This window comes from Muriventricola aceti, assembly GCF_025567565.1.
Classification (GTDB): Bacteria; Bacillota; Clostridia; order Oscillospirales; family Oscillospiraceae; genus Lawsonibacter; species Lawsonibacter aceti.
The window spans coordinates 1-55,274 of the sequence record NZ_JAOQKF010000016.1 but is presented as its reverse complement, the minus strand read 5'-3'; the positions used below and the strand labels follow the sequence as shown (position 1 = coordinate 55,274).

The following is a 55,274-nucleotide window of genomic DNA, read 5'->3' as shown; positions in this document are numbered from 1 at the left end:
GGCCTCGCCGCCGGACAGCTCGGTGGAGGGCTGGCCCAGCTTCACATAGCCCAGCCCCACTTCCTCCAGGGTTTTCAGGCGGTTATAGATGCGGGGCAGATTTTCAAAGAAGGGCAGGGCCTCGTCCACCGTCATCTCCAGCACCTCGTAGATGTTCTTGCCCTTGTAGCGCACCTCCAGCGTCTCCCGGTTGTACCGCCTGCCCTTGCACACCTCGCAGGGGACATAGATATCGGGCAAAAAGTGCATCTCGATCTTGATGAGCCCGTCGCCGGTACAGGCCTCGCACCGGCCGCCCCTGGTGTTGAAGGAGAAGCGTCCAGGGCCATAGCCCCGGCTTTTGGCGTCGGGGGTGGAGGCAAACAGGTCCCGGATATCGTTGAACAGGCCGGTATAGGTGGCGGGGTTGGAGCGGGGCGTGCGGCCAATGGGGGACTGGTCGATGTTGATGACCTTGTCCAAAAACTCCTCCCCCTCGATGCGGTCGTGCTTCCCAGCCCGGGTCTTGGTCCGGTTCAAATCAGCTCCCAGCTTCTTAAACAGGATCTCGTTGACCAGGGAGGATTTGCCCGATCCGGATACCCCGGTAACACAGGTAAAGGTACCCAGGGGAAACTCCACATCCACGCCCCGCAGGTTGTTCTCCCTGGCCCCAAATATCTTCAAATACTTCCCGTTCCCTCTCCGGCGCTGGGTGGGAACGGGGATTTTTTTGCGGCCGGACAGGTAGTCCCCGGTGATAGAGCCTGGGGTGTTCATGACCTCCTCCGGGGTGCCGGCGGCCACGATCTGGCCGCCATGAACTCCTGCGCCGGGACCCACGTCGATGATATAGTCCGCCTCCCGCATGGTGTCCTCGTCGTGCTCCACCACCAGCAGGGTGTTGCCCAGATCCCGCAGCTCCTTCAGGGTGGCAAGCAGCTTGTCGTTGTCCCGCTGGTGCAGACCGATGGAGGGCTCGTCCAGGATATACAGCACCCCCATGAGAGAGGAACCGATCTGGGTAGCCAGCCGGATCCGCTGGCTCTCGCCGCCGGACAGGGTCCCCGCCTCCCGGCTGAGGGTCAGGTACTGCAAGCCCACGGAGCGTAGAAAGCCCAGCCGGCTTTTGATTTCCTTGACGATCTGGGCGGCGATCATGGTCTGGGTGGGATTCAGCTCCAGCCGCTCCATGAAGTTCAGGGCGTCGCTGACGCTCTTGTGGCAGTAGCTGTCGATATCCAGCCCTCCCACAGTGACGGCCAGGGACTCCTTTTTCAGCCTGCGCCCCTGGCAGGTGGGGCAGGGGCACTGGGACATACACTCCTCCAGCTCCCGCTTCATACCGTCGGACTGGGTCTCCCGATAGCGGCGCTCCAGATTGGTGACGATGCCCTCAAAGGGCTGGTACAGGGTGCCCTGGCCCCTGGGCTGGTCATAGTGGAGGGTCAGCTTTTCCCCGCCCGTGCCGTAGAGGATAACGTCCAGCACCTCCTTCGGCAGGTCCTTGATGGGGGTGTTCAGCTTGAACTTATATTTCTTGGCCAATGCGTCAAAGTACATCCGGGAGATTCCGTCCGACTTGATGTTGTTCCAGCCAGAGGCGGTGATCCCCCCCTCGACGATGGATAGATTCTTGTTTGGCATGATGAGGTCCGGGTCGATCTTCATTTGGGAGCCCAGGCCCATACAGGTGGGACAGGCCCCAAAGGGATTGTTGAAGGAGAACATCCGGGGGGTGAGCTCCTCAATGGATATGCCGCAGTCTTCACAGGCGTAGTTCTGGGAGAACAGGATATCCCGGTCTTCCCCCACCACGTTGATGACCACCAGGCCCCCCGCCAGGTTGGAGGCGATCTCCACGCTGTCGGTAAGCCGGCGTGTGATATCCTCCCGAATGACCAGCCGGTCCACCACGATCTCAATATCGTGCTTCTTGTTTTTCTCCAGCTTGATCTCCTCGGACAGGTCATAGGTGATGCCATCCGCCCGGCAGCGGACATAGCCCGACTTCCGGGCGTCCTCAAAAACTTTGGCGTGCTCCCCCTTCTTTCCCCGGATCACAGGAGCCATGACCTGGATACGGGTGGCCTCCGGCAGGGCCAGCACCTGGTCGATAATCTGGTCTATGGTCTGCTGACGGATCTCCTTGCCGCAGATGGGGCAGTGAGGCGTGCCCACCCTGGCCCACAGCAGCCGGAGGTAGTCGTAGATCTCGGTCACCGTCCCCACGGTGGAGCGGGGATTCTTGCTGGTGGTCTTTTGGTCGATGGAAATAGCCGGGGACAGGCCGTCGATGTAGTCCACATCCGGCTTCTCCATCTGGCCCAGAAACATCCGGGCATAGGAGGATAGGGACTCTACATAGCGGCGCTGCCCTTCGGCGTAGATGGTGTCAAAAGCCAGGGAGGATTTGCCCGACCCGGACAGGCCGGTGAGCACCACCAGCTTGTCCCTTGGGATGGACACGTCGATATTCTTCAGGTTGTTCACCCGTGCGCCTTTGACGGTAATATGAGTATGCATGATCTGGTTCTCCTTATTGTTTCCCTTTGGGCGGTCCGGCCTTCAGCAGGACCAGCCGTCGGACATCCTCCAGTTGCTCCTCCCGCTTCACATCCAGCACCAGCCACTTGCCGCCGTTGAACAGCGGGGTATTTTCAAACACGGTTTGAAAGGCCGGGGAAAAGGTGGGCAGCAGGGCGTTCAGTTCCTCCATCTGCTTTGCCCCCACCGTCACCAGGGCGGTAAACCAGCCCGCCCGGATGTAGCAGGCGCACAGGGCCCTGGATCCCTTTTTATACTTCACGTTCCAGCCACGATCCATGGAACACCCGCTGAACTCGATGGCGGGCTTCACCCCGTAAGTGTTCTCCATCCAGCTCTGGAGCCGGAAAAACAGTGGACTGCCTACCCAGCGGGCGATTTCATCCATGTTGGGCTGAATGTTCCGGGGAAATGCCGCGTCCCAGGGAGTCGAAGGATCCAGTCTCATCTCCTCCGGTCGGGGCTCCCGGGCGAAGCGGACCAGGTCCTCCCGCACCGCCCCCCATTTCCGGTAGTTTTCCCGGCCCTGGCGCAGGGTCATGCCGCGGTTCTCATCGCTGGGGTCGTCCTCGCCGGGATCGAACAGGTCGTTCTCCCAGAAGCACACCGGACAGATATAGGCCAGGGCCTCCTCTTTGGGCACGGGGAAGGTAAGAAATCCGCAGCAGGGGCAGGGATAAATTCCCGCCGGCTCCTCTGGCTCCGGCTCAGGAGCCGGGCTCGGCCCGGACTCCTCCAGCACCGTCCAGCCCCCCTCCTCCGATTTTCCCAGCAGGAGAAACCCGTTTTCAGCGGTGGGGAGGTATTGGAATTTTTCCCTGTCTGCTTGCTCTCTCATGTCTGCTTCCTCCGTTTCCTGGGCGGTTGACTGTTTGGGGACACCAGCTCCGCCGCCCGGCGCAGGGTTTCCCCGTCGTCCGGGTCCAGGACATAGTGGGGCTTGGCCCCCTCATAGGGGGCGGCGGAGGGGCGGTCTCCCAGCAGCCCTTCCACACAGGGGAGCATCTTGACAAAGGGGGTGTCGTCGCACACCAGCAGCACAGGCCTGTCGTTGAGATACACCATATACTCTCCGAACATCTTGCGGGAGCGGACTTCCCCCGTTCCCTCCAGCTGTTCGCAGAGATAGGCAACAAATTCAGGGCTGGTAGACATAGTCTTCTCCTTTTCAAACAGTCAGATCGGCGGTCTCCGCCCCAACCAGCCCAATCAGGTCTGTGGGGGAAAGCTCCACCTGACAGCCGATTTTACCGGCGGACACGATAATGGTGTCCAGAATCTCCGCTGTCTCATGGAACACCGTGGGGTACTGCTTCTTCATGCCGATGGGCGAGCAGCCCCCGTGGACATAGCCAGTCAGGGGGAGCAGCTCCTTCTGGTGGAGCATGGCGACGGACTTTTCCCCTACCGCCTTGGCCGCTTTTTTCAGGTCCAGGCTGTCGGCCACCGGGATGTCAAAGACATACAAGGCACCGGACGCCCCCCGGGCCACCAGCGTTTTGAACACACACTCCGGGTCCTGGCCCATGATCCCGGCCACCGTCACCCCGTCCACCGCCTCCCCCTCTTCGTGGGGATAGGTGTGGGGGGTATAGGGGATCTCTTTTTGGTCCAAGATCCGCATCACATTGGTTTTTTCATCCTTCTGCTTTGCCACGGGATCGCCTCATTTCTCTTACAGTATGTAGATCCACAGCACAGCCAGGATCAAAATATGGACGGGATAAAAGGCATAGCAGAAATATTGGAATCCCCGCCCGCCGGGCCCTCGCCGCCCGTTATACATCCAAATAGGGAGCAAGGCCAGCACGGCCAGCCCCTGCTGCGGGAAGGAGAACTCCAGTCCTCCCAGAGAGATTGGAAACTGCATCCCGCCCATCAGCACGCCGTTGATGATCCACAGCCCAGCCAGCTCCGCCAGCCAGCCAAAGGGCAGCTCCCGGCACACCCAGAACAGCAGCACCGTCAGCACCCCCAGACCGCCGTAGTCCACCATAGACAGCTGGCCCAGAACATAGCCCAGCCAGCAGGCCACTCCAAGGGTCAGATAGCGCCAGAGACCGCCTTTTTCCGCCCCAGCCCGGGTCAGACGCAGCATCAGCAGGGCCAGACAGAAGGTGAACAGCACGTTCTGATGGAAGGGATAGATCACATTCCCCCCGTACATCAGATTAAAGGGGATCTCGGAGATCAAGGCAAACAGAAAGATCCGCCCAAGATATCCTTTGAAATGATGGGTGCGGGCAAAGCCCTCCGCGATTTGGAAGGCAAAGATGGGAAAAGCCAGCCGGCCTATACTGGTCATCCACGCGGCCCCGGGAATCACTGTGGCCCACATATGGTCACACAGCATCAGCGCCATCGCCAATAGTTTCAAATGCAGGGAATTAAGGCATTTCAGCCGGTTGAGCACGGTCATTTTCTCTCTCCATATCACAGTAGTAGCGGTCCTCCCGCCATTTGGCGGGATTGGTGTCGATGTATTGCCAGATGCGTCGATAGTCCCGGTCGTTGCGGATGATGTGGTCGTAATAATCATCCTGCCACACTGGTTCATCCCACGCTACGGTGACAGAGCGTTTTAAATAACGCACCAGCATCGGCCCCTACGGCAGTCCCAAGTGTATGCCTCTTTCCGCGGGTGCAAATCGTGATGAAATAATACCCCGGTCGGCCATAGTCGCAATCGGTCAGGCGGTTTTGTTTGCGCCTGGGCATGACCATTGGCTCATCCCCTCAAACATTCACGCAGGCCGTCCAAAAAGGGTCCCAGGGCGGTCTGATCCCCTGTGAATTCAAATTTGAGGCTTTGGATCCCATACACACCAAACAGCGTACCGCTGACCTGAACATGGCCCATGCGGTCCAGATCGAAGCACAGCCTGCCTCCGTAGGAAACATCTTTGATCTCAGCGTGTTTCCCCTGGAGATGATTCATCTCATCCAGTTGACCCACAAAGTTCCTGACCTCTTCGATCCCGCACATCCAAGAGCCGGTGCCGACATATTCTTCCTCGCTCTCTCCGTAATTGTCCTCGCCATTGGAGCACACACGAACCTTGAACTCGGTGCCGTAGGGATCGTTACTTTCCCGGTCATTACACCAAAAATCGAATATCTCCACACAGTTTCTACCCATAGAAAATTTTGCGCTCACGGTTATTTCCCCCGCAGTTCAATGATCTGGTCCCGCAGGGCGGCCGCCAGCTCGAACTCCAGCATCTTGGCAGCCTCGCGCATCTCTTTTTCCAGACGGGCGATCCGCTCTGCCTTCTGCTGTTTAGTGAGGCCCTGGACCTCACCCTTCTTCTCCGGGGTATCCTCCCCTTCGGCAGAGATATCCAGCAGAGCCCGCACCGATTTGATGACTGTCTTGGGTACGATGCCGTGGGCCTTGTTGAAGTCGTCCTGCTTCTCCCGCCTCCGCTCCGTCTCGTCCATGGCCCGGCGCATGGAGGGTGTGATGGTGTCGGCGTACATGATGACCATGCCCTCGGCGTTTCGGGCCGCCCGGCCGATGGTCTGGATGAGGGAAGTCTCGCTTCGGAGAAATCCCTCCTTGTCCGCGTCCAGAATGGCCACTAAGGACACCTCAGGCAGATCCAGCCCCTCCCGCAGCAGGTTGATCCCCACCAGCACATGGAAGGCACCCAGGCGCAGATCCCGGATAATTTCCATGCGCTCCATGGCATCGATGTCGTGGTGCATATAGCGCACCTTGATCCCCGCCCCCTGGAGATAGGCGGTCAGATCCTCCGCCATCCTTTTGGTCAGGGTGGTGACCAGCACCCGCTCGTTCCTGGCGGTACGCTGGTTTATCTCACCGATCAAGTCGTCGATCTGGCCCTCTACGGGACGGACCTCAATACGGGGATCCAGCAGACCGGTGGGCCGGATGACCTGCTCCACAATCTGTCCGGAGCGGGTGCGCTCGTACTCCCCAGGGGTAGCGGATACATAGACCACCTGGTTGACCCGCTGCTCAAACTCCGGAAATTTCAGCGGCCGGTTGTCAAAGGCGCAGGGCAGGCGGAAGCCGTAGTCCACCAGGGTGGTCTTGCGGGCCCGGTCCCCATTGTACATGGCCCGCACCTGGGGCAGGGTGACATGGCTCTCGTCGATAAACAGAACGAAGTCTTTTGGGAAATAGTCCAGCAGGGTATGGGGAGGCGAGCCGACGGGGCGGCCTTCAATCACCCGTGAGTAATTCTCAATGCCTGAGCAGTAGCCCAGCTCCTGCATCATCTCCACGTCGTACATGGTGCGCTGCTTGACGCGCTGGGCCTCAATGAGCTTGTTCTCCGATTCGAAGAAAGCCACCCGCTCCTCCAACTCCTTGTAGATCTCCTGGATAGCGGCGTCCATCTTCTCCTTGGGAGTGACATAGTGGGTGGCAGGCCAGATAGGGATATTGGTCAGCCGACGGATGGGGGTGCCGGTGACCACATTGATCTCGCTGATGCGGTCGATCTCGTCCCCGAAAAACTCCACCCGGATGGCCGTGTCCTTCCAGTAGGCTGGCCAGATCTCCACCGTGTCCCCCCGGACGCGGAACATATTGCGTTCAAAGGCGATGTCGTTGCGCTCGTAGCGGATGGCCACCAGCTTTTTCAGCATCTCGTCCCGCTCCATCTGGGCGCCCACCCGGAGGGAAACCATCATCTTCTCAAAATCCTCCGGCTCGCCCAGGCCGTAGATGCAGGACACCGAGGATACCACGATCACGTCCCGCCGCTCCAGCAGGGAGGCGGTGGCGGACAGGCGGAGACGGTCGATTTCCTCATTGATGGCGGAGTCCTTTTCAATAAACGTATCCGTATGGGGGATATAGGCCTCCGGCTGGTAGTAGTCGTAGTAGGATACGAAGTATTCCACCGCGTTGTTGGGAAAAAACTCCCGGAACTCGGCGCAAAGCTGGGCGGCCAGAGTCTTGTTATGGGCCAGTACCAAGGTGGGACGCTGGACCTTCTCGATGATCTTGGCCATGGTGAAGGTCTTGCCCGAGCCGGTCACTCCCAGCAGGGTCTGCTCGTCCAGCCCCATCTCGATCCCCTGGGCCAGAGCCTGAATGGCCTCCGGCTGGTCGCCGCTGGGGGTATATTCTGAAACCACTTCAAATTTGGGCATTCCCTTCACCTCGCCAGTAGTCTATACAGATTACTCCTCATTATATCAGAACATTTGTTCCAACACAAGAGTTTTTCGCTCCTCCCACCGTTTTTGCAGGGGGAGGAGCGGGTACTTATAACAGCTGATACATGGGACGGCCCTGCCGGCGCTCTGTCTCCATCAGGGACACCACGTCCCCGTCCACGAAGATCAGATGGTCCTCCAGCGTCACCCCAGCGGGCAGCAGGGCGCTGCGGATGACATCAGTGGCCTGCCAGTCGGCGTCGGAGGGAAGGGCCAGATTGCTGATGTGGTTATGGGCCAGATACAGCCTGGAGGCACGCAGACCCACCGCCTCCTCCAAAATACGCCGGATATTGATGTCACAGGCAGAGATGCTGCCCTCTGACACCAGTCGGACCCCCAGGGCCTTTCGCTTGCTGTCCAGGAAGAGGCCATAGACCATCTCGTTTCTCGCCCCAAAAAAATAGGGACCCAGGAGCTCCTCAGCCTGGTGGATGCTGTTGATAATCTTTCCCAGGTCGCTCCTGTCCATCTGGTAGCGCCTGCCCAGAGCGGGGATAAGCCGCAGCAGAAGCGCGGTGTGCTCCCCCACCCCCAGCACCTTTGTCAGCTCGTCCACCGAGGCGTCCAACACCCCGGCCAGAGAGCCAAAGCGGTCGATCAGGTCGTGGGCGATGGCGTTCACATCCCCCTGGGGAATGGCGTAAAACAACAGCAGCTCCAGCACCCTGTGGTCCGGCCAGCCCTCCAACCCACGGGTCAGAAATTCTGTTTTCATCCGCTGCCGGTGGCCGGCATGGCGGTGCTTTCCTTGTTCTGCCATGGGACCTATTCCTTTCCCTCAGTACCTTGCCCCTCAACCTGGGACATCAGCTCCCCATAGTCTACCAGCATTTTTTTACATATCTCGCACCAGAACGCACTTGGCCGCTGTGCCCACACAGCGCCAAAGGACTCCGGAGGCAGCAAAATGGCGTGCTTTTTCTTCAGGACAGCCTTGGTCCAGAGCTTGGGAGGCACCTCCCCGGCCGGTAGAATATAGCTGTCTCCCCGGTCGTGGAACGTCCCTTCCAGCATTGATCCGCCACAGTATGGACAGTTCATTCCAGCACCTCCAATCAAAGGCTCTCTCAGCCCTTGGCTCCGTACTCTGCCAGGTACGCCTCCATTCAAAATGCGGGTTTTCTCCTGCGGGAAAAACATATGCGCTTCGCACACCGCATTTTCAGGGGGGACCAGTTACCCCCTGATGCCCCCCATGCTCTCCAAGGGGACGGGGGGTTATAGGTTTATGCTTTGGCCCCGTACTCCGCCAGGTAGGCTTCCATTTTAGCCTTCATCTCGTCGTCAATATAGACTTTGCCATCCACAGGGTTATTATGGAGGAAGGCGATGACCTCCCGGACGGTAACGATGGGGTAAACCTGGATACCATAGTCCTGGCGCAGCTCATCCAGGGTGGAGCAGTCCCGGGTGCCCCGCTCCATCCGGTCCACCGACACGAACAGGGCCTTCATGTTGACCTTGGCCACATGCTTAAACAGCTCGATAGACTCCCGGACGGCGGTGCCAGCGGTGACCACGTCCTCAATAATGGCCACATCATCTCCGTCCTGTGGCTTGTAGCCCACCATAGAACCACCCTCGCCGTGGTCCTTGGCCTCCTTGCGGTTGAAGCAGTAAGGCAGGTCCCGGTCATAGTTCCGGTACAGAGAGGCCGCGGCGGACACCGCCAGAGGGATCCCCTTGTAGGCGGGGCCGAACAGGCAGGTGATTCCCTCCGGCATATGCTCCTGAATGCAGGCGGCGTAGTAGTCTCCCAGCTTGGCCGCCTGGGCCCCGGTCTTGTAGTTCCCGGTGTTGACGAAATAAGGGGTCTTCCGTCCGGACTTCGTGGTAAAATCCCCAAAGGTAAGCACGCCGGAGCGCACCATAAATGTGATAAATTCCTCTTTGTATGTCATCGTTTCGACCTCTTTTCTCCAGTTTGCCCGGCACAGGCCGGAAATCGTATTATTATATCATTTTTCCTCCCCAGATACAAGAAATCGCCGTCTTTTTTCATCCGGATTTTTCTTCGGCTTTTTTACAGTGTCTGTACTTTACGGTTCGGGCCAGGTTTGATATAATATTTTTGCCCAATGCCTCCGCTCCTCTGTGGCGGCAGGGTCCCGGAAGGAGAGAGAATAGATATGTCCGCCCTGACGCAGCGATGCAAAGCCCTCTTTGGCTATATGGACCAGTTGGTCCACCGAATACCTTCGGTCCCCCGGGATATCCTAACCACTGCTCTTCTGCTGTACGCCGCCTACTGGACCAGCGGCATTCTGATCTCCCACACCGGCGGGGAAAACAATTCCGCCCTGGTATTCGTGTTGGCAGTGGTGTGCATCTCCTTTTTTACCACCGGCTATGCCTATGGGATCACCGCCTCCATCATAGGGACCTTCTGCATCAACTACTTTTTTATGGTCCCCTATTCCGCCTTTTCCTTGAGCCATACGGGTTACCCGGTTGCCATGCTGTCCATGGTGGCTATCTCCTGTATCGTGTGCGCCCTTACTTCCCGGGTCAAGCAGCAGGCCATTGAGGCTGTCCGCCGGGAAAAGAACACCAAGACCCTCTATGAGATGAATGAAAAGCTCAACGCAGAAAAAGCGGCCATCCAGTTACAGTCCGCCAGGGAGACGATCCGGGGCAACATCCTCCGGGCCGTGTCCCATGATCTGCGCACCCCTCTGACCGCCATCTCCGGCGCCGCCTCTGTCCTTCTGTCCAGCGAGGACATCCTCCGGTCAGAAAAAAACGCCTCCCTTGCCAACGATATCAAGGCAGACGCTGATGCTCTGATCGTCATGGTGGAAAATCTGCTGTCCGTCACCCGAATTCAAGACGGCACCATACCCCTGAAAAAGCGGGAGGAGATGCTGGAGGAGGTGGCGGGGGACGCCATTCTGACCACCCGGCGCCGGTTCCCCAACTGTCATGTGGATCTGGAGCTGTCCGAGGATATCTTATACCTACCTATGGAGCCCATGCTCATCAAGCAGGTGATGGTCAACCTGCTTGAGAACGCGGTCCGCCACTCCGGCAGCCAGTCCGGTATCCTGCTCAATCTGTTCCGTCAGGACGAGTGGGCAGTGGTGGAGGTCCGGGACCACGGCAAAGGACTGCCCCCGGAGGTGTGTCAGGCCGTCCAGTCTGGCCGGCCTCTGTCCCGAGATCTGAACGGGGATTCCACCCGCGGGATGGGCATTGGTCTGTCTGTCTGTCAAAGCATCATCAAGGCCCACAACGGCTTTTTTGCCGCGGGCAACGCCCCGGAGGGCGGAGCGGTGATCCGCTTCGGCCTCCCCATGAAGGAGTCTGACCATGAATGAAAAACGACTGATCCTGGTCATCGAGGACGAGCACGCCATCAGCAACTTTATCTGCCGCGCGCTGGCCGCCAATGACTATAAGGCCATCCCCGCCTCCAGCGGCAAGGAGGGGCTTTCCCTGTTCTTCTCCCACAGCCCCGACCTGGTCCTGCTGGACCTGGGACTGCCCGATATGGACGGGCTGGAGGTGCTGGAACAGCTCAGCGACCTGCCCCGAGAGGTCCCTGTCATCATCATCTCCGCCCGTGACCGCGAGTCGGAGAAGGTTCGCGCTCTGGACATGGGGGCGGATGATTATGTGGTAAAGCCCTTCGGCGTGTCCGAGCTGCTGGCCCGTATCCGCACCACGCTCCGCCGGGCGGATCGTTTGAAGATGTCCCAGGGCGCCCAGAGGGACGTGTATCAGGTCCAGGACCTTGTGGTGGATATCACGAAGCACCAGGTGCTGTTAGCAGGAGAGCAGATCCACTTCACCCAAAATGAATTCAAGATTTTGGAGCTGCTGTGCATCCACGCCGGGAAGGTGCTCACCTACGATTTTATTTTGGAGCACGTCTGGGGGCCCTACGGCGGCAACAATAACAATCAGATTCTGCGGGTCAACATGGCCAATATCCGCCGAAAGCTAAAGGAGGATCCCTCCAAGCCCAAATATATCCACACCGAGCTTGGCATTGGCTACCGTATGCTGGAGGATTGACCCCACCAGCAGAGCAGGCAGACCTTAGAGCAGCCCCGGAGCGGGTCTCTCCCTCCGGAGCTGTTTTTGTCCCCCGACGGTGATTAACGGTTTCTTTACATCTTCCTTTCTTTCATTTACACCCATTTCACTCCCCCGATGCTATAATACAGGTAGGAGCTATTCCCACGCGAAGGCAGACAGTGAATACTTCTCTGCCCGCATCATCCGGGTTTCCTCACTTTTCCCGGACCCTTTCTCTCTCCGGCTGACGCCCCTTTCTCTCTCCCGAAAGCGGTCTGTCAGCCAGCACACACGGACAGCCGCTTCCGCCAAAGCCGGCTGTCCACCTAACATTGGGCCCCCGGTTTCACAGTATGGGACCGGGGTTTTTTTATTGCCGGAGAGGCGTAAATGCCTCCTTGTCAACTTTTTAATCTGGACCTCCTTTTCGTTAACACCCATTTAATTTCTTCTCTGCTATAATCAGGATACAAACAACACAAGGAGGCAATGTACATCATGGACACCCGTTTGAAAAACATCCTCTGGGAAGGAGAAGAAGTCCGCTGGTCTGGCCGCCCCAAGCCCTTCTCCCTGTTCGATCACGACAGCAAAAATTCGATTCTGCTCACCTGGATCGTTTCCGCCCTGGTTCTGGCAGCAGTCATTGTCCTGATGGTCTTCAGCTCTATTACTGGCACCCGCTCCTTCACCGATGTCCTTATTATGGCCATCGTAGCCCTGTTTCTACCTGTGGCCCTCTCCGCTCGGCCCTTCATGGATAAAAAGTGCCTGGAAAAGAACACGCTCTATGCCATCACCAATTTCCGCATCATCGCCTTGGTCAAGGGTGAGGTGATGTACCTCCCCCTGGTCAAAGGGATCAAGACCGCCGTTCAATCCCACGAAGATGGCTTCGGCAGTCTTCGCTTCGGTGAGCTGGTCGGCAAGCCCGCCAAGAAAAGCCGTGACCACGCCGTGATTGGCATGCGAAATGTGGACAGCAGAGAAGATATGGCCGGTCTGATGTTCTATCACATCGATCAGCCCGGCCAGCTGCTTCGTTATCTAGCTTGATGTCCGGCGCTCCCCTCTCCCACTTTGCCGGACAATTCTTCCCTTATTTGGCCTTGGGATGATCTTCTTCTCTCCTTTTCATCCCCTATCCGGCCAAACCCTTTTGGACAGTCCCTCCTCTCCCTGGGACTGTCCTCTCTTTTTCAAAAAATGACCCAGGCCTTTGGGCCTGGGTCATTTTTCCTTTTTATGGGACCAATTCCTGACGTAGGCGGTCCAGCGCCCGACGCTCCAACCGGGATACCTGGACCTGAGACACGCCCAACACCCGCGCCGTCTGAACCTGGGTCATTCCTCGGTAGTACCGCAGCAGCAGCACCTGCTGTTCCCGCTCCGGCAGGGTGGAAAGGGCGGTGCGGAGTGTGAGCCGCTCCACCAGCCCTTCCTCTTCGCCTCCGGCAGTAAGCAGGCCCTCCAGGGTCAATCCCCCATCTCCGGTTTCCGCCTGAAGGGAGATAACAGGTTCCGCCGCGGTCTCCGCCGAGGCAATCTCCTCCGGAGACAACCCGGTGTCCTGGGCCAATTCAGACAGGGTTGGCTCCCGGCCCAGTTGGGTGGAAAGCTTACTCCTGGCATTCCGGACTGACATCCCCCGCTCCTTCAGCCCCCGACTCACCTTCACCGGCCCGTCATCCCGGAGGAATCTCCGGATCTCTCCGGCAATCTTGGGGACCGCGTAGGTAGAAAACTGAGTGCCATAGGACTGGTCAAAGCCGCGGACCGCCTTCAGAAAGCCCAGGCACCCCAACTGATACAGGTCGTCCGGCTCCACACCTCGGCCGTAATACCGCCGAACTACGCTCCAGATCAGACCGTTGTTCTCCTCCAGCACCTGTTCACAGGCCCGGCTGTCCCCATTTCGGGCCGCTTCCAGCAGATCCAGGTCGGAGAGAGTGCCGCTCACCGCCCAGCCCGGCGGGCGATCTTCCGCCGCATGGTCACAGTGGTCCCCTTACCGGGGGCAGAGCGGACCTTCAGCGTGTCCATAAAGCTCTCCATAATGGTGAAGCCCATTCCGGACCGCTCCTCGTTCCCTGTGGTAAACAGTGGTGTCCTGGCCTGGTCCACATCAGCGATCCCCACTCCCCAGTCCCGGATGACGATTTCCAGGCTGTGATCCTCCCGCAGACGCAGCTTCATGGCAATTTTGCCAATGGTGTCTGGATAGGCGTGGACGATGGCGTTGGTCACCGCCTCGCTGACCGCGGTCTTCACGTCGTTGACCTCCTCCAGCGTGGGGTCAAGCTGGGCGGCGAAGCAGGCCGCCGCCGCCCGCGCGAAGCCCTCGTTGGCGGAGCGGCTGGGAAATTCCAGATTCACATGATTTTCAATTTTCATATTATGTAGGTCCTCCTTCGTGCAGGGCGGGCCGCCCCCTCTATTCAAATCGGATGATACGCTGGAGGCCGGCGGCCCGGAACACCTTTTCCGCCTGCCCCGGCGTGTTGATCACCCGCATGGCTCCTCTCACCTGGCCCATCCGGCGGTGTGCCCGCAGCAGCACGGCGATGCCGGAGCTGTCGGTAAAGGTCAACCCTCCCAGGTCCAGAGTCAGTTCCCTGGGCAGCGCGGCGTCGATCCTCCGGTCCAGCTCCTCCATCACCGCTTTGGCCCCATGGTGATCCAGCTCTCCCGTCACCGCCGCGGTCAGCCGGCGCTCCTCTTCAGTGCAGTTCACAGGCATTTCTTGTGGCTCCTTTCCAGGGGAAGGCAGACGGCCGCCCCTATGTCCCAGATGGTTTGATTATAGGACAGGCCCTCTGTCATATCCTGCCTCTTTCTGTCTGTTGACAGTATTTCCCTCCTTTTCCGTTGTCATTCCTTCCCTATCTTTTGGGGTAAAATTTTTTATTTTACAAATTTTGTATTTTGCCGTATAGTAGTATGCGAAGAACGATTGACAACAGGAGGCGCTTTCGGGTGTCACGAGAAATACATCTTACCTCTGGCCCTATTATGCCCCAGCTGGTCCGGCTCTGTCTGCCTCTATTGGCCGCCAACGTGCTCCAGCAGCTGTACAACATCATCAATTCTCTGGTGGTGACCTACTACATCGGGGACAGTGCCTTTGCCGCCCTAGGGGTAGCCGAGAGCGTAATGAACCTGTTTATCTACGTCATCACTGGGGCCTGTATGGGCGCTTCCGTCCTAATCGCTCAGTTTTACGGCGAGGAAAACTTCCCCCGTCTGCGGCAGCAGCTCTATGTGTCCGCCGTCCTCATCGGCGGATGTACCCTGGGCGCCGTCCTGCTGGGCCAGATTTTCCTGCCCCAGTTACTGGGCGTCATCCAGACTCCAGCGGAGCTGATGGGAGATGTGTCCTCCTATCTGCGCATTATTCTAATTGGCATGGTATTCACCTTCACCTATAACTATCTGGCCGCCACCCTCCGGGCTGTGGGAGACACCCAGGCCGCCCTGTACTTTCTTCTCGCCTCCCTTGGATACAACCTAGTCTGCGCCTGGCTGCTGGTGGCGGTGCTTGACATGGGCATTCAGGGGACCGCTCTGGCCACCGCTTCCGCCCAGCTGCTGTCCACCCTGCTATGCTTCCTCTACATTCGCAAACGGCGTGCCTTTCTTACGATTCATCGGGGAGATATGAGAATGGACCGCCAGTTGGTCCGGCTGACCAGCAGCTATGCCGCTGTGGCGGCCCTCCAACAGTCCAGTCTCTACCTGGGCAAGCTCATCATCCAGAGCGCAGTCAACGGCATCAGCCTGGTAAGTACCGCTCCCATCTCCGCCTTCACCGCCGCCACCCGTGTGGAGAACTTCATTCAGGCCTTCGGCATAAGTGGATGTGAGTCCATCGCAATCTTTGTGGCCCAGAACCGGGGCGCCTGCCAGGAACTCCGCACCTATCAGGGATTTAGATGGGGGATTTTTACCCTTTTGACCATGGGTCTTTTCTTCTCCCTGACAATAAATCTGGGCGCCTATCCCCTGTCTGCCCTATTCCTGGGCGGCAAGGCGGAAGGGATGGAGCTATGTATCTCTTATTTGAAGTACATCAGCTGGTTCTATTTCCTGTCCTTCACCGGTCACGCCTGGGTCGGCTGGTACCGGGGCGTGGGACGGATGAACATTACCTTCTGGGGCACCACCATTCAGATCGCCATGCGGGTAGCCGGGACCTATCTGCTGGTAGGGGCCATGGGGCTGGATGCGGTGGCTCTGGCCACCGGAGTGGGATGGGTCGCAATCAACATCTTCCACGCCTCTGTCTTTGTCCTAGCAGTCAAGGGCATCTGGCCCAAAAAGTCTCAGTCACCTCAATAAGTGAGAAAGCCGCGGCCCACGGGCCGCGGCTTTCTCACTTATTCAACAATTTCAGGAAACGGACCAGCCGCCTCGGACCAACAGCTTCACATCACTGGCAGCTGCCTTCAGGGTACGGTCTGGGATGGTGGACATATAGAGGTGGTTTTTCGTCAGGGAGGCGCCGCTGTTCACGGTCCCGCCGGTGGAGATATCAATGAGGGCGGGGCTGGTATTGGACTGGACCGTGGCCGATCCCACCCGGAGTAGGACCTCGCAGCCTACCTCCAGAGCCATGGTCTGACCACTGGTCATCGTGACCAGGGTATAGGAGGCGCTGCCAGAACCGGCAGAACCGCCTGCCGCCTCTATCTCCTGCTGATATTTGGCTATCTGGGCAGCCAGCTGGGTGGATAGCTCCTGCTGCCGGACCTTAGTGTTCTCCTCCACCTTAGCCACCACCTCAGGAATAACCGTTTCATCCAGATAGCTCATGGTAACCAGAGGGTCATTTTGGTCCCCGTTGGCGGCCAGCACCACTCCAGCCCCCAGGCAGAGGGCGGCCAAGATGGCGGTTCCCGCCGCCAGGGTCCATCTCCTGCTTTTTTTCATGATAAGTACTCCTATCTCTGTCGCTGTCTTATGTAGGCTCCGCCCATAGGCGGAGCCGCTTACTTTTACACCATGGTCTCTGGGTGCAGCCCGAAGCTGACCGCGATAGCGGTATCCACCTGCTTCATGACTCCCTCGTCCAGTCGGCCCATCTTTTCCCGCAGGCGACGCTTATCCAGGGTCCGCACCTGCTCCAGAAGGATAACCGACTCCTTGGGCAGCCCGCAGCTCAGAGGTGCCACCGAGATATGGGTGGGCAGTCTGGCCTTCCCTGTCTGGGAGGTGATGGCCGCGGCGATGACAGTCGGGCTATGACGGTTGCCCGTATCGTTTTGGACGATCAGAACAGGCCGCACGCCCCCCTGCTCACTGCCCACCACCGGGCTGAGATCGGCGTAAAAGATGTCGCCTCGCTTCACGCTGTTATCCACGTACATTCACACTCCGCTGGAAAGATAGTACGCGTTACAGGCGCCCACCGGGTCCTATGTAACGCTGTACTATGATTCTCCCACGGAGCGGCGGGGTTTATACTCTCCGCCAAAAAATAGCATTTTTTGCTTTGACCAAGCCCGCCGCGCCTTTGTACCCTGGAGAGGTCCTCCCCTCTCCGCCGCTCCAACTCATCCTATGTGGGTCTGAGCCGGGCGGTCACGGGGCCGGACAGGCAGCGGGCCAGCCTGTCCGGTGGATTTTGGGGGCCAAACTCAACGGATCTCCCTTCCACCATCCAAATAGATACGGGGGACCCGCCGGGAGAGCTGGCACAATAATTCATAGACAATGGTCTCAGCCTGATCCGCAGCGCGCTGGGTCAGCCCAGGGCCATAGATCCGGGCCACATCCCCCGGCGCCACGTCGGGCAGGTCCGTCACGTCCACCATGCACATATCCATACAGATGCGTCCAAGGACGGGGCACAGCCTGTCCCCGATCTGGACCTGCAGCTTGTTGGACAGGGATCTTGGCAGGCCGTCCCCATAACCGACCGGCAGGACAGCTACCCTGGAATCCCGCTCCAGCACGGCGGTACAGCCATAGCTGATGGGGCTTCCGGCAGGCATTGGCCGGACGGCGGCCACCCGGCTTTTCAGAGTCATGACCGGGATCAGGCCGGGGGCCTCTATCCCCGGCGCAGGCGGGAAGCCGTATAGGGCGATGCCGGGACGGATCATATCCATGTGGCTCTGCCCATAGTGTAACACAGCGGCGCTGGCGCCGCAATGGTAAATTGCGAAATGAAGCCCCCGGTCCTCCAGAGCCTTCTTCGCCTCCAGAAACCGCCTGAGTTGGGCTGCGGTGTAGGTCTCGTCCTCATCCGCAGCGGCGAAGTGGGTGAACATCCCCTCCACCTCCAGCCCAGGCAGGGCGCACAGGGCGGTCATCTTCTCCAGGGCGGAACCGTTCTCTCCATCCCCCCAGAGAAACCCCAGCCGTCCCATACCAGTGTCCACCTTCAGGTGGACGCGCAGCCTCTTTCCGGCGGCCAGCGCCACTCGGGACAGGGCCTGGGCGGACTCCAGATCCTCCACAGTCTGGGTGATGTTCCAGTCCAGCAGGTCCTGGGCCAGCGCCGGGTCCGTCTGGCCCAGGCAGAGGATGGGCAGGACAATACCGCCCCGCCGCAGCTCCTCCCCCTCGGCTGCACAGGCCACCGCCAGCATATCCGCTCCCAGCTCCTGGAGCTTTTGGGCCACTGGAACCGCCCCATGGCCATAGGCGTCCGCCTTGACCAGCCCCAAAAATCCGCAGCCCGCCGGGGTCAAGGCCTTTAGGGCCCGGTAATTGTGTGCCATGGCCCCCAAATCTATCTCCGCCCAGGTGCGGGCCTTCCGTCTGTCTGTCATCGGTCATACCTTCTTTTGTATCCAAATAGGGCCTGCCGCCCCATTTTCCTCTCCCAAGGGCCTGTTCCCCTAGGACATAGCAAAATCTGTAAACTCACATAAAATGGCCCGGAATCCGTCCACCGATATCTCGCCTCTGGACAGGGCATGGGTAGAGGTGTCGAACCACAGGGATACCTCGCTTCCGGTGCCCGGAGTTCCCTCCGGGTCCCCACAGTCCATACGGAGCAGGGTGCCGTCCTCCTCCAGCGCGCAGGACACGATGTAGCCTGACCGGGCCCCTTCCAACAGGGCGGGGACGGCGGACACAGGGCTCAACCCCTCCGGGTCCAGCGGGCCCGTTTCCACTGAAAGACCGTCATATTCCAGCTGTCCATCCTGCCCTGTAACGCGGGCCGTGATGCCGGCCACCGTGTCCGGAGCGGACAGTGTCAGAGTGGTCTCCTCGCCGTCCACCGCCACCGCCAGCTCATACTGGTACACCCGCTGCCCGTAGTCGGCGGTAATGGCCGCCTGCCCCGCGCAGGAGCTCATGGCCAGATACTCCCCCCGGATCTGTAAGGCCAGCTCCTCCGCCTCGTTCCCTTCCGCTCCGCCGGTACAGGCGGATAGCAGCAGGATCATCATTGGTACGCAAAACAGAAGTTTGCGCACAGTTTTCCCTCCAAAGCGTCATGAATAGGCTTTTATTTTCGCTCCTCATTCTCCTTCAGCACCTCGGGGAGCATCCCGATCAGGTCAGAGGGCAGCATGGCGTACTCCCCAAACCGTTGAGCACACTTGTCCCCGGCCTTCCCATGAAGCCACACAGCCAGAGCAGTTGTTTCCGACACCGCGGCATGGGGTCCCTGAAGGTGCTTTTGTCCCAGCAGGGCGGCGATCATCCCAGCCAGCACATCGCCGGAACCTCCCTTTGCCATGCCGGGATTCCCGGTGCCGTTGAGCCAGGTGCGGCCGTCTGGAGCGGCAGTGACAGTGCCCCGCCCCTTGAGGACCAACGTGCAGCGGTGGTCCTTGGCAAAGGTCCGGGCTGCCGCCACCCTGTCCTGGATGGGGAGGGCACACCCCGTCAACCGGGCAAATTCCCCGGCGTGAGGGGTCAGGACCGTGGCCGCCCGCCGTCTGTCCAAACTATCTATATGCCCGGACAGGGCATTTATGCCATCGGCGTCCAGCACCACTGGTATCTCCAGGTCACATAGCAGGGAGCGCACCAGCCGCTCCATCTGCGGATGCCGGCCCAGGCCAGGACCGATCACAGCCACATCACAGGACCGGGCCTTCTCCAATAGTTTATCATACTCCTCCGGCAGAGGAAAGGCCATGGCCTCCTGGCACTTGACAGCCACAATGGGATAGATCTCTCGGGGCACTCCCACATAGACCAGTCCGGCTCCGGTGCGCAGCGCCCCACAGGCGGCCAGCACAGGAGCTCCGGTATAGCCCTCGCTGCCCCCCAAAATAAACACCTTTCCAAAGTCCCCCTTGTGGCCGTCTGCCGGCCGGCGGGGGAGATTCCAGTGCATATAGTCCGGATGGAGCTCTATTGGCTCCGGGCCCCGCCATATCATCTGGTGAACCAGATCCTGGGGGATGCCGATATGGGCCACCCGCACCTCTCCGGCACAGCCCGCACCAGCGCCCAAATAGAGCCCCGGCTTGGCGCAGGTGAAGGTAACTGTGGTTTCGGCCTGGACAGCCTGGCCCAGTATCTCCCCAGTGTCCCCATCCACCCCGGAGGGCAGATCGCATGACACTACGGGAGCCCGCCGGCCGTTCATCCACTGGACCGCCGCCAAAAAATCCCCCTCCAGCGGCCGCTTCAGCCCCACCCCGAACAGGGCGTCCACATAGCAGTCGCAGGTCCCCAGCCAGGCCGCCAGCCTCCTGTCCTCCAGGTCCAGAGGCTCCAGCACGCCGCCGGCCTCGATCAGACGGGCCTCCATCGCCTTTGCGTCCGGCGTCATCTTCTCCCGGCCGCCCACCAAAAAGGCACGGACACGATAGCCCTCCTCCAGCAGGATGCGGGCGGCGGCGATGCCGTCCCCACCGTTGTTGCCAGGACCGCAGAAAACAGCGATCCTCTGGGTGGGGTCGGTATTTTTGCTCTCCACGATGGCCCGGACAGCCTCCATCTCCCGCTGCTCCTCCGGCGTGGGCTCCCGGCTGTCCTCCATCATAACAAATGCTACCGAAACAGCCGACCCAATCACGCCATCCGGCCGTCTTGGCTCCTTCACAGGCCCCACCAGATTGACCACCGCCTGGGCCGCCTCCCGGGCGGCGTTCTCCATCAGCTCCAGAGAGGGGATCCCCCGCTCCTCAATGGTCCTCCGGTCCAATTCCCTCATCTGCTCTGTGGTGGCAAGCATACTCATTTTTCCCGCTCCTTCCATCCCTTTGGCAGCAGCTCCTCCACTGGGACTAATTCCACCACCTGGGCCGCCGCCGTCTTCGATGGGTATACCGTCATCTCCAGGGCCGGCTCCCACAGCTCCCGGACCTCCTCCCCCGCCAGCAGCCGTCCGGAAAATCGCTCCATACCTTCCGACACCAGGAACACCACCCCGTCCGGGGTGACGCAGTAAACCCCGTCTCCGATGGATTCCGCCCGGCCATACCAGCCGCCATCCCGGTCCCGGGCGACAAGTTCCATATAGGGCACTGTAAAAAACGGGGCGTTGGGAATGTCCTCGTCCTCAAAGAAAAAGAACACCCCGGCCCGCTTCGCCATCTCCTGATACTGAGGCAGCTCCTTCCGGACCTTGGCCTGCTCGGTGTGGATCACAGTCCCGGCGGGAAGGACCTTCGCCTCGCTGCTTAAGAGCCCCAGCGCGCCAAATCGATTCAGCTCCCCCATGTCAAAGTAAACGGTCCTCACAGTTCTCTCCCCTGTCACAGATTTTTTCCCATTCTACCACACTTCCCCGGACAAAAAAAGAGGGGGAGGGCCTCCGGCCCTCCCCGAATTCAATCTTTATTTCAAAAATCCGTTGACGATCTGTTCCTCGGCCTCTTTCTCCGTCAGGCCAAGGGTCATGAGCTTTGTGAGCTGCTCTCCGGCGATCTTGCCGATAGCCGCCTCGTGGATGAGCTGGGCGTCCAGACAGTTGGCGGTGACCTCCGGGATGGCGGACACCACGCCCTGATCCATGATAATGGCATCGCACTCAGAGTGGCCGTAGCAGGCGGCGTTCCCGTTGATGCGGGCCAGGAACACCTGCTTGGACTCGCCCCGGGCCACAGACCGGGAGATGACATTGGTGTGGCAGCCCTCCCCGTCCAGATCCACTGTGAAATCGGACTTGGCCAGTTGGCGGCCGTGGGTCATCACCTTCTCCTTGATAATAAGGGTGGAATTGGGCCCCAGCTTGGCCTTAGTCGTGCGGATGGTGGAGTCCACTCCCTTGATCTGGGTGGTTTCCATCTCCATGTAGCTGCCCTCCCGCATCTCCACGATGGTGGTGGGATTCATGATATTCTCTCCCAGTCCGTCCCCCTCGCCGTAGTGGCGCTCCACATAGCGCACCCGGGCGTTTTTCCCCACATAGAAGGCATGAATACCAGAGTGCTCCGAGTTCTGCACCCCGCAGTTGTGGATGCCGCAGCCGGCCACGATGGTCACGTCGCAGTCGTCCCCGATGAAGAAGTCGTTGTACACCATTTCGGTCAGGCCGCTCTCACTGAGGACCACCGGGATGTGGACCGACTGGTTTTTGGTACCGGGCTTGATAATGATGTCGATGCCGTCCTTGTCCGTCTTGGAAACAATATCGATGCTGGCAGTGGTATTCCGGGCAGCCGCCTTCCCGTTTGCCCGAATGTTATAGGCCCCCTCAGGCACGCCGTGGAGCTCCGCCACCTGCTCCAGCAGGTTCTTTTGGATTGCGTCCATAAAAATCCCTCCTTTACCGCACCTTGTCCGTCAGGGCGCTGCAAACCTCAGGCGCCGCTCCCAGCAGCGAGGGCAGGATATCCTTCCTGGGCCCGTCCCGCTGGACCTGGCCGTCCGCCAGGACGATAATGCGGTCAGCGATGTTCAAAATCCTCTCCTGATGGGAGATGATGAGGATGGAGCCGTTGATCTTCTCATGCAGGTGCTCAAACACCTGGATGAGGTTGCTGAAGGACCACAGGTCAATGCCCGCCTCCGGCTCGTCAAAGACAGACAGCTTGGTGGAACGGGCCATAATCATGGCAATCTCAATGCGCTTCAGCTCTCCACCGGACAGGGAGGCGTCCACTTCCCGGTCGATATAGTCCTTGGCGCACAGGCCCACCTCTGAAAGATAGTTGCAGGCCTCCGGCACGCCGATGCTCTTTCCGCTGGCCAGGGTGATCAGATCCTTCACCGTCAGCCCCTTGAAGCGAACCGGCTGCTGGAAGGCAAAGCTGATGCCCTTCCGGGCCCGCTCGGTGATGGACAGGCCGGTGATATCCTCTCCGTCCAGCAGGATGCGCCCCTGGGTGGGCGTCAGGATGCCGGCGATGACCTTGGCCAGAGTGGATTTCCCCCCTCCGTTGGGTCCGGTGATGGCCACGAACCGCTCGCTGATGGTCAAATCGATATCGCGCAGGATGCCCTTGTTGTCGCCGTCCTGTTCCACGTCATAGCTGATATGCTGTAATTCCAGCATGGGAACCCCTCCTATGGTTTCCGGCTCTGGAGCCGGTCTGTCTAAACAGTATCATGCCCCCTGGACTGGGCCGCCAAACAGGGCCTGTCCTTTGAGGCGTCTTTATTCTATCACGGGAGGGAGAATTTGTCTATCCTTAATTTCCTACTTTTTTAATAGGAATTTTATTTTTCAGATTTTATGCTTTATTATCCTGGCCCTCAAGGGATCAGCCCCCTCTTTACAGGGAAGTATATACAGAATGACACCTCTTTTAAAAAGGAGGTCCCGCCATGAGAGATACCGCTCTCCCTCCTCCTGTGTCGCTACGGCGCAGAGCGCCTGGACTGGAAAGGGCTTATACTCTGCTTGATTGGGCTCAATCTTGTCCCGCTCCTCCTTGCGGCCCGCCCCGCCCGGCCCTCCTCTTTGGTTCTCCCGAGGGGCCCTGCATCCGGCCCTTTTCAGGTCTCCTCTTTCTCTGCGGGTCAGCTTTTTCATATTTTTCGTCGGGATGACTTGCATTCCCGGCGCTTTTGTGATATAAGTACCTTTAGTGTAAATTGCGGAGAACAGGAAAATAGGGGAACTGTGTTCGTCAGAGAGGGTAGGTCACCGGCTGAGAGCCTGCCTGGAAACGGCCCCTTGGTTCGCCTGGGAGCGGCCCCTGAGAGGGGGACGGTCTGCCCACCGTTATCGGGGCTTTGAGCGCGTACAAGTGTGTACGAATGCGGGTGGTACCGCGGAAGGCTGGCCTTTCGTCCCTGAATTTTGGGGATGGAAGGTCTTTTTGTTTTTTGAAACATGAGGTGATGTGCCATGAAGCGTCGATTTATCCCGATCCTGGCTGCTTTGACCTGTGTGCTTCTGCTAGCCGGCTGCCAAAAGGCTGGCCCCAGTCCCCTGCCCGGTTCTGATGTCAGCTCCTCTGTCCCTATTCCAGAGACGGAGGATACTGACCAGTCCACGCCCTCCGACAGCGGCAGTCCTCTGCCAGACCTTTCCGTCAATCAGTCCCCCGGTTCCTCTCCCGATGAGCCGGAAGGCCCCGCTGTCCCTGTGGAGCCTTCGGTGCCGGATGACCCTCCTGTTCAAGAGGAACCCGCTGAAACGCCGCCGCCTGTGGTGGAGGAGCCGGCGCCACCCGTGGATAACCACACTCTGTATATCCTGATGTATCACCACTTTGTGCCTGATACCGACGAGGAGCTTAACGACTGGACGCTTACGGAGAGCCGCTTTCGGGAGGACCTGCAGTGGCTGGCGGACAACGGCTATACCACGGTCCTGCCCCGGGAGCTGGCAGCGGGAGAGCCCCTGCCGGAGAAGGCGGTCATGCTCACCTTTGACGACGGTTATGCCAGCAACTACCAAATTGCCTATCCCCTGCTTCAAGAATTTCAGGCCAAGGCCGCCATCGCTATGATCGTCCGCCGGACCGTGGACGCCAAGCCCGACTTTCTCACCTGGGAGATGTGCCGAGAGATGGCCCAGTCCGGGCTGGTGGAGTTCGGCTCCCACACCTACGATTCCCACAAGGAGGCAAATCCCCGGGGCATCCTGCATATCAAGGAGGAAACACCAGAGGAATACGCCCAGCGCATTTTCCCGGATCTGCAGGCCAGCATCGACCTCATTGAGGAGAACGTAGGCGTAGAGGTAGACTACTTCGCCTATCCCCACGGGCAGACCGATTCCTGGTCCGACGCCTATCTCACCGAACATTTCTCCGTATCCGTCACCACCCGGCACGGCGCTGCCGATATCCGTAAGGGGCTGTACCAGATGCCCCGGCATAATATCACCATGCGGGCTCCGGTCAGCCAATATCTTCCCTGATCGTCCCCGAACAAAGGAGTTTTATCCATGAAAGAACAGTTAGCGAACATCCGGTCTCAGGCCCTTGCGGCCATCGAGGGGGCCGCCGATCCCGCCGCCCTGGATGCCCTCCGGGTTCAGTACCTGGGCAAGAAGGGAGAGCTCACCAATGTGCTGAAGAGTATGGGCTCCCTCTCCGCCGAGGAGAGACCCGCCATGGGCCAGCTGGCCAACGAGGTCCGGGCCGCTCTGGAAGGGGCCATCGAGGCAGCCGCCAGGAAGTTGGAAAAGCAGGCCCTGGAGCAGAAGCTCCGGGACGAGGCGCTTGATGTGACTATCCCCGGCAAGGCGGTCAAGCTGGGCCACAAGCATCCCATGTATATCGCCCTGGACGAGATCAAGGACATCTTTGTGGGCATGGGCTTTACCGTGCTGGATGGGCCGGAGGTGGAGCTGGCCGAATACAACTTTGACCGCCTGAACGCCGACGAGGGCCATCCCAGCCGGGACTGGTCGGATACCTTCTACTTTGACGAGGACAGCCGGGTGATGCTCCGCAGTCAGACCAGCCCCATGCAGGTACGGGCTATGGACACCATGCCCCTTCCTATCCGCATCATCGCCCCCGGTCGTGTGTACCGTAAAGATGAGGTGGATGCCACCCACTCCCCCATGTTTCACCAGGTAGAGGGCATGGTCATCGACAAGGGCGTCACCATGGCCGACCTAAAGGGCACCCTAAATACGGTGGTGGAGCAGCTGTACGGCAAGGGCACCAAGACCCGCTTCCGCCCTCACCACTTCCCCTTTACCGAGCCCTCCTGTGAGATGGACGTGCAGTGCCACAAGTGTGGCGGCGTAGGCTGTCCCACCTGCAAGGGAGAAGGCTGGATCGAGCTGCTGGGCGCCGGCATGGTCCACCCCCGGGTGCTGGAGATGGCGGGCATTGACCCCAATGTGTATTCAGGCTGGGCCTTCGGCATGGGTCTGGAGCGCACCGCCATGCGCCGCTTCAAGATCGCCGACCTGCGGCTCATCTTCGAGAACGACGTGAGATTCTTAGAGCAATTTTAACTGTTCCAAGAATCAATTAGGAATTAGAAATTAGGAGTCAGGAATTGAGGCGTCCCTTTCGGCGGCCTGATTCCCGGCCGTCCGGCGGCAGCCGGACCCCAAAATTCCTAATTCCTAACTCCTCATTCCTAATTCAAACAAAGGGAGTTTTATAATATGAATCTATCTCGCAAATGGCTCAACGAGTTCGTCACCGTTGAGGCCAATGACAAAGACTTTGCCGAGGCCATGACCTTGTCTGGCTCCAAGGTGGAGCTGACCCACGACCTGGGCTCTGAAATTTCCAACGTGGTGGTGGGCCAGATCCGGTCCATGGAGCGACACCCCGATTCCGACCATATGTGGGTATGCCAGATTGATGTGGGGCAGGCCGAGCCCGTCCAGATCGTCACCGGCGCCTGGAACATCCATCCCGGCGACCTGGTCCCTGTGGCCCTGCACAAGTCCACTCTGCCCGGCGGCAAGAAGATCGAGAAGGGCAAGCTGCGCGGCGTGGTGTCCAACGGCATGATGTGCGGTCTGTCTGAGCTGGGACTGGACGAGCGGGACTTCCCCTACGCTGTCATAACCGCCGCCGCTCTCCTAAACGACTACCACCCTCTGGATAAGGACAAGCCCTCCATCCCCGCCGATATCAAGGCCGGGGACAAGGTATTCGGCCCCGTGGTGTGCGCTAAGGTGTTGGAGGCCTCCGCCCAGCCCAACGGCTCCTTCCACACCTGTCTGGACCTGGGAGGCTCCACCGCCTGCCCCGACACAGCATGCGCCAACCTCCATGAAGGAGATTTAGTGGCCTATAACACTAAGATGGACTCCATCTGCACTCTGGCCGACCTCCACGCCCAGCAGGCAGAGTTCCCCCACTGCATCCCAGACGGTATCTTTATTCTCCGCGAGGACTGCAAGCCCGGAGATGACCTGAAGCCGGTCGTTGGCCTGGATGACCATGTGGTGGAGTTTGAGATCACCCCCAACCGCCCCGACTGCCTGTCGGTCATCGGCTTGGCGAGAGAAGTGTCCGCCACCTTTGACCAGCCCCTGCGCCTCCATCAGCCCTTGGTCAAGGGCGGGGCCGAGGGTTCCCTGGTGGAGCTGTTGGACGTGGAAACTCCGGCGGCCGACCTGTGCCCTCGGTACACCGCCCGGATGGTGCGAAACGTAAAGATCGCCCCCTCCCCCAAGTGGATGCGGGAGCGGCTGCGGGCTATGGGCGTGCGCCCCATCAACAACATCGTGGATATCACCAACTATGTCATGCTGGAGTACGGCCAGCCTATGCACGCCTTCGACTACCGCTACGTAAAGGGGGGCAAGATCATTGTTCGCCGGGCGGAGGAGGGCGAGGAGCTGACCACCCTGGACGGCAACGTACGCAAGCTGACCGCAAACCATCTGGTCATCGCCGATGAGCATCGGGCAGTTGGCCTGGCGGGCATCATGGGCGGTGAGAACTCCGAGATCGTGGCTGACACGGTGGACGTGGTCTTCGAGTCGGCCAACTTTGACGGCACCTGCATCCGTAAGGGGGCCCTGGCTCTAGGGATGCGCACCGAGGCCAGCGCCAAGTTTGAAAAGGGACTGGACCCCCTGAACACCCTCCCCGCCGTAAACCGGGCCTGTGAGCTGGTGGAACTGCTGGGCGCCGGCGAGGTGGTGGACGGTGTCATCGACATCCTCAACTTCGTGCCCCAGCCCCGGATCCTGACGTTGGAGCCGGACAAGATCAACGCCCTGCTGGGTACCGAGATCAGTGCCGCCGAGATGACCGCCATCCTGAAAAAGCTGGACTTCCAGGTGGAGGGGGACCAGGTTACGGTCCCGTCCTGGCGCGGCGACGTGGTGGGTATGGCCGACCTGGCCGAGGAGGTAGCCCGCTTCCACGGCTACAACAAGATCCCCTCCACCCTTGTTCGGGGGGAGACCACCCGGGGCGGCTACTCGCCGGAGCAAAAGCTGGAGCAGACCCTGGGCTCCGTATGCCGGGCCTGTGGGTATGACGAGATCATCACTTACTCCTTTATCTCCCCCACCTACTATGACAAGATACTCTGGCCCGCCGACTATCACGCCCGCAAGAGCTTCAAGATCCTCAACCCCCTGGGAGAGGACACCTCCATTATGCGTACCACTACCCTGCCCTCTATGCTGGAGATCCTGACCCGGAACTACAATTTCCGCAACAAGTCTGCCAAGCTGTATGAAGTGGGCCGGATCTATCTGCCCAAATCTGGCTCCACCCCTGTTTCTCCTGACGCTCCCGCTCTCGCCGCCTCCAAGGAGAAGCTGGAAAATATGGGAGTGAATGGGCTTACGGAAGCCCTTACCGGCGCGTTGAACCAGATGAATCAGGACGACGGCCTAGCCAATGAGGCCAAGGTGCTGTCCATGGGCGCCTATGGCGAGGATATGGATTTCTTCACCCTGAAGGGGGCCGTCGAGGCTATTCTGAAGGAGATCCGGGCAGTAGACATCCACTTCGAGGGGCCCACCGGCGCTCCCTCCGACGCCTCCTGGCACCCCGGCCGGGTGGCCACCGTGTGGTCCGGCAGTGACTGTATCGGTATCTTCGGTCAGATTCACCCTCTGGTGGCCCAGAATTACGGGGTGGACGCCGAGCTCTACTGTGCGGAACTGTCCTTCGACGAGCTGATGCTGGCCAAGGGCCCCGATCCGGAGTATGTCCCTCTGCCCAAGTTCCCCGCCGTCACCCGCGATATCGCCGTCGTCTGTGATGAGGCCGTTACCGTAGGGGCCCTGGAGCAGGCAATCAGGAGAGGAGCCAAGGGTCTGCTGAAGGAGGTCTCCCTCTTTGATATCTACCGTGGGAAGGGCGTGGCCGAGGGCAAGAAGTCTGTGGCCTTCAATCTGGTCCTCCGGGCGGATGACCGCTCTCTCACCAGCGAGGAGGCCGACGAGGATGTGAAGGCTATTTTAGCGACTCTCGAGCAAGACTGCGGAGCAATCCTGCGCTGAAGTTTTCCATCTGCCGCTCCCCCGCGGGGTTTCCGCGGGGGAGCTTATATTCTGGCGGGACTATCATCCCGCCTCCCCTTTTTAGGAGGTAATCCCATGGTACGCTTTGAATGTGACTACGCCGCCGGGGCTCACCCCAAGGTGCTCCAGGCCTTGGTGGACACCAATCTGGAGGAGCATCCCGGCTATGGCACGGACCCCCACTGCGACCGCGCCCGGGCCCTGCTCCGGGATCTGTGCCAGGCTCCCGATGCCCATATCCACTTCCTGGTGGGGGGTACTCAGGCCAATACCACCGTGATCTCTGCCGCCCTTCGGCCCCATCAGGGCGTCATCTGTGCCCAGACTGGCCACATCAACGTCCATGAGTCCGGAGCGGTAGAGGCCACAGGTCACAAGGTGCTCACTATCCCCAGCCAGGACGGCAAGCTGACCGCCCACCAGATCGCCCAGTTCTGTCAGGGCCACTATGACGACCCCACCGCCGAACACACGGTCCAGCCGGGCCTCATCTATCTGTCCCACCCCACCGAGCTGGGTACCGTCTATTCTGTTGCTGAACTGGAGGACATCCGCAGGGTGGCTGACCAGTACCACCTGACCCTGTTTGTGGACGGGGCCAGGCTGGTCTATGGCTTGGCCGCTTCCGATGTAACCCTGCCCGATCTGGCCCGGCTGTGTGACGTATTCTATCTGGGGGGCACTAAGGCGGGCACGCTCTTTGGTGAGGCGGTGGTCATCACCCAGGATTCCCTGAAACAGGACTTCCGCTACCTCATCAAGCGGCACGGCGGGCTGCTGGCCAAAGGCAGGCTGCTGGGCGTCCAGTTCGAGGCGCTGCTGGAGGACGGACTTTACCTGGATATCGGCAGAAGGGCGGTGGTCCAAGCCATGCGGCTGCGCCAGGGCTTTTTGGACAAGGGCTGGCCCCTGCTGGCGAACTCTCCCACCAATCTGCAGTTTCCTGTCCTCCCCGACCACGCCGCAGCGGCCCTGTCCCAGCGATACTCCTTTAGTTTACAGTCCAAGCCGGACCCGACCCATACCGCTGTCCGGTTTTGCGTCTCCTGGTCCACCCGGGACGAGGATATCGACGCTCTTCTATCCACGATCCGCGCCTTATAGGCAGAAAGAGCCATGGAAAAATTTTTCCATGGCTCTTTTGTAACAATTTGCCCCAATCTGCATCCTATAAGCAGAAAGGAGGGAGAAGATGGAATCTTTTGAAGCGGTCTACGAGGAGCTGTTCCCACAGGTGTACCGGTATCTGTTGGTCCTGTGCGGCGACCGGGATCTGGCAGAGGAGTTGACCCAGGAGACTTTTTTTCAGGCCATCCAGCACATCGACAGCTTCCGGGGAGATTGCAAGCTCTATGTCTGGCTGTGCCAAATCGGCAAACGGAAATATCTAGCCGGATTGCGGCGGCAGAAGCGGAGCGGGGAGATGCCCGATCTGGAGCGCCAGCCCAGCCCCGACCAGTTGGAGGAACGGCTGCTGGACCGGGAATCCGCCATGGAACTTCACCGCCGGCTCCATGCCCTGCCTGAGCCCTATCGGGAGGTCTTTTCTCTCCGGGTATTTGGAGAGCTGTCCTTTGGAGAGATCGCTCAACTCTTTTCCAGGACAGAGAGCTGGGCCCGAGTAACATATCACCGGGCCAGATCAAAATTAAAGGAGGAAGATCAATGAACTGCAAAATCATTCAGGATCTGCTGCCCCTGTACCGTGATGAGGTATGCAGCCAGGAGAGCCGCCAGGCGGTAGACGAGCATATTCAAAGTTGTCCCCACTGTGCCGAGGTCCTACGCGAGATGGGAAGGGAGGAAAATCTGGACAGGGAGACAGCGGATGTGGACCGGGAAAAGGCCCAAGTCATAGCGGGTGTCAAACGCCGCTTCTCCCGCCGGAAACGCCTGTCTGTGCTGGCCACAGCGGCTGCCATGCTGGCCATGTTCCTGGTGTTCACCGCCGCCGCCGATGTAGAGCGGCCCGTGCCGTACCAGGAGGGCATGGTGGACGTCTCCCTGGCTTCAGACGGCGTCATCGACATCTACTACTATGGGGGAAATTACGCCTCGTTCCGGGTACTGGACCGGGAGATCGATGGACGGACGGCGGTCTATCTGTGCTATACCCAAAATATCAAATCCAACCTTACTCCCCTGTTCAGCCACGCAGGCAGGCCTGAATCCTCCGGCCACTTGTCCATTGGGAATGGGCTGCTGCTGGACACCGTAAAGGGGGCCGCTGTCCAGATCCCCTCCCAGGATCAAATTCAGGAGGTGTATTATCTGGCGGGAGACTATGCCGCTTTAGAGGATATGGGCGAGGCGGAATTTTCCGCTGCCACCGACGGAGCGGTCCTCCTCTGGCAGCGGAGTTAAGCTCCAGGCGACAGCAAAGGCCGGCGCACAGTCTGTGCGCCGGCCTTCTCTACTGTTACTGGTCCTTCATCAACAGGTACATAACTGCCTTCTGGGCGTGGAGGCGGTTCTCCGCCTCGTCGAATATCTCGTTTGCGTGGGCCTCAAAGACCTCGGCTGTGATCTCCTCTCCCCGGTGGGCGGGCAGACAGTGCTGCACCATGCAGCCGGGGTTGGCCAGCGCCATCAGCCCGTCGTTGATCTGATAGCCCGCAAATGCCTTTTCCCGAACGGTCTTCTCCCCCTCCTGGCCCATGGAGGCCCACACGTCGGTGATCAACACATCGGCCCCTGCCGCCGCCTCCTGGGGGGTGCGGAACAGAGAGAAGTGGAAACCGGGGTCGCTCCTGGCAAAGTCCAGCACCTGGGAATCGGGATCGTAGCCCTCGGGGCAGGCGATTGACACCTCCATCCCCGTCTTCAGCCCGCCTACGATCAGGGAGTTGGCCATATTGTTGCCGTCCCCAATGTAGCACAGCTTCAGTCCTTCCAGCACCGCCTTATGCTCTCGAATAGTCAGCAGGTCGGCCAGCACCTGGCAGGGATGGCAGAAGTCGGTCAGGCCATTGATGACCGGGATCTTGGTGTTCCGGGCCAGCTCCTCCACCTCGTCCTGGCCAAAGGTGCGGATCATAATTCCGTCACAGTAGCGGTCCAGCACTCTGGCCGTATCCTCAATAGGCTCCCCTCGGCCGATCTGACTCTCCTTGCCAGACAGGAACAGGGCGTGGCCGCCCAGTTGGAACATCCCTGTTTCAAAGGACACCCGCGTGCGGGTGGAGTTTTTCTCAAAGATCATGGCCAAGGTCTTGCCCTTGAGATAATCCCTGTGGATGTTGTGCTTCTGCTCGTACTTCAACTGGTCCGCCGTATTCAGGATCAGGGTGATGTCTTCCTGGGACAAATCCAGCAGCTTTAACAAATCTTTTTTCATATCAAATCACCAATCTTTGCAGGAGGGAGGCGTGAAGATGGAGTATCTCTCCACCCCTCACTTTTCTCTCTCCACTCTATCATAACAGCGCCGCTTTCATAATGGACAGCCCCTTGTCCATCTCCTCCTGGGTGATGGTCAGGGGGGGCAGCAGCCTCAAGCCGGGTCCCGCGGTGAGAATGAGCAGGCCGCTCTCGATAAGCTTGGCGGCCAGCTGGCTGTTGGTTTGCTCCCCCACCACATCGATGCCGATCATCATCCCCAGCCCCCGAGTCTTGCCCAGGCAGGGCAGCTCCATGGCTTCGATGGCCTGGCGGAGATACGCCCCTTTCTCCTTCACTTGGGCCAAAAAGGCGTCGTCCATCCGGTCCAGTACATGGCAGGCGGCGGCGGCGGCCACAGGGTTGCCCCCGAAGGTGGTGCCGTGAGTGCCGGGAGAGAACACCTCTCTGCACTTCTCATTGGCCATGATGCCGCCGAAGGGCAGTCCGCCAGCGATGCCCTTGGCGAAGGACACCACATCAGGCTGGATGTGATACTGCTGGAAGGCAAACAGAGAGCCGGTACGGCCCATGCCGCTCTGAACCTCATCGACAAGGAGCAGCCAATCCCGCTTGGCACACAGCTCCGCCACTTTTTGGACGAACTCCAGGTCCAGGGGCAGTACCCCTCCCTCTCCTTGGACCAGTTCCATCATGACGGCGCACACGTCATGGCCGGCCACCGCTTCCACGCTATCCAGGTCGTTGGCATCGGCATAGCGGAACCCCTCGGTGAAGGGGAAAAAGTAGTTGTGGAACTTATCCTGCCCCGTGGCCGCCAGAGTCGTGATCGTGCGTCCGTGGAAGGAGTTACGGAGGGTAATGACCGTTCCGCGGCCCTTGCCATACCGATCAAAGGAGTATTTCCGGGCCAGCTTGATCATGGCCTCGTTGGCTTCCGCCCCGGAGTTGCCAAACATCACATTGGACATTCCGGTGCGGACACACAGCTTGTGGGCCACCTTGGCATAAGGCTCGGTGTAAAACAGGTTGGAGATATGTCCCAGCTTGGCCGCCTGGGTGGAAACGGCCTCCACCCAGCCCGGATCGCCGTATCCCAGCGAGCACACACCGATGCCGGCGGAAAAGTCAATATACTCCTTTCCGTCCACAGCCCAGACAGTAGCCCCTTTTCCGTGGTCAATGGCCACCTGGAAGCGGCCATAGGAGCGCATCACATACTGCTCGTCCAGAGCCTTGATTTCTTCAAAGGTCATGGTGTTCCCCCTTCAATCATATCCCTGCGAAACATCTTTTCCGCAAGGAATTCCGACACTCATCGGCGCGGAATCATAATTTTCTCTCGTTATCCTCCAGGATGGCACCGGAAATGTGACATCTCCCACGAAATTCCTCCCGACGGCCTCGAAAGAAATCGAGGGTAAATTCATGCGATCCCTCTCCGCCAGATGCCGACGCCATTTAGGGGCGCCTTTAGTTGGTCAGCATGGTGCCGATGCCCGCGTCGGTGAGCAGCTCCATCAGCAGGGAGTGGGCCACCCGGCCATCCAAAATAACCGCCGACTTGACGCCGGAACGGACAGACTCCACGCAGCATTCCACCTTGGGGATCATCCCTCCAGAAATGACTCCCTCCCGCACCAGGGCAGGGACAGAGGAGAGTTGCAGCTCGGGGATCAGGGTGGCCTCATTCTTGGGATCCCGGAGCAGGCCGCGCACATCGGTAAGCAGGATCAGCTTCTCCGCCTCAAGGGCCACAGCCAGCTTGGCGGCGGCAGTGTCGGCGTTAATATTGTAGGACACCTCCGCATCTACCCCCTGGGCCACTGTGGCTACCACAGGGATATAGCCGTCATTCAGGGCGTCAATGACCGGGGCGGCGTCCACCTTGGTGATATCCCCCACCTGGCCGTATTTGTCATCCAGCTTTTTCGCTTGGAGAAGGGCACCGTCCAGGCCGCACAGCCCCAAAGCCCGGCCTCCCAAGCGGTTCAGAGTGGCTACCAGGTCCTTATTCACCCGGCCGCACAGGACCTGCTGGACAATATCCATCGTCTCCTCGTCTGTATAGCGCAGTCCGTCCACGAATTTTGACTCCTTGCCCAGCTTTTTCAGCATCTCGCTGATCTCCGGGCCGCCGCCGTGAACCACCACTACCCGGATCCCCACCAGGGACAGCAGAATGATGTCGGAGATGACGGCGTGGCGCAGCTCATCAGAAACCATGGCGTTGCCGCCGTATTTCACCACGATGGTCTTACCAGTGAATTTTTGAATATAAGGCAGGGCCTCAGCCAGCACCTGGGCCCGGTCGATCTCATTAAAGGACATGGGACAGATCCCTCCTCATTTTTTATCAAGCAGCTTCCCCATCCGAGGGATGGCCGCCGCCAAAAGCAACAGCCCGCAGAAAGCGGCCGTTCTGATCCCCTCGTCCCGGAAGCTGGAGCCGTACCAGTAGTAGGACATTCCCACTTTGTCGCTGGGGTACAGGATCACCCCCGAGGCCCGGAGGAGGCCGTACAGCACTCCGGCGCTCAACCCCAGAGCGAGCAGGCCGATACACCATCGCCCCATCCGGCTTTTGATTCCCCGGTGCGACAGCACCCCTACTACCGTTGCCGGAAGGAGGTAGAGGGGAAGCTTCAGCAGCAGCTCCGTCCCCAGATTCTTCCCTAATCCAACTAATTCAGCCATCTCAGCATGGTCCTCCTCTTTCCCGGAATCAGGTGCGGTAGTCGCCGTTAATTTTCACATAGTCATACGTCAGGTCGCAGCCCCAGCACTCCGCGCTGTCCTCCCCCTCGTGGAGGTCCACGGCAATGATGACCTCCTTCTGAGACAGGACCTCCTTGGCCTTGGCCTCGTCAAAATCTACGGCCTCACCCTGCTTACAGACCAGGAGTTCCCCCGCGGCAGAGCGGAACGTCACGTCCACATGCTCCGGGCGGAAGGGGGCTTTAGAGTACCCCATGGCGCACAGCACCCGGCCCCAGTTGGCGTCGGCGCCAAACATGGCCGCCTTCACCAAGGAGGAGCCCACCACCGACTTGGCCAGACGCTCGGCGCTCTCCTCGCTGCGGGCGCCGGACATGAGGCAGGTGACCAGCTTGGTGCACCCCTCGCCGTCGGCCGCGATAGACCGGGCCAGATAGCGGCACACATGGTCCAGGGCAGCCACAAAGATCTCGTAGTCTCCGTCCTTCCACTCGATAAGGGTGTTGCCCGCCAGACCGTTGGCCAGCACCGCACAGGTGTCGTTGGTGGAGGTATCCCCGTCCACGGTCACCCGGTTAAAGGTTCTCGCTGCCACCTGGTGCAAAGCATCGGATAGAAGTTCGTGGGTAATGGCGCAGTCAGTGGTGATAAAGGCCAGCATGGTGCCCATGTTCGGATGAATCATGCCGGAGCCCTTGGCGATAGCCCCCATCCGCACCTCTTTCCCGCCCAGCTCAAAAGAAATCGCAATCTCTTTTTTCGCTGTATCCGTCGTCATAATGGCATTGGCCGCGCTGTCGGAGCCGTCCCTACCCAAAGCGGCGGCTGCCTTTGGCATACCTGCCTGAATCACACCGATGTTGATCGTTTTTCCGATAACTCCGGTGGAGGCCACCACAAAGTCCTCTGGCTGGCGGCCGGTGGCCTGGGCGGCGGCAGCGCACATGGCCTGGGCGTTCTCGTGGCTCAAAGGGCAGCAGGCATTGGCGTTGCCGCTGTTGGCCACCACACCCCAGGCGGTTCCGTCCTCCAGGTGGTCCATGGTGACATACACCGGGGCGGATTTCACCCGGTTCAGGGTATAGACGGCGGCGGCAGCGCACTCCCGCTCCGACAGGATCAGGGCCAGGTCGTTCTTATCCGGGCTGCTGCTGGCCTTGACGCCACAGTGGACACCGGCGGCCTGGAAGCCCCGGGCGGCACACACGCCGCCGGAAATTTCATTCAACATGAGGGATACCCTCCTTTTTTTTCATCGGGGCGCACAGTGCGCGCCCCACCGCAGGACACGCTATTACAGGCTAAGTCCGGCAGTTTCTTCAAACCCCATCATAATGTTCATATTCTGGACCGCGGCCCCCGACGCTCCTTTTCCCAGATTATCAAACTGGGCAGTAAGCAGCGTCTGCTCCTGCGTTCCGGAAACCGTGATCTCCAGGCTGTCCTTTCCCGCCAGCTGGCTGGTATACAGCCGGGGACCGGCCCCTCCGAAGGGGGTGACCTGGACCAGCTTCTGGTCCTGGTAGTAGCCGGCCAGCAGATCGTGGACGTCCTGGGCATTGGGCGTGCCATTCAGCAGATGGTTCTGGAGCATAACAGTGGTCGCCATCCCCTTGTAGATATCCCCCAGCACCGGCAGAAAATTGGGTGGAAAGTCCAGGCCCGCCACCTGACGCATCTCAGGCAGGTGCTTGTGACACAGGCCAATGGCGTAAGGAGCCGGAGAGTCCAGCAAAGGGTCCCGGTCCGGTGCCTCATACTCAGCAATCATCTTCTTTCCTCCGCCAGAGTAGCCGGTGAGGGAGTAACAGGATAAGGGGTAGTCCCTGGGCAGCACCCCCAACTCTATCAGGGGGGCCACCGTGGACAAAAAGCCAGTGGCGTGACACCCTGGGTTGGCCACTCGGGAGGAGAACTTGATGCGCTGGCGCTGGCCGGGCAGCAGTTCGGCAAAGCCATATACCCAGCCCTCCGCCGTCCGGTGGGCGGTGGAAGCGTCAATAATTCGGGTCTTAGGGTTTTCTATGAGGGACACCGCCTCCACAGCGGCGGCGTCAGGCAGACACAGGAACACCAGGTCGGCGGCGTTGAGGAATTTCTTTCTCTCCTCTGTGTCCTTTCGCTTATCCTCGTCGATAAGGAGCAGCTCGATGTCCTCCCGGCCGCCCAGCCGCTCATAGATCTGCAGGCCGGTGGTGCCCTCCTTACCGTCGATATATACCTTTGGCTTACTCATATGGACCACCTGGATTTCTTTGAAATGATAGTTCTATTATGGTCTAACCTGGGAATTTTTGCAATGGCTTATTTGCGCTCTGCCACAAATTCTTCAATCAGGGCGATCTGCTTCTCCACGCTCTCCTTCGCCGGGCCGCCATAGACCTTTCTTTCATTCACACAGGTCTTGAGGGCCAGGGCCTGGTACACGTCCTCATCAAACAGGGAGGAGATGGCCCGGAAGTCCTTTAAGGTCAGCGTATCCAGGGTGTCCCCCGTCTTGATGCACAGGTTGACCAGCCGGCCCACGATCATATAGGCCTCCCGGAAGGGCAGCCCCTTTTTCGTCAGGTAGTCGGCACAGTCGGTGGCGTTGATGAAGCCGCCGGCCGCTGCCTTGGCCATATTCTTAGGCCGCACGGTCAGGGTATCCACCATGGCGGCAAACACGGGCAGGCACAGCTCCACCGTGTCAATGGCGTCAAAGACGGCCTCCTTGTCCTCCTGCATATCCTTGTTGTAGGCCAGGGGAAGGGACTTCATCACAGTAAGCAACGTGACCAGGGCACCGTACACCCGCCCAGTCTTGCCCCGCACCAGCTCGGCCACGTCTGGGTTCTTCTTCTGAGGCATGATGGAGGAACCAGTGGAGTAGGCGTCGTCCAGGTCCGCGAACTTGAACTCCCAGGAGCACCACAGCACGATCTCCTCAGAGAACCGAGACAGGTGCATCATCAGGATGGACAGGGCGGACAGCAGCTCGATGGCGTAGTCCCGGTCGGACACTGAGTCCATGGAATTGTCGGTTGGTTTTTTAAAGCCCAGAGCCTGGGCAGTGGCGAAGCGGTCCACCGGATAGGTAGAAGTGGCCAGGGCGCCCGCCCCCAGGGGGCACTCGTCCAGCCGCTCCAGGCAGTCCTCCAGCCGGGTGACATCCCGCTTGAACATGTTGGCGTAGGCCATCATGTAGTGAGCAAAGGTGGTGGGCTGGGCCCGCTGAAGGTGGGTATAACCCGGCATGACGGTGTCTAGGTTGGCCTCGGCCTTTTTGACCAGGACCTCCTCCAGCGCCAACACCTGGCCAATGATAACAGGGATTTCCTCCTTGACATACAGCCGGGTGTCCACCGCCACCTGGTCGTTCCGGGAACGGCCGGTGTGGAGGCGCTTGCCCGCGTCGCCGATGCGCTGGGTCAGCATGGCCTCGATGTTCATGTGGATGTCCTCGTTGTCCAGGGAGAACTCCACCTTGTCGTCCTCAATGTCAGCCAGGATAGCCTTCAGGCCCTCTACGATCTTTTCCGCCTCATGCGCCTCGATGATCCCCTGCCTGCCCAGCATCTGGGCGTGGGCGATGGAGCCCTGGATATCCTGCCGATACAGCCGGGCGTCAAAACCGATAGAGGAGTTAAAATCGTTCACCAGTGTGTCAGTTTCCTTTTGAAATCTTCCTGCCCATAACTTCATGTCAGTTACCTCACAAATATTAAGAATAGAATGGAGAGCGAAGATATTGGGCTTATCTCCACTCTCCACTCTTAAATATTACAGCTTGCCCTGCTCTCTTAGCGCCTGTACCTTGTCGGGAAGGCCCCACAGGTTGATAAAGCCCTGGGAGTCCTTCTGGTCATAGTCGCTCTCCTCAAAGGTCACCAGATTCTCTGAGTACAGGGTGCAGGGCGAGGTGATGGAAGAGGTGATGATATTGCCCTTGTAGAGCTTCAGCTTCACAGTGCCGGTGACGTACTTCTGGGTATCCACGGCGAAGGCGGTCAGGGCCTCCCGCAGGGGGGTAAACCACTTGCCATTGTACACCAGATCGGCAAAGTCCACCGCCAGCTTCTGCTTCATGTGCTTGGTATCCTTGTCGATGGTGATCTGCTCCAGCACCTCGTGGGCCCGGTAGAGGATGGTGCCGCCGGGAGTTTCGTACACGCCCCGGTCCTTCATGCCCACCAGCCGGTTCTCCACGATGTCCAGCAGGCCGATGCCGTTGGCCCCGCCCAGCTCGTTGAGCTTGCGGATGATGTCGGACGCCTTCATCTTCTCCCCGTCAATGGCCACAGGCCATCCCTTCTCAAAGTCCAAGGTGACATAGGTGGGGGCGTCTGGTGCCATGGCGGGGGACACGCCCATCTCCAGGAAGCCGGGCTTGTCATACAGGGGCTCATTAGCGGGGTCCTCCAGGTCCAGCCCTTCGTGGGACAAGTGCCACAGGTTTTTGTCCTTGGAATAGTTGGTCTCCCGGCTGATCTTCAGAGGGACGTTGTGGGCTTCGGCGTAGTCGATCTCCTCGTCGCGGCCCTTGATGTCCCACTCCCGCCAGGGGGCGATAATCTTCATCTCAGGGGCAAATCTCTTGATGGCCAGCTCGAACCGGACCTGGTCGTTGCCCTTGCCGGTGCAGCCGTGGCAGATGGCGTCGGCGCCTTCCTTCTTGGCGATCTCCACCAGCCGCTTGGCAATGATGGGCCGGGCAAAGGCGGTGCCCAACAGATAATCCTCGTACTTGGCCCCCATCATCATGGACGGGATGATAACGTCGTCAACCATCTCGTCGGTCAGGTCCTCGATATACAGCTTAGAGGCGCCAGTCTTGATAGCCTTCTCCTCCAGCCCGTCCAGTTCAGTGCCCTGCCCCACATCGCCGGAAACAGCGATGATCTCAGGGTCATTATAGTTCTCCTTCAACCAGGGGATGATGATGGATGTATCCAGACCGCCGGAGTAAGCCAGCACTACTTTTTTTACTTGAGCCATGATTTTTCCCTCCAAATCTCAGTGCGGGGCGCGCTTTTTCCTCTGTCTGGTGGCCTGCGCCGTCCGCTCTGCTTTCCATGGCAACAGTCTACCACTCCCTTAACGTAATTGCAAGAGGTTATTTGCATTAATATGCATATACTAACAATTATTTTCCATATATATTTACCAAAAATGAATATATATTTGGATATTCCGTTTATTTATTCACTTTGATACAAAAACATCCCCGGTCCGGGGACCGGGGATGTTTTGTGGGCTTTAGCCGGCCTGGATGGCGGCGGAGATGGCGTCAAAGACCGTATCCTGGTCCTCACACATAACCATCAGGATGGTGCCGTCCTCCAGAGTTTCCAGTCTGGCGTTCTTAGCTACCTCGTACTGGTCAGCCAGATACATCTCAAAGCTGCTCTTCTGTTGGTCGATGTAGCCCTGCAGCCCCTCTTTCACAGCATCGGCCTTCCCCTCGGCGGGCATGACGGCGGCGATGGCGTAAGCCTTGACATTCATCATGGAGGCACTGATTCCAAAAGCGGTCATATCGCCAGTATCCAGCCCCAGCATCTCAAGGAGCATAGCGGAGCCGTCGTCCTCTTTTTTCTCTGTGATCACAGGGTTATACTCCACCATCTCGCCGCCGTTGTCTGTGATGGCAGTATGGTAGAGCTGGGCCAGTTCCTCCGGGCTCTTGTCAGACGTGGTCCCGCCGTTTCCGGAGCAGCCAGACAGCCCGGTGACAGCCAGGGCCAGGACAAGGGCAAGCGTTAAAATCTTCTTCATAACATAATCCTCCGTTTTGTCGTAAAGTTTCAGCCTATTTAGCTTTCCCTCTATTAGACGGCCCCTATCCCAAAAAGTTCCCTCCTTTTCCGTTTTTTATCATGTGCGGATAACAGGCCGGGAGGCCGCCGGCAGAAACCGGCGGCCTCCCGCGGGATGAAAAAATCAGATGGGAAAGATTAGGCGCACAGTGGTTCCATGCCCAGGGGCGCTCTCCAGCCTGATTGCGGCGTTGTGCAGGGCGGCGCCATGCTTGACGATGGACAGGCCCAGACCGGTCCCTCCAATCTCCTTGGAATGGCTCTTGTCCACCCGGTAGAATCGCTCAAAGACCCGCTCCTGGTCCTCGGCCGGGATACCGATGCCAGTGTCGGCCACGGACAGCTCTATCTCTTTCTCCCCTAGGGAGAGGTTCAGTGCCACGCTCCCTCCCGGACGGTTGTATTTGATCGCGTTGTCGCACAGGTTATACACCATCTCCTCCAACACTGCCGGGATCCCGTGGATCGTAGCTGGCATCCCCTCTACGCTGACGCTCACGCCAGCCCGCTTGGCGGCGGGCTCCAGCCGCTCCATGACCCGGCGGCACAGCTCCAGCAGGTCCACCGGCGCCGTCTCCAGCCCCACGCCTCCCTCATCCAGGCGGGACAGGTGGATGATGTCCTCCACCAGGCTAATGAGTCGCTGGCTCTCCTTATAGATATCGCCGGCGAAACCCGCCACATCCTTCGGGTCCACCAGACCATCCTTGATGATCTCGGCCATGCCGGAGATGGCTGTCAGGGGAGTCTTCAGCTCATGGGACACGTTTGCGGTGAACTCTCGGCGCATCCGCTCCCCCTGCTCCCGCTCTGTTACGTCCAGCAGTACCAGGACCGCTCCGCTCACAGCTCCCTCCCGGAACACCGGGTCAGCCAGGAGATGGACACACCGGCCCTGGCGGTCCAGGCGGGTCTGTCCGCGCACCCCGTCCAGCACCTGCTCCACCACTCTGCGGAAGGCATCCGTCCGGTCCAGCGTCAAGACATTGGCCTCGCCCCCCGGCGGGATGGCTCCCAAAAGCCGCAGGGCGCCGGAGTTATAGGAGAGAACGTGGCCCTTTTGATCCAACAGCACAAAGCCCTCGGTCATGTTCTCGGTGAGGGCGGCAAATTCCTGTTGACGCTGGCGGAGCTGGTCCATCTGGCCCCGGATGGTGTCATTCTGCCGCCGGATCCTTGTCAACAGCGGGGAGAGCTCGTCATAGGTATCGCACTCCTCCGGGTGCTCCAGATCCAAGTCCAAAATAGGCCGGATGATCCCCTTGGACAGCCGGTTGGCCAGCACCGCGGCCAGGATCAGGGACAGGACCAGGATGATCAGCAGGGGCTGGACCATGGATACCAGCAGGACCACCACTGTATACTGGGCGCTGGCCAGACGGATGACGGAGCCGTCCTCCAGCCGCCGGGCTACATAAAATGTCTTTTCCGACAGGGTGGCCGACTGGCGCTGGGCCGTCCCCCGGGAACCATTCATCGCCTCACGGATCTCCTCCCGGTCGGCGTGATTCTCCATGGTGGAGGCGTCCGCCACACTGTCATAGAGGACCGTTCCATCCTCCCCTACCCAGGTGATGCGGCTGGAGGACTGGAGGCCGTCAAAATAGTCCATTCCCATGGACTCCACACCCCGGGCCACCAGCCACGCCTCGTTCTCCAGCTCACCGGTGATTTGGTCGCCGAAGTATTGGTACAGCACTCCCATGAACAGGGCCACTGACAGCAGAAATACGGACAGCCCTACCGCCATGGAATTGCGAAAGATCTTTGATGTCAAACCGCTACACCTCTCAATTCTGACGGCCTTGTCCTATTCCGATACCTTGTAGCCGATACCCCGGACTGTTTCGATGCAGGCGCCCGCCTCTCCCAGCTTTTGCCGCAGGGTGCGGATATGGACATCCACCGTGCGGCTGGCCCCGTCAAATTCATATCCCCAGATGGTATTAAGCAACTGGTCCCGGGTGAATACGGTGCCTCGCCGCTCCAGCAGCAGGCAGAGCAGTTGAAACTCCTTTAGGGTCAGGGTTACATCCCGCTCCCCATCCCGGACCACATGGCGGCCTGGGTCCACATAGAGAGCGCCCACTTGATAGGTCCTGCCTCCGTTCTCCCCCTGCCCGGAGTGGCGCAGGGCCGTACGGATGCGGGCCATCAGCTCCATCATGCCGAAGGGCTTGGCAATGTAGTCGTCCGCCCCCTGGTCCAGCCCCAGCACCTTGTCATACTCGGTGCTCTTGGCCGTCAGCATCAGGACCGGCAGCCTTCTGGTGTTGGAATCGGCCCGCAGGCGCTTCAGCACCTGCAGCCCGTCCTCCTCCGGCAGCATGATATCCAGCAGCACCAAGTCGGGCTGCCGCTCCTCCAGAGCGCGCCAAAAGCTGGAGGGGCGTTCAAAGCCCTCCGCCTCCATCCCCTGGCTGTTCAGGGTGTATACCACCAGCTTGCGGATACTGGCGTCGTCCTCCAGAATATAGATCAAGGGGTCCACCTCATTCCAGTCTTGTTTCCCCGGCGGGAGAGGGACTGTGCCTTCTTCCCCATGCCGCCGTCCGGCAATCTTCTCTTTCAGTCATCCTCATAGTCCCCGGTGATGGCGTACTCCACCCACTGGGCGATATTGCAGGCGTGGTCGCCGATGCGCTCGAAATACTTGGCGATCATCAGCAGGTCCAGGCAGAGGCCGCCATTCTCCCCTCCGGCGATCAGCGCGGTCAGCTTTTCCCGGACGGACAGGAACAGGCTGTCCACCTGGTCGTCCTGGGCGATGACTGAGTGGGCCAGGGCCAGATCACCCCGGACAAAGGAGTCCACACTGTCCGTCACCATTTTAATGGCAGCCAGGGCCATCTCCTCCATGGGCACCTGCCGCAGAATGGAGCTTTTCTCCATATACCGGGCGATTTCAGCAATATCGGCGGCCTGATCCCCGATGCGCTCCATATCGGAAATCATCCGCAGGGCGGCGGATACGGCCCGCAGGTCCTTGGCCACCGGCTGCTGACGCAGGAGGAGCTTCATACACTGGCTCTCGATATCCCGCTCCTTGTGGTCGATGTCTTGCTCCAGGCTCCTGGCCCGCTCTCCCAGCTCTCGGTCTCCCTCCACATACGCCTTGGTGGCGGCGGAGATGGCCTCCTCGCACAGGGCTCCCATTTTAATCAGTTCTACATTCAGCTGCTCCAGCTGTTCATTAAAACGGTTCCTCATATCAGCCAAACCTCCCGGTGATGTAGTCCTCGGTTCTCTTGTCCTGAGGCATGGAGAATATTTGCTCCGTCTCTCCAAATTCCACCAGCTCCCCCATGAGGAAAAAGGCGGTATTATCTGAAATACGGGCGGCCTGCTGCATGTTGTGGGTCACCATAATGATAGTATAGTCTTTTTTCAGCTCTGAGGCAAGGTCCTCTATCTTGGAGGTAGAGATGGGGTCCAGGGCGGAAGTGGCCTCGTCCATCAGCAGTACGTCCGGCTTGACGGCCAGGGCTCTGGCAATGCACAGCCGCTGCTGCTGGCCGCCGGACAGGCCCAGGGCGGACTTCTTCAGCCGGTCCTTCACCTCTTCCCAGATGGCGGCCCCCCGAAGGGACTGCTCCACGATCTCGTCCAGCTTCACACGGTTGCGGATCCCATGGGTCCGGGGGCCGTAGGCCACGTTGTCATAGATAGACATGGGGAAGGGGTTGGCCTTCTGGAACACCATGCCGATGCGGCGGCGCAAATCGGTTACATCCCTGCCTGGGGCGTATACCTCCTCCCCCCGATAGGTCAGGGATCCAGTGATTTTCACCCCCGGAATCAGGTCGTTCATCCGGTTAATGGTCCGCAGAAAGGTGGACTTTCCGCAGCCGGAGGGGCCGATCAGGGCGGTGATCTGCCGCTCCGGCAGGTCGATCATAATATTTTTCAAGGCATGGTTCTCGCCATAATACAGATTTAGGTCCCGGGCGGACAGGATAGTATGGTCCATGGCTCTGTGCTCCTTTACTTCTTTAGCTTCTTCCCAACCAGGCTGGCGGACAGGTTGATAACCAGGGTGAGAATCATCAGGATGGCCGCGATGGCAAAGGCGATATCCGTCCGGCCCCGCTCGTTGGCGTAAAGGTATAGGGCCACGGTAAGGGTGGCGGAGGAGTTATTCAGCGCCTCGCCAAAGCTGTACAGCACTGTGCCGAAGCCAGCGGTGAACAGCAGGGCGGCCGACTCGCCCACGATACGGCCCACAGCCAGGATACAGCCGGTGACGATCCCGTCCACAGCGTTGGGCAGCACGACGGTGCGAATCATATGCCACTTGCCGGCCCCCAGGCCCAGGGCCCCCTCCCGGTAGCTCTGGGGAACAGTCTTCAGGCTCTCCTGGGTGGTGCGGATGATGGTGGGCAAAATCATGACCACCAGCGTCAGGCCGCCGGCCAGGATGCCCGCCTTCAGTCCCATAAGCTGGATAAAAACCATCATGCCCACCAGGCCGAAGATGATGGAAGGGATCCCGGTGAGGGTTTCGGCGGCAAATTCGATGATAGCGGCCAAACGCCGGTTGGAGGCATACTCCGTCAGATAGATGGCAGCGCCCACCCCCAGTGGCAGGACGATGGCCATAGACAGCACAATGATGTAGATGGTGCTGGCGATGTGGGGCAGGATGCCGGTGGTTCCCTTGAGCATACTGGTCTGGGTGGACAGCAGCTCCCAGGTGACTAAGGGAAGTCCCCGGACGAAGATATAGCCGATGAGAAAGACCAGCAGGGCGCACACCAGCAGACCACACAGGTAGAGCAGGGCACGAAGCCCCCGGTCGTAGAGCCAGCGCCTCTTAGACAGCTTTTCCATGGCTTCAGCCCTCCTTTTTGTTCTTGATAAACAGGTTAAGGATCACGTTGATGAGCATAATGAAGAGGAACAGCACCAGACCCACGGAGTACAGGGCCTGCCGCCACAGGGTACCCACTCCGGCATAGGACATTTCAGAGGCGATAGCTGTGGTCAGGAACCGCACGGGGGTAAACAGGCTGTCCGGCATATTGGGTACATTGCCGGACACCATGATGATGGCCATGGCCTCACCGATGGCCCGCCCCACCCCCAGCACCACAGCGGTTGCCACGCCGGACCGGGCGGCGGGCAGAGTCACCCGGAAGATGGTCTCAATGTGGGTGGCTCCCAGGGCCAGGCTGGCCTCCTCATACTCCTTGGGCACCGCCCGGAGGGAGGTCTCCGCCACGTTGACAATGGAGGGCAGAATCATGATGGCCAGCACCACGATAGCGGCCAGCAGGCTGGCGCCGGAGGCCAGCTCGAAGGTTCGCTGGATGGCGGGGACCAGGACGATCATGCCCACCAGACCGTAGACAATGGAGGGAATGCCCGCCAGCAGCTCCACGGCGGTACGGATGACTTTAGCCGCCTTGGGCGGCGCTACCTTGGCCAGAAACATGGCGGTCATCAGCCCAATGGGCACCCCCACCAGGACGGCGCCGGCCGTGCCGGCCACCGAGGTGAGGATGAAGGGCAGGATCCCGAACTTCTCCTGTTTGCCCGCCCACTCCGTTCCGAACAGGAAGTCGGTGACGCCAATCTCCAAAATGGCGGGCAGCCCGGCAATAATTAGATAAATACAGATAAAAAGCACACAGCCCACCGCTACAAAGCCGCACAATAGGAATACCATCTTGACGATGAATTCCATAGTGTCCCGGCCCCGGCGGAGACTGGAGGCCGGCTTGTGTTCCGCCCTAGAGGCGGCCCAGTCCATGACCTTCTCGCTTTCCAATGCCAAAACTCCTTTCGTTCAGCCCAACAGCCTCCACTCTATCAGCAGAGCGGAGGCTGTCGCGGAAGGATCTCTCAGAATCAGACCATGGGCACTGCGCCGGCGGCACGAATCAGGTCGGAAGCGGCGGCGGAGGTAGCCCAGTCAAACCAGGCTTGGGCGGCCTCACTCAAGGCCTCGCCCTCCTTGGTCACCAGGATGAAGGGGCGCTGGATCTCGTAGCTGCCGTCCAGCACGGTCTCCTCCGAGCAGGCGACACCGTTGACGGTGATGGCCTTGATGCCCTCCTGGCCCTCCACAGCGGAGAGGGAGGCGTAGCCAATGGCCTGGGGGTTATTCTTCACTGCCTCGATGACAGCGCCGGTGGAGGTCAGCTCCTGGGAGAGCACACAGACGTCCTCCGTCCCGGTGATAGACTCAAAGCCGTCCCGTGTGCCGGAGCCGCCCTCCCGGCCGATGCAGGCGATGGCGCCGTCCGCGCCGCCCATTTCCGACCAGTTGGTGACCTCGCCCTTGAAAATCTGGGCAATCTGCTCCACGGTCAGGTCAGAGATGGCGGAGTCGGCGTTGACGATGATGGCGATGCCGTCCAGGGCCAGGGTGGTGCTCTTCAGACCGTCGGCCACCTCCTCGTCCTTCAGGGCGCGGGAGGCCAGGCCGATGTCGGCAGAGCCGTTCTTGGCGGCCTCGATGCCAGTGCTGGAGCCGGTGGGGTCGTAGGACGCCTTTACATCGGGGTGGTCGATCATGAACTGCTCATTCAGCGTCAGGACCACCTTTTCCATCGAGGTGGAGCCGTTGGTGGTAACGGAGCCGCTCAGGTCAGTCTGTGTATTGTTGTCTGTGCTCTGCGCCCCGGCGGCGGAGCCGGTGTTGGAGTTGCCGGCGCCGTTTGAATTGGAGCTGGAGTTATTGTTGCCGCCGCAGGCGGTCAGGGACAGGGCCATGACCAGCGCCAGACCCAGGCAAGTCAGTTTTTTCATCTTCGTGATTACTCCTTTTTATTCTGTCTTGGTTCTTTTAATCTGTGCTACGGTGCCCAGTATAAAAAAGGAATGTAAAATGCGAAACACCACCTCTGTTAAGTCTTTGTAAAATCCCGTCTCAATGTAAAAAAAGAGGGCTCTAGCACGTAAAACGCGCCAAAGTCCTCAGAAAAGCCGGCCCGGACCGCAGTGCGGTCCTGGCCGGCTTTATCGGTTATCTCTGACTGCGCAGGGGTCAGCTCCGCTCCTCGACGGGGTCTCGATCCCGGAACAGCAGGGAAACACACCATACAGCGGACAGGCCCACTAGGGCATATACTACCCGGCTGACCAAGCTGCCGGCCCCGCCGCAGGCGAAGGCCACCAGGTCGAACTGGAACAGTCCCACGCTGCCCCAGTTCAGCCCGCCAATGATCAGCAGGGTCAGGGCGATCTTATCCATGACCATATCAGGTCACCTCCTCGGATCAAGTTCCACAGGTAGTTTGACCAGATAAGGGCAGTCTATGCACACGGAAAATATTTCCAATCAACAGTCTACTTCAAGGACTTGGGTCCAAAGCCGTGGGGCAGCAGTTGGGACAGTTTGGTCTCAACGAAGGCGCCGTCCCCACGGGCACACAACACACGCAGATCCGGGGCAAACTCGTAGAGCATCTGCCGGCAGGAGCCGCAAGGCCAACAGTAGTCCTCCCCCCTGCCGGCGATGGCGATGGCGAGGAAGTCCTCCCGGCACCCCTCACTGACCGCTTTTAGCAGAGCGGTGCGCTCGGCGCAGATGGTGGAGCCGAAGGCGGCGTTTTCCACATTGCAGCCGGTAAACACCCTGCCATCCCCGCACAGCAGAGCGGCTCCCACCGGAAAATGGGAATACGGCACATAGGAATATTGGTGCATCTCAAAGGCCTTGTCCACCAGTTCTTGATCTGTCATTCTATTTTCCTCCTATTCCGCCACATCTATCCCCAAGATGCGGGCCACCACCGCCGCCTGATGGGGAGCAATCCTGGCTCCCTTCAGCTCGGCGCAGCTGGCCGACAGGGAGATGCTGTCTATGGTGCACCGGGACAAGTCGGTTCCCTTCAGTGAGGTTCTGAACAGCTCCGCTCCTGTCAGGTCCACCTTTTCCAGCGTCAGCTCCTTCACCACAGCGCTGGACAGGGTGGTCTCCCGCAGGTCACAGCACTCCAGCTTTGCGCTCCTCCACTGGCTCTCATTGAAGTTGGAGTAACGGAGCAGCGTATCCTTCCAACCGCACTCCCTTATCCTGGCCCCGCGGAAGTCGCTGCCCTCGGCCTTACATTCTAGGAGGGCGGTATCCCGCCAGCAGCTGTTTCCAAAGCGGCACTGAACCAACTGGCAGCTATGGAACAGGCATCGCTCAAGGACAGCGCCGGAAAAATCGCAGTCTGTAAAGCGGCAGCCATGGAAATGGCAGTCCCGCAGCTCCAGCTCCGACAGGTCTAGTCCCTTCAGCTCCTGGCGGAGCTGAGTCAGACGACATATCTGGTCGTCCTCCTCCCTGGCCTGGGCCAGAGCGTCTAAAAATCCTATTTCTTCCACGCTCGCCTTTCCACCTTTTTTATTTTTAGGATACTCCAGGACAAAAAAACTTGCAATCCCATTTTGAAAGTATTATAATGAGGGCCGGCTCCAGCCGTGGGATGGGGCCAAACAACAAGGGAGCTCGCAAACGGGCTGAGAGGAAGCTGTGCGCTTCGACCTGTGACCTGATTTGGGTAATGCCAACGTAGGGAGATAGTTTTTTCGGCTGATGCCGTGGGAACGTCTTTCTAAGAGGTAAAAGACAGGCCCACGGCATTTTACGTTTTAGGAGGAAATATCGATGCAGCAGATCCAAGCAAAAACCCAGCTCCGAACCAAGAAGATGGTGCTTACCGCCATGCTGGCCTGCCTGGCCTTCGTATTGAACACCTATGTCTACTTTCCATCCATGGCGCCCTTCCAGCACTTCGTGGATGTGATCGCCGCCGTCCTGCTGGGGCCGTGGTACGCCTGCGCCGCCGCCTTTCTATGCGGGATCATGCGGATGATGTCCGGCCGGACCATTCAGGCAGTGGTCGGCGCCGTTTTTGGACCCATCCTGGGCGGACTCATCTATCAAAAGACCCATAACATCTGGCTGGTCCTGGTGGGTGAGGTAGCTGGCACCGGCCTGCTGGGGGCCATGACCGCCTATCCGCTGATGAAGCTGTTTTACGGCCTGGACGCCCAGTCCCCTCTGTACTACATCCCCCTCTATACCCCCGCCGCCCTGGTGGGAGGCGGCATGGGGGTGGCCGCTCTGCTCATCTTCAAGCGGTCCGGCCTGCTGAACCGGATGCTGGCCGAGCTGGGCCGGGAGGCGCCCCATGGTTGATTTTTCCAACGCCCTGCATCTGGTCCGTGAGCGGGCTCCCCTGGTCCAGTGCATCACCAATTTCGTCACAGTAAACGACTGCGCCAACATTATCCTAGCCGCCGGCGGCTCCCCCTCTATGGCTCATGACATCCGAGAGGTGGAGGACGCCGTGTCTGGAGTGCGGGCCTTAGTGTGCAACATGGGGGCCATCGAGGACATAGACGCCATGGTGCTGGCCGGGAAACGTGCTAACCAGCTTGGTACGCCGGTGGTACTAGATCCAGTGGCCGCCGGTGGCACCCGCCTTCGGCGGGAATCCGCCAAGCGGCTTTTGGAGAAGGTACGGTTTACCGCCATCCGGGGCAACGCCTCAGAGATCCGCAGTCTGGCCGGCCAGGAGGCGTCCGGCAGCGGGGTGGATGCGGCGGCGGCCGACACCGTGTCTCAGGACAGCCTACCTGCCGCTGTCCAGACGGTCGCGGGGCTGGCCCGGCGCATTGGCGGCATCATCGCCCTGTCCGGCCCTCTGGATGTCATCTCTGACGGGGAACAGACTATGGTCCTCCGAAATGGCTGCCCCACCATGGCCCGCATCACCGGCAGCGGTTGTATGCTCACCTCCCTGATCGGCGCCTTCTGCGGCGCCATGCCGTCGGACCCCTTTGCCGCTGTCTGTACCGCCATGGCCGCCATGGGCGTGTGCGGTGAGGCGGCCGAGGCCCGCCGGCTGAAAAACGGCACGGGAAACGCCACCTTCCGCACTGATCTCATCGACGCGGTGTTCAACCTGACTGAAAAACAACTGACAGAGGGTGTAAGATATGAAATTTACTAGGGATGAAATCCGCCGGTCCATGCTGCTCTATGCCATCAGTGACCGCACATGGCTGAAGGAGGGGGAGAGCCTGGCCGACGTCTGCCGCCGTGTGCTGGACAGCGGGGCCACCTTCCTCCAGATTCGGGAGAAGGACCTGGAGCCCGGCCGCTTTGCCCAGGAGGCGGAGGAACTGCGCCAGCTTTGCCAGCGGCGGAACGTCCCCTTTGTGGTCAACGACAGCGTGGAGATCGCCCTGTCCTGCGGCGCCGACGGCGTCCATGTGGGACAGTCCGACCTCAGGGGGAGGGACATCCGCGCCCTCATCGGGCCGGACCGCATTTTAGGCATCTCCGCCGGCACAGTGGCCGAAGCTAAGGCCGCTCAGGAAGCCGGGGCTGACTACATCGGCGTAGGCGCTGTATTCGGCACCAGCACCAAGAAGGATGCCCGGAACCTGACGGTGGAGGCCCTGCGGGACATCGTCCGGGCCGTGTCCATCCCTGTGGTGGCCATCGGCGGTATCAACGCAGGCAATATCGCCCAGCTGAAGGGCAGCAATGTGGACGGTGTGGCTGTCATCTCCGCTATTTTCGGCGCGGAGGACCCAGGCGCGGCCACGTCCCAATTGCTGGCGCTGGCAAAGGACATGGTGGCCGCCCATGGATAAAGCCTTTGCCATTTTCGACATGGACGGGACCCTGGTGGACTCCATGGACTACTGGCGTGGTCTGGCCCGGGAGTATCTGGCCCGGCAGGGACTTGCCCCCTCCCCCGAGCTGCTGGAGCGGATCAAGCCTATGACCATGACCCAGTCGGCGGAGCTGTTCATCCGCACCTTTGGACTGTCCGGCACTCCCCAAACTCTCGCTGGGGAGATGAACGCCATGATTGAGGCGCACTACCGGGGAGACATCCCCTTGAAAGAGGGGGTTGCCCTCTACCTAGACCGGCTTCGCCGGGATGGGGTGCGGATGTGCGTGGCCTCAGCCACCGCCCTCCCGCTGATGAAAGCCTGTCTGGATCGGCTGGGGGTGCTGGACTATTTTGACTTTCTTCTCTCCTGTGAGGAGGTGGGCTGGGGCAAGGACCGGCCCGACGTGTACCACGAAGCCGCCCGGCGGCTGGGGGCCTCTCCCGGAGAGATCGCCGTTTACGAGGACGCCCTAGGCGCTGCAAAAACCGCCAAAATGGCGGGGTACTATGTGGTAGCCGTCTACGACGGCGGTACCCAGCCCTGGGAGGAATTGAAGAAGCTGGCGGATGAAGCCATCGACAACTGGAAGGAGGAAATTTAATATGAGCGCAAGCATCGCCATTCAGGTACTGCCCCAAGTGGACAACGATGCCGAGGTGTGCCGGGTCGTGGACCGGGTCATCGACTATATCAAAAGCACCGGCCTGAACTATCAGGTGGGCCCCTTCGAAACCACCATCGAAGGGGAGAGCTACGACCAACTGATGGATATCGTGAAGGAATGCCAGCATGTGGCCGTTCGGGCAGGAGCGCCCAAGGTCTCGGCCTATGTGAAGGTGGTCTATCGCCCCGACGGCGAGATTTTGACCATCGACCAGAAAATTGGGAAATATCAGCGGAGCTGATTTTTCCGCGGCAGCTTGGGGGCACCACCTGCTGTCGCGTAATAAAACTTCAATGCAAAAAAAGAAAGGAGTTTTCACAATGAAAACAGCATTGACGATCGCTGGGACCGACCCCAGCGGAGGCGCCGGTATCCAGGCCGATATCAAGACCATGACCGCCAATGGCGTATACGCCATGAGCGCGGTCACAGCCCTGGTGGCCCAGAATACAACCGGCGTCAAGAGCATCATGGAGGTCACGCCTGAATTTCTGGCGGAACAGCTGGACTGCGTCTTTACGGACATCATGCCGGACGCGGTAAAGACCGGAATGGTATCCAGCGTGCCTCTGATCCAGGTCATCGCCCGGAAGCTGAAGGAATACCGGGTGGAGAAGCTGGTGGTGGACCCGGTGATGGTGGCCACCTCCGGCGACCGTCTCATCTCCGAGGAGGCGGTGGATGCCCTGAAGGCGGAGCTGCTCCCCCTAGCCACCGTTCTCACCCCCAACATCCCGGAGGCGGAGGTCCTCTCCGGCATGACCATCCATGGTCCCGAGGACATGGAGCGGGCCGCCCGCTCCATCAGTGAGCGGTACGGCTGCGCCGTGCTGTGCAAGGGAGGCCACGACCTGAACGACGCCAATGACCTGCTGTGGCGCTCCGGCGAGGCCAAGTGGTTTTATGGCCGCCGAATCGACAATCCCAATACCCACGGCACCGGCTGCACCCTGTCCTCCGCCATCGCCTCCAACCTGGCCAAGGGCTACGACCTAGACACCTCCGTGGAGCGGGCCAAGACCTATCTCTCCGGCGCCCTGGCCTCCATGCTAGACCTGGGGCAGGGAAAAGGGCCGCTGGATCATCTCTTTAACCTAGAGGGGGAGTTTGTTAAATGACCCCCTCCACCATGATCACCGCTGTCTTTACCGTCGCCTATCTGGCCGTCACCGCCTGGCTGTGCCGGGGACTGCGCCTAAACACCAGGTCTGTGTGCTACGGCGGATTGACGTGTGCCGCCACCCTGGTTTTGGGCTCCTTTCTGCTCTACCTTCCCACCGGGGCGGCCATCAGTCCGGGCTCCTGGATTCCCCTGATGCTGCTGGCCCTCACCTATGACTGGCGGCTGGCCTGCGTCACCGGCTGGGTCACTGGTATTCTGGCCATCTTCCTCATCCCTGCCTGGGCCCCCGTCCACTGGGCCCAGATTTTCGTGGAGCACCTGGTTGCCTTCTCCGCCCTGGGCTATGCCGGGATCTTCGGCAACGACAAGAAATGGAAGGTGCTGTGCGGGGTACTGCTGGCCATCCTGCTGCGGTTCATTGGCCAGATGCTCTCCGGCGTAGTCTTTTTCTCTCAAAACGCCTGGGACGGCTGGGGGGCCTGGGGGTACAGCATCACCTACCACCTGTCCTGCAAGATCCCCGAGGGCACCGCTACCACGCTGATTATGCTCGCCCTGCCGCTGAAGACCATCCAAAACGCCATAGGAGGGAAACAGTCATGAACTTTTTAGAGGAGTGCATCCAGGACAGCCTGCCCATCTGGGAGTCCTGCCTGAATACAAAATTTTTGAAGGGTGTGGCCGATGGCTCTCTCCCCGAGGAGTGCTTCAAGGGCTACATCGTGGACGACAGTCTGTACCTGCGGGAGTATTCCAAGGTATTTGCCTGGGGGATGATCCACTCCCGGGACATGGCGGAGATCCGTAACTATTACTCCCTGCTCTCCTTTGTCAATGAGAGCGAGGATGCCACCCGACGTTACTACCTGAAACGCTACGGCATCACGGACGAGGAGATCCAGCCCCTCCCCCTCCGGCCGGAGAATCGGGCCTATGTGGACAGTATGCTGGCCGCCGCCCGGGACGGGGAGGGGGCCGCCGAGTGCATGATGGCCTGTCTGCCCTGTATGTTGAGCTATGGCTGGATCTTTGGCGAGCTGATCCGCCGCTCCCCCGGAGTGGAAAATACTCCCTACTGGCCCTTTGTCCGGGACTACGCCGGCAACCGCTACGACGCCATCTGCCGGGCCTGGTCCGAGTTTACCGACCAGGCCTGCCAAGATCTGGCACCGGAGCGGGCAAAAAAGTGCAGGGAGATTTTCCGCGCCTGCTCCCTCCATGAGCTGCATTTCTGGGAGATGAGCGCTCACCCCAGGGAGGACCTCCCTACATCCCCCTGAAGACTGGATGCAGAAATCGGGAACCTGCAAAAACAGAGCCGGGCAGTCCAGGACTGTCCGGCTCTGTTTTGCCTTTACAGGTCCATGGCCTCGGCCAGGTTTTCCACCGCCTCATTGACCCGCTTGGCGGCCATATGGGCGGCCCGCTTGATCTGTCGGTGGGATGGCGCCATAGTCATGCCCAGGGCCGCGCCCGCCGCCATTCCAGTGGCCACGCCCAGAACAAATTTTCCGCATCCTCCACAACCGCTGTTGTTCATTCTCCTCGCTCCTTCCCTGTTTTCAAAAGGCGTGGAACGCTTTGTTCCACGCACCATTATTCTTTCCCAAAATTTCAAAAAATCTGTTGTCAAATTTTTAGCAGCTTCCTGCTACACCCCGTGTTCTGGTAAAACTTGCGGCAAAACAAAAATTTCTCTTTTTGCCACATCTCCACAAATCCGCACGGTCGTCATATCATTTATGGTTGCCAAGCAAAAGAAGGGGCCGCTCCATGATGGAGCGGCCCCTTTGCCAGTACACGATTGGAATAAAATCGGCCTTACTTTGCGATATCCTCACAGAAGTTCATGAAGATCTGTGCTACCTCGGCACGGGTGGCCCCGGCGGTAGGCGCCAGGGTGTTGTTCCCCTTGCCGGACAGCAGACCGGCGTTCACCGCCCAGTCCATGGCCTTCACGGCATAGCTGGAGATGGAGGAGGC

General features: G+C 59.6%; 61 protein-coding genes and 1 riboswitch (1 of these 62 running past the window's edge). Of the genes, 18 read left to right on the top strand and 43 right to left on the bottom strand.

Annotated features, from left to right (window positions below; translation table 11 throughout):
- The 11 genes from uvrA to pyrE form a co-directional block, all read right to left on the bottom strand.
- On the bottom strand, nucleotides 1–2,505 hold the 5' portion of the coding sequence (gene uvrA, locus OCV64_RS14995; protein ID WP_147570886.1) for an excinuclease ABC subunit UvrA. It extends 321 nt beyond the left edge of the window; the window shows 2,505 of its 2,826 coding nt (coding positions 1–2,505); its start codon is at nucleotides 2,503–2,505; the stop codon falls past the left edge of the window.
- Nucleotides 2,506–2,518: 13 nt separating this feature from the next.
- The gene (locus OCV64_RS14990; protein WP_240286919.1) at nucleotides 2,519–3,364 is read right to left on the bottom strand and encodes a DUF3788 family protein; all 846 of its coding nucleotides are present in this window, start codon (nucleotides 3,362–3,364) and stop codon (nucleotides 2,519–2,521) included.
- Nucleotides 3,361–3,681, bottom strand: a complete 321-nt coding sequence (locus OCV64_RS14985) for a TfoX/Sxy family protein (protein WP_186853314.1) — start codon at nucleotides 3,679–3,681, stop codon at nucleotides 3,361–3,363. Before OCV64_RS14985 ends, OCV64_RS14990 begins: the two co-directional genes overlap by 4 nt.
- A gap of 13 nt (nucleotides 3,682–3,694) precedes the next feature.
- Nucleotides 3,695–4,183: a Cys-tRNA(Pro) deacylase gene (ybaK, locus tag OCV64_RS14980; protein ID WP_240286917.1), complete on the bottom strand. Its 489-nt coding sequence runs from the start codon at nucleotides 4,181–4,183 to the stop codon at nucleotides 3,695–3,697.
- 18 nt (nucleotides 4,184–4,201) lie between these two features.
- Complete coding sequence (locus OCV64_RS14975; RefSeq protein ID WP_186853313.1) at nucleotides 4,202–4,945, bottom strand: TraX family protein; 744 nt, start codon at nucleotides 4,943–4,945, stop codon at nucleotides 4,202–4,204.
- Nucleotides 4,914–5,120, bottom strand: coding sequence for a hypothetical protein (locus OCV64_RS14970; RefSeq protein WP_240286912.1), 207 nt, complete (start codon nucleotides 5,118–5,120; stop codon nucleotides 4,914–4,916). Before OCV64_RS14970 ends, OCV64_RS14975 begins: the two co-directional genes overlap by 32 nt.
- 134 nt (nucleotides 5,121–5,254) lie before the next feature.
- Nucleotides 5,255–5,683 (bottom strand): hypothetical protein, encoded by a 429-nt coding sequence (locus OCV64_RS14965; protein WP_262670441.1) that lies wholly within the window; start codon nucleotides 5,681–5,683, stop codon nucleotides 5,255–5,257.
- Between the two features lie 2 nt (nucleotides 5,684–5,685).
- Nucleotides 5,686–7,653 carry an excinuclease ABC subunit UvrB gene (gene uvrB, locus OCV64_RS14960; protein WP_262670440.1) on the bottom strand — a complete coding sequence of 656 codons (1,968 nt, stop codon included), beginning with the start codon at nucleotides 7,651–7,653 and terminating at the stop codon, nucleotides 5,686–5,688.
- Nucleotides 7,654–7,768: 115 nt separating this feature from the next.
- Nucleotides 7,769–8,482, bottom strand: a complete 714-nt coding sequence (locus tag OCV64_RS14955) for a JAB domain-containing protein (RefSeq protein WP_147570891.1) — start codon at nucleotides 8,480–8,482, stop codon at nucleotides 7,769–7,771.
- 5 nt (nucleotides 8,483–8,487) lie between these two features.
- A complete protein-coding gene (locus tag OCV64_RS14950) occupies nucleotides 8,488–8,763 on the bottom strand; it encodes a PF20097 family protein (protein WP_262670439.1) in 276 nt (91 codons plus the stop codon).
- Between the two features lie 185 nt (nucleotides 8,764–8,948).
- Nucleotides 8,949–9,623 (bottom strand): orotate phosphoribosyltransferase, encoded by a 675-nt coding sequence (pyrE, locus tag OCV64_RS14945; RefSeq protein WP_147570893.1) that lies wholly within the window; start codon nucleotides 9,621–9,623, stop codon nucleotides 8,949–8,951.
- A gap of 228 nt (nucleotides 9,624–9,851) precedes the next feature.
- Here pyrE and OCV64_RS14940 point away from each other — a divergent pair, with 228 nt between their 5' ends.
- The 3 genes from OCV64_RS14940 (at nucleotide 9,852) to OCV64_RS14930 (ending at nucleotide 12,798) form a co-directional block, all read left to right on the top strand.
- Entirely contained in the window at nucleotides 9,852–11,039 is a 1,188-nt protein-coding gene (locus OCV64_RS14940) for a sensor histidine kinase (protein WP_186853309.1), read from the top strand.
- Nucleotides 11,032–11,739, top strand: a complete 708-nt coding sequence (locus tag OCV64_RS14935) for a response regulator transcription factor (RefSeq protein ID WP_147570895.1) — start codon at nucleotides 11,032–11,034, stop codon at nucleotides 11,737–11,739. Before OCV64_RS14940 ends, OCV64_RS14935 begins: the two co-directional genes overlap by 8 nt.
- A 501-nt stretch (nucleotides 11,740–12,240) precedes the next feature.
- Entirely contained in the window at nucleotides 12,241–12,798 is a 558-nt protein-coding gene (locus OCV64_RS14930; RefSeq protein WP_147570896.1) for a hypothetical protein, read from the top strand.
- A gap of 187 nt (nucleotides 12,799–12,985) precedes the next feature.
- On the opposite strand, the gene OCV64_RS14925 is transcribed toward OCV64_RS14930, so the two are convergent.
- From OCV64_RS14925 to OCV64_RS14915, 3 genes are read right to left on the bottom strand one after another with little or no spacing between them, the layout of a single operon-like run.
- Entirely contained in the window at nucleotides 12,986–13,702 is a 717-nt protein-coding gene (locus OCV64_RS14925) for a sigma-70 family RNA polymerase sigma factor (protein WP_147570897.1), read from the bottom strand.
- Complete coding sequence (gene spoIIAB / locus OCV64_RS14920; protein WP_147570898.1) at nucleotides 13,699–14,136, bottom strand: anti-sigma F factor; 438 nt, start codon at nucleotides 14,134–14,136, stop codon at nucleotides 13,699–13,701. Before spoIIAB ends, OCV64_RS14925 begins: the two co-directional genes overlap by 4 nt.
- Before the next feature lie 40 nt (nucleotides 14,137–14,176).
- On the bottom strand, nucleotides 14,177–14,482 hold the full coding sequence (locus OCV64_RS14915) for an STAS domain-containing protein (protein WP_147570899.1): 306 nt from the start codon (nucleotides 14,480–14,482) through the stop codon (nucleotides 14,177–14,179).
- A 236-nt stretch (nucleotides 14,483–14,718) separates the two neighbouring features.
- Between OCV64_RS14915 and OCV64_RS14910 the strand changes: the two genes are divergently transcribed.
- The gene (locus OCV64_RS14910) at nucleotides 14,719–16,080 is read left to right on the top strand and encodes an MATE family efflux transporter (protein WP_186853307.1); all 1,362 of its coding nucleotides are present in this window, start codon (nucleotides 14,719–14,721) and stop codon (nucleotides 16,078–16,080) included.
- 51 nt (nucleotides 16,081–16,131) lie between these two features.
- Here OCV64_RS14910 and OCV64_RS14905 read toward each other — a convergent pair whose 3' ends face one another.
- From OCV64_RS14905 to OCV64_RS14870, 8 genes are all read right to left on the bottom strand, one after another.
- Nucleotides 16,132–16,671, bottom strand: coding sequence for a hypothetical protein (locus OCV64_RS14905; protein ID WP_147570901.1), 540 nt, complete (start codon nucleotides 16,669–16,671; stop codon nucleotides 16,132–16,134).
- A gap of 65 nt (nucleotides 16,672–16,736) precedes the next feature.
- Entirely contained in the window at nucleotides 16,737–17,102 is a 366-nt protein-coding gene (locus tag OCV64_RS14900) for a type II toxin-antitoxin system PemK/MazF family toxin (protein ID WP_317246521.1), read from the bottom strand.
- A 276-nt stretch (nucleotides 17,103–17,378) separates the two neighbouring features.
- Nucleotides 17,379–18,518, bottom strand: coding sequence for an alanine racemase (alr, locus tag OCV64_RS14895; RefSeq protein ID WP_147570903.1), 1,140 nt, complete (start codon nucleotides 18,516–18,518; stop codon nucleotides 17,379–17,381).
- A 69-nt stretch (nucleotides 18,519–18,587) separates the two neighbouring features.
- Nucleotides 18,588–19,172: a hypothetical protein gene (locus tag OCV64_RS14890; RefSeq protein WP_262670438.1), complete on the bottom strand. Its 585-nt coding sequence runs from the start codon at nucleotides 19,170–19,172 to the stop codon at nucleotides 18,588–18,590.
- 32 nt (nucleotides 19,173–19,204) lie between these two features.
- Entirely contained in the window at nucleotides 19,205–20,896 is a 1,692-nt protein-coding gene (locus OCV64_RS14885) for an NAD(P)H-hydrate dehydratase (RefSeq protein WP_262670437.1), read from the bottom strand.
- Complete coding sequence (locus OCV64_RS14880; protein ID WP_262670436.1) at nucleotides 20,893–21,399, bottom strand: hypothetical protein; 507 nt, start codon at nucleotides 21,397–21,399, stop codon at nucleotides 20,893–20,895. The genes OCV64_RS14885 and OCV64_RS14880 overlap by 4 nt, the downstream gene beginning before the upstream one ends.
- 96 nt (nucleotides 21,400–21,495) lie before the next feature.
- Nucleotides 21,496–22,413, bottom strand: a complete 918-nt coding sequence (locus OCV64_RS14875; RefSeq protein WP_262670435.1) for a SufB/SufD family protein — start codon at nucleotides 22,411–22,413, stop codon at nucleotides 21,496–21,498.
- 13 nt (nucleotides 22,414–22,426) lie between these two features.
- Entirely contained in the window at nucleotides 22,427–23,155 is a 729-nt protein-coding gene (locus tag OCV64_RS14870) for an ABC transporter ATP-binding protein (protein WP_147570908.1), read from the bottom strand.
- Nucleotides 23,156–23,953: 798 nt separating this feature from the next.
- Here OCV64_RS14870 and OCV64_RS14865 point away from each other — a divergent pair.
- From OCV64_RS14865 to OCV64_RS14840, 6 genes are all read left to right on the top strand, one after another.
- Complete coding sequence (locus OCV64_RS14865; protein ID WP_262670434.1) at nucleotides 23,954–24,973, top strand: polysaccharide deacetylase family protein; 1,020 nt, start codon at nucleotides 23,954–23,956, stop codon at nucleotides 24,971–24,973.
- 27 nt (nucleotides 24,974–25,000) lie between these two features.
- Nucleotides 25,001–26,026, top strand: a complete 1,026-nt coding sequence (gene pheS, locus OCV64_RS14860; protein WP_186853301.1) for a phenylalanine--tRNA ligase subunit alpha — start codon at nucleotides 25,001–25,003, stop codon at nucleotides 26,024–26,026.
- A gap of 156 nt (nucleotides 26,027–26,182) precedes the next feature.
- A complete protein-coding gene (gene pheT / locus OCV64_RS14855; protein WP_262670433.1) occupies nucleotides 26,183–28,999 on the top strand; it encodes a phenylalanine--tRNA ligase subunit beta in 2,817 nt (938 codons plus the stop codon).
- A 96-nt stretch (nucleotides 29,000–29,095) separates the two neighbouring features.
- A complete protein-coding gene (locus tag OCV64_RS14850) occupies nucleotides 29,096–30,124 on the top strand; it encodes a threonine aldolase family protein (RefSeq protein ID WP_186853299.1) in 1,029 nt (342 codons plus the stop codon).
- A gap of 88 nt (nucleotides 30,125–30,212) precedes the next feature.
- Nucleotides 30,213–30,689: an RNA polymerase sigma factor gene (locus OCV64_RS14845; RefSeq protein WP_147570914.1), complete on the top strand. Its 477-nt coding sequence runs from the start codon at nucleotides 30,213–30,215 to the stop codon at nucleotides 30,687–30,689.
- Nucleotides 30,686–31,384 carry a zf-HC2 domain-containing protein gene (locus OCV64_RS14840; protein WP_147570915.1) on the top strand — a complete coding sequence of 233 codons (699 nt, stop codon included), beginning with the start codon at nucleotides 30,686–30,688 and terminating at the stop codon, nucleotides 31,382–31,384. The genes OCV64_RS14845 and OCV64_RS14840 overlap by 4 nt, the downstream gene beginning before the upstream one ends.
- A 55-nt stretch (nucleotides 31,385–31,439) precedes the next feature.
- Here OCV64_RS14840 and argF read toward each other — a convergent pair whose 3' ends face one another.
- The 19 genes from argF to OCV64_RS14745 form a co-directional block, all read right to left on the bottom strand.
- Nucleotides 31,440–32,357, bottom strand: coding sequence for an ornithine carbamoyltransferase (argF, locus tag OCV64_RS14835; protein ID WP_147570916.1), 918 nt, complete (start codon nucleotides 32,355–32,357; stop codon nucleotides 31,440–31,442).
- Nucleotides 32,358–32,436: 79 nt separating this feature from the next.
- Nucleotides 32,437–33,615 (bottom strand): aspartate aminotransferase family protein, encoded by a 1,179-nt coding sequence (locus OCV64_RS14830; RefSeq protein WP_262670432.1) that lies wholly within the window; start codon nucleotides 33,613–33,615, stop codon nucleotides 32,437–32,439.
- A 217-nt stretch (nucleotides 33,616–33,832) separates the two neighbouring features.
- Nucleotides 33,833–34,690 carry an acetylglutamate kinase gene (gene argB, locus OCV64_RS14825; RefSeq protein ID WP_147570918.1) on the bottom strand — a complete coding sequence of 286 codons (858 nt, stop codon included), beginning with the start codon at nucleotides 34,688–34,690 and terminating at the stop codon, nucleotides 33,833–33,835.
- A gap of 15 nt (nucleotides 34,691–34,705) precedes the next feature.
- Complete coding sequence (locus OCV64_RS14820) at nucleotides 34,706–35,056, bottom strand: hypothetical protein (protein WP_262670431.1); 351 nt, start codon at nucleotides 35,054–35,056, stop codon at nucleotides 34,706–34,708.
- Between the two features lie 28 nt (nucleotides 35,057–35,084).
- Nucleotides 35,085–36,308, bottom strand: coding sequence for a bifunctional glutamate N-acetyltransferase/amino-acid acetyltransferase ArgJ (gene argJ, locus OCV64_RS14815; protein WP_394803847.1), 1,224 nt, complete (start codon nucleotides 36,306–36,308; stop codon nucleotides 35,085–35,087).
- A gap of 63 nt (nucleotides 36,309–36,371) precedes the next feature.
- Complete coding sequence (argC, locus tag OCV64_RS14810; protein WP_147570920.1) at nucleotides 36,372–37,313, bottom strand: N-acetyl-gamma-glutamyl-phosphate reductase; 942 nt, start codon at nucleotides 37,311–37,313, stop codon at nucleotides 36,372–36,374.
- A gap of 68 nt (nucleotides 37,314–37,381) precedes the next feature.
- On the bottom strand, nucleotides 37,382–38,761 hold the full coding sequence (argH, locus tag OCV64_RS14805; RefSeq protein WP_147570921.1) for an argininosuccinate lyase: 1,380 nt from the start codon (nucleotides 38,759–38,761) through the stop codon (nucleotides 37,382–37,384).
- A gap of 78 nt (nucleotides 38,762–38,839) precedes the next feature.
- On the bottom strand, nucleotides 38,840–40,054 hold the full coding sequence (locus tag OCV64_RS14800) for an argininosuccinate synthase (RefSeq protein ID WP_186853295.1): 1,215 nt from the start codon (nucleotides 40,052–40,054) through the stop codon (nucleotides 38,840–38,842).
- Between the two features lie 261 nt (nucleotides 40,055–40,315).
- Nucleotides 40,316–40,834: a DUF4358 domain-containing protein gene (locus tag OCV64_RS14795; RefSeq protein WP_147570923.1), complete on the bottom strand. Its 519-nt coding sequence runs from the start codon at nucleotides 40,832–40,834 to the stop codon at nucleotides 40,316–40,318.
- A gap of 165 nt (nucleotides 40,835–40,999) precedes the next feature.
- Nucleotides 41,000–42,652: a sensor histidine kinase gene (locus OCV64_RS14790; RefSeq protein WP_262670430.1), complete on the bottom strand. Its 1,653-nt coding sequence runs from the start codon at nucleotides 42,650–42,652 to the stop codon at nucleotides 41,000–41,002.
- Nucleotides 42,653–42,685: 33 nt separating this feature from the next.
- A complete protein-coding gene (locus OCV64_RS14785; RefSeq protein WP_147570925.1) occupies nucleotides 42,686–43,357 on the bottom strand; it encodes a response regulator transcription factor in 672 nt (223 codons plus the stop codon).
- Nucleotides 43,358–43,443: 86 nt separating this feature from the next.
- A complete protein-coding gene (gene phoU, locus OCV64_RS14780; RefSeq protein WP_147570926.1) occupies nucleotides 43,444–44,085 on the bottom strand; it encodes a phosphate signaling complex protein PhoU in 642 nt (213 codons plus the stop codon).
- A gap of 1 nt (nucleotide 44,086) precedes the next feature.
- Nucleotides 44,087–44,845, bottom strand: a complete 759-nt coding sequence (gene pstB / locus OCV64_RS14775; RefSeq protein WP_147570927.1) for a phosphate ABC transporter ATP-binding protein PstB — start codon at nucleotides 44,843–44,845, stop codon at nucleotides 44,087–44,089.
- A 14-nt stretch (nucleotides 44,846–44,859) separates the two neighbouring features.
- A complete protein-coding gene (gene pstA / locus OCV64_RS14770) occupies nucleotides 44,860–45,705 on the bottom strand; it encodes a phosphate ABC transporter permease PstA (protein WP_147570928.1) in 846 nt (281 codons plus the stop codon).
- A gap of 4 nt (nucleotides 45,706–45,709) precedes the next feature.
- Nucleotides 45,710–46,561 carry a phosphate ABC transporter permease subunit PstC gene (gene pstC, locus OCV64_RS14765; protein ID WP_186853344.1) on the bottom strand — a complete coding sequence of 284 codons (852 nt, stop codon included), beginning with the start codon at nucleotides 46,559–46,561 and terminating at the stop codon, nucleotides 45,710–45,712.
- A gap of 164 nt (nucleotides 46,562–46,725) precedes the next feature.
- The gene (locus OCV64_RS14760; protein ID WP_262670429.1) at nucleotides 46,726–47,628 is read right to left on the bottom strand and encodes a phosphate ABC transporter substrate-binding protein; all 903 of its coding nucleotides are present in this window, start codon (nucleotides 47,626–47,628) and stop codon (nucleotides 46,726–46,728) included.
- 238 nt (nucleotides 47,629–47,866) lie between these two features.
- Nucleotides 47,867–48,079: a DUF378 domain-containing protein gene (locus OCV64_RS14755; protein ID WP_147570930.1), complete on the bottom strand. Its 213-nt coding sequence runs from the start codon at nucleotides 48,077–48,079 to the stop codon at nucleotides 47,867–47,869.
- Between the two features lie 89 nt (nucleotides 48,080–48,168).
- Nucleotides 48,169–48,564, bottom strand: a complete 396-nt coding sequence (gene cdd, locus OCV64_RS14750) for a cytidine deaminase (RefSeq protein WP_186853291.1) — start codon at nucleotides 48,562–48,564, stop codon at nucleotides 48,169–48,171.
- A 12-nt stretch (nucleotides 48,565–48,576) separates the two neighbouring features.
- A complete protein-coding gene (locus tag OCV64_RS14745; RefSeq protein WP_240286876.1) occupies nucleotides 48,577–49,194 on the bottom strand; it encodes a pentapeptide repeat-containing protein in 618 nt (205 codons plus the stop codon).
- 106 nt (nucleotides 49,195–49,300) lie between these two features.
- A riboswitch (TPP riboswitch) is annotated at nucleotides 49,301–49,405 on the top strand.
- A gap of 72 nt (nucleotides 49,406–49,477) precedes the next feature.
- Here OCV64_RS14745 and thiW point away from each other — a divergent pair.
- The 8 genes from thiW to OCV64_RS14705 all read left to right on the top strand — a co-directional run bounded on the left by thiW (nucleotide 49,478) and on the right by OCV64_RS14705 (nucleotide 54,571).
- Nucleotides 49,478–50,011, top strand: a complete 534-nt coding sequence (gene thiW, locus OCV64_RS14740) for an energy coupling factor transporter S component ThiW (RefSeq protein WP_147570933.1) — start codon at nucleotides 49,478–49,480, stop codon at nucleotides 50,009–50,011.
- Nucleotides 50,004–50,828: a hydroxyethylthiazole kinase gene (gene thiM / locus OCV64_RS14735; RefSeq protein ID WP_186853289.1), complete on the top strand. Its 825-nt coding sequence runs from the start codon at nucleotides 50,004–50,006 to the stop codon at nucleotides 50,826–50,828. Before thiW ends, thiM begins: the two co-directional genes overlap by 8 nt.
- A complete protein-coding gene (gene thiE / locus OCV64_RS14730) occupies nucleotides 50,815–51,477 on the top strand; it encodes a thiamine phosphate synthase (protein WP_262670428.1) in 663 nt (220 codons plus the stop codon). Before thiM ends, thiE begins: the two co-directional genes overlap by 14 nt.
- Nucleotides 51,470–52,105: an HAD family hydrolase gene (locus OCV64_RS14725; RefSeq protein WP_186853287.1), complete on the top strand. Its 636-nt coding sequence runs from the start codon at nucleotides 51,470–51,472 to the stop codon at nucleotides 52,103–52,105. Before thiE ends, OCV64_RS14725 begins: the two co-directional genes overlap by 8 nt.
- A 1-nt stretch (nucleotide 52,106) precedes the next feature.
- On the top strand, nucleotides 52,107–52,409 hold the full coding sequence (locus OCV64_RS14720; RefSeq protein ID WP_262670427.1) for a thiamine-binding protein: 303 nt from the start codon (nucleotides 52,107–52,109) through the stop codon (nucleotides 52,407–52,409).
- A gap of 79 nt (nucleotides 52,410–52,488) precedes the next feature.
- Complete coding sequence (thiD, locus tag OCV64_RS14715) at nucleotides 52,489–53,286, top strand: bifunctional hydroxymethylpyrimidine kinase/phosphomethylpyrimidine kinase (RefSeq protein ID WP_186853286.1); 798 nt, start codon at nucleotides 52,489–52,491, stop codon at nucleotides 53,284–53,286.
- On the top strand, nucleotides 53,283–53,894 hold the full coding sequence (locus tag OCV64_RS14710) for an energy-coupled thiamine transporter ThiT (protein ID WP_262670426.1): 612 nt from the start codon (nucleotides 53,283–53,285) through the stop codon (nucleotides 53,892–53,894). The genes thiD and OCV64_RS14710 overlap by 4 nt, the downstream gene beginning before the upstream one ends.
- Entirely contained in the window at nucleotides 53,891–54,571 is a 681-nt protein-coding gene (locus OCV64_RS14705; RefSeq protein ID WP_147570940.1) for a TenA family protein, read from the top strand. The genes OCV64_RS14710 and OCV64_RS14705 overlap by 4 nt, the downstream gene beginning before the upstream one ends.
- Before the next feature lie 74 nt (nucleotides 54,572–54,645).
- On the opposite strand, the gene OCV64_RS14700 is transcribed toward OCV64_RS14705, so the two are convergent.
- Nucleotides 54,646–54,831, bottom strand: a complete 186-nt coding sequence (locus tag OCV64_RS14700) for a hypothetical protein (RefSeq protein WP_147570941.1) — start codon at nucleotides 54,829–54,831, stop codon at nucleotides 54,646–54,648.
- Nucleotides 54,832–55,112: 281 nt separating this feature from the next.
- Nucleotides 55,113–55,265 carry an S-layer homology domain-containing protein gene (locus OCV64_RS16255; RefSeq protein ID WP_394803848.1) on the bottom strand — a complete coding sequence of 51 codons (153 nt, stop codon included), beginning with the start codon at nucleotides 55,263–55,265 and terminating at the stop codon, nucleotides 55,113–55,115.
- Nucleotides 55,266–55,274: the final 9 nt, after the last annotated feature.

What these genes read in the sequence shown, in the direction of transcription:
- OCV64_RS14800 (WP_186853295.1), bottom strand. Translation starts at nt 40,054, where the DNA reads ATGGCTCAAGTAAAAAAAGTAGTGCTGGCTTACTCCGGCGGTCTGGAT.
- phoU (WP_147570926.1), bottom strand. Translation starts at nt 44,085, where the DNA reads ATGAGGAACCGTTTTAATGAACAGCTGGAGCAGCTGAATGTAGAACTG.
- thiW (WP_147570933.1), top strand. Translation starts at nt 49,478, where the DNA reads ATGCAGCAGATCCAAGCAAAAACCCAGCTCCGAACCAAGAAGATGGTG.
- pyrE (WP_147570893.1), bottom strand. Translation starts at nt 9,623, where the DNA reads ATGACATACAAAGAGGAATTTATCACATTTATGGTGCGCTCCGGCGTG.
- argB (WP_147570918.1), bottom strand. Translation starts at nt 34,690, where the DNA reads ATGTCCTTTAATGAGATCGACCGGGCCCAGGTGCTGGCTGAGGCCCTG.
- OCV64_RS14850 (WP_186853299.1), top strand. Translation starts at nt 29,096, where the DNA reads ATGGTACGCTTTGAATGTGACTACGCCGCCGGGGCTCACCCCAAGGTG.
- OCV64_RS14955 (WP_147570891.1), bottom strand. Translation starts at nt 8,482, where the DNA reads ATGGCAGAACAAGGAAAGCACCGCCATGCCGGCCACCGGCAGCGGATG.
- pstA (WP_147570928.1), bottom strand. Translation starts at nt 45,705, where the DNA reads ATGGAAAAGCTGTCTAAGAGGCGCTGGCTCTACGACCGGGGGCTTCGT.
- OCV64_RS14710 (WP_262670426.1), top strand. Translation starts at nt 53,283, where the DNA reads ATGACCCCCTCCACCATGATCACCGCTGTCTTTACCGTCGCCTATCTG.
- argJ (WP_394803847.1), bottom strand. Translation starts at nt 36,308, where the DNA reads ATGTTGAATGAAATTTCCGGCGGCGTGTGTGCCGCCCGGGGCTTCCAG.
- OCV64_RS14845 (WP_147570914.1), top strand. Translation starts at nt 30,213, where the DNA reads ATGGAATCTTTTGAAGCGGTCTACGAGGAGCTGTTCCCACAGGTGTAC.
- pstC (WP_186853344.1), bottom strand. Translation starts at nt 46,561, where the DNA reads ATGGAATTCATCGTCAAGATGGTATTCCTATTGTGCGGCTTTGTAGCG.
- OCV64_RS14905 (WP_147570901.1), bottom strand. Translation starts at nt 16,671, where the DNA reads ATGAAAAAAAGCAGGAGATGGACCCTGGCGGCGGGAACCGCCATCTTG.
- thiM (WP_186853289.1), top strand. Translation starts at nt 50,004, where the DNA reads ATGGTTGATTTTTCCAACGCCCTGCATCTGGTCCGTGAGCGGGCTCCC.
- OCV64_RS14975 (WP_186853313.1), bottom strand. Translation starts at nt 4,945, where the DNA reads ATGACCGTGCTCAACCGGCTGAAATGCCTTAATTCCCTGCATTTGAAA.
- cdd (WP_186853291.1), bottom strand. Translation starts at nt 48,564, where the DNA reads ATGACAGATCAAGAACTGGTGGACAAGGCCTTTGAGATGCACCAATAT.
- pheS (WP_186853301.1), top strand. Translation starts at nt 25,001, where the DNA reads ATGAAAGAACAGTTAGCGAACATCCGGTCTCAGGCCCTTGCGGCCATC.
- OCV64_RS14760 (WP_262670429.1), bottom strand. Translation starts at nt 47,628, where the DNA reads ATGAAAAAACTGACTTGCCTGGGTCTGGCGCTGGTCATGGCCCTGTCC.
- OCV64_RS14755 (WP_147570930.1), bottom strand. Translation starts at nt 48,079, where the DNA reads ATGGTCATGGATAAGATCGCCCTGACCCTGCTGATCATTGGCGGGCTG.
- thiD (WP_186853286.1), top strand. Translation starts at nt 52,489, where the DNA reads ATGAAAACAGCATTGACGATCGCTGGGACCGACCCCAGCGGAGGCGCC.
- OCV64_RS14870 (WP_147570908.1), bottom strand. Translation starts at nt 23,155, where the DNA reads ATGCTGGAATTACAGCATATCAGCTATGACGTGGAACAGGACGGCGAC.
- argC (WP_147570920.1), bottom strand. Translation starts at nt 37,313, where the DNA reads ATGAGTAAGCCAAAGGTATATATCGACGGTAAGGAGGGCACCACCGGC.
- OCV64_RS14875 (WP_262670435.1), bottom strand. Translation starts at nt 22,413, where the DNA reads ATGGACGCAATCCAAAAGAACCTGCTGGAGCAGGTGGCGGAGCTCCAC.
- OCV64_RS14725 (WP_186853287.1), top strand. Translation starts at nt 51,470, where the DNA reads ATGGATAAAGCCTTTGCCATTTTCGACATGGACGGGACCCTGGTGGAC.
- OCV64_RS14990 (WP_240286919.1), bottom strand. Translation starts at nt 3,364, where the DNA reads ATGAGAGAGCAAGCAGACAGGGAAAAATTCCAATACCTCCCCACCGCT.
- OCV64_RS14950 (WP_262670439.1), bottom strand. Translation starts at nt 8,763, where the DNA reads ATGAACTGTCCATACTGTGGCGGATCAATGCTGGAAGGGACGTTCCAC.
- OCV64_RS14830 (WP_262670432.1), bottom strand. Translation starts at nt 33,615, where the DNA reads ATGACCTTTGAAGAAATCAAGGCTCTGGACGAGCAGTATGTGATGCGC.
- alr (WP_147570903.1), bottom strand. Translation starts at nt 18,518, where the DNA reads ATGACAGACAGACGGAAGGCCCGCACCTGGGCGGAGATAGATTTGGGG.
- OCV64_RS14820 (WP_262670431.1), bottom strand. Translation starts at nt 35,056, where the DNA reads ATGGCTGAATTAGTTGGATTAGGGAAGAATCTGGGGACGGAGCTGCTG.
- OCV64_RS14930 (WP_147570896.1), top strand. Translation starts at nt 12,241, where the DNA reads ATGGACACCCGTTTGAAAAACATCCTCTGGGAAGGAGAAGAAGTCCGC.
- OCV64_RS14915 (WP_147570899.1), bottom strand. Translation starts at nt 14,482, where the DNA reads ATGCCTGTGAACTGCACTGAAGAGGAGCGCCGGCTGACCGCGGCGGTG.
- OCV64_RS14885 (WP_262670437.1), bottom strand. Translation starts at nt 20,896, where the DNA reads ATGAGTATGCTTGCCACCACAGAGCAGATGAGGGAATTGGACCGGAGG.
- pheT (WP_262670433.1), top strand. Translation starts at nt 26,183, where the DNA reads ATGAATCTATCTCGCAAATGGCTCAACGAGTTCGTCACCGTTGAGGCC.
- OCV64_RS14720 (WP_262670427.1), top strand. Translation starts at nt 52,107, where the DNA reads ATGAGCGCAAGCATCGCCATTCAGGTACTGCCCCAAGTGGACAACGAT.
- OCV64_RS14865 (WP_262670434.1), top strand. Translation starts at nt 23,954, where the DNA reads ATGAAGCGTCGATTTATCCCGATCCTGGCTGCTTTGACCTGTGTGCTT.
- OCV64_RS14840 (WP_147570915.1), top strand. Translation starts at nt 30,686, where the DNA reads ATGAACTGCAAAATCATTCAGGATCTGCTGCCCCTGTACCGTGATGAG.
- uvrB (WP_262670440.1), bottom strand. Translation starts at nt 7,653, where the DNA reads ATGCCCAAATTTGAAGTGGTTTCAGAATATACCCCCAGCGGCGACCAG.
- OCV64_RS14795 (WP_147570923.1), bottom strand. Translation starts at nt 40,834, where the DNA reads ATGAAGAAGATTTTAACGCTTGCCCTTGTCCTGGCCCTGGCTGTCACC.
- thiE (WP_262670428.1), top strand. Translation starts at nt 50,815, where the DNA reads ATGAAATTTACTAGGGATGAAATCCGCCGGTCCATGCTGCTCTATGCC.
- OCV64_RS14700 (WP_147570941.1), bottom strand. Translation starts at nt 54,831, where the DNA reads ATGAACAACAGCGGTTGTGGAGGATGCGGAAAATTTGTTCTGGGCGTG.
- argF (WP_147570916.1), bottom strand. Translation starts at nt 32,357, where the DNA reads ATGAAAAAAGATTTGTTAAAGCTGCTGGATTTGTCCCAGGAAGACATC.
- OCV64_RS14940 (WP_186853309.1), top strand. Translation starts at nt 9,852, where the DNA reads ATGTCCGCCCTGACGCAGCGATGCAAAGCCCTCTTTGGCTATATGGAC.
- OCV64_RS14705 (WP_147570940.1), top strand. Translation starts at nt 53,891, where the DNA reads ATGAACTTTTTAGAGGAGTGCATCCAGGACAGCCTGCCCATCTGGGAG.
- OCV64_RS14985 (WP_186853314.1), bottom strand. Translation starts at nt 3,681, where the DNA reads ATGTCTACCAGCCCTGAATTTGTTGCCTATCTCTGCGAACAGCTGGAG.
- pstB (WP_147570927.1), bottom strand. Translation starts at nt 44,845, where the DNA reads ATGGACCATACTATCCTGTCCGCCCGGGACCTAAATCTGTATTATGGC.
- argH (WP_147570921.1), bottom strand. Translation starts at nt 38,761, where the DNA reads ATGAAGTTATGGGCAGGAAGATTTCAAAAGGAAACTGACACACTGGTG.
- OCV64_RS14935 (WP_147570895.1), top strand. Translation starts at nt 11,032, where the DNA reads ATGAATGAAAAACGACTGATCCTGGTCATCGAGGACGAGCACGCCATC.
- spoIIAB (WP_147570898.1), bottom strand. Translation starts at nt 14,136, where the DNA reads ATGAAAATTGAAAATCATGTGAATCTGGAATTTCCCAGCCGCTCCGCC.